Annotated in this window: 53 protein-coding genes, 6 tRNA genes and 1 pseudogene (1 of these 60 running past the window's edge); 36 read left to right on the plus strand and 24 right to left on the minus strand. The window is 38.7% G+C overall.

Annotated features, from left to right (window positions below; translation table 11 throughout):
• Positions 1–143 precede the first annotated feature (143 nt).
• The 5 genes and pseudogenes from carB to lolD all read left to right on the plus strand — a co-directional run bounded on the left by carB (position 144) and on the right by lolD (position 7,463).
• Positions 144–3,362, plus strand: coding sequence for a carbamoyl-phosphate synthase (glutamine-hydrolyzing) large subunit (gene carB / locus ACTS4L_RS06355; protein WP_440616213.1), 3,219 nt, complete (start codon positions 144–146; stop codon positions 3,360–3,362).
• Positions 3,359–4,984 (plus strand): annotated as a pseudogene (gene abc-f, locus ACTS4L_RS06360) (ribosomal protection-like ABC-F family protein); the annotation flags it as partial. The gene carB and the pseudogene abc-f, both read left to right, overlap by 4 nt.
• Positions 4,985–5,095: 111 nt before the next feature.
• Positions 5,096–5,305 (plus strand): hypothetical protein, encoded by a 210-nt coding sequence (locus tag ACTS4L_RS06365; protein ID WP_440616279.1) that lies wholly within the window; start codon positions 5,096–5,098, stop codon positions 5,303–5,305.
• A 219-nt stretch (positions 5,306–5,524) separates the two neighbouring features.
• The gene (locus ACTS4L_RS06370) at positions 5,525–6,775 is read left to right on the plus strand and encodes a lipoprotein-releasing ABC transporter permease subunit (protein WP_440616280.1); all 1,251 of its coding nucleotides are present in this window, start codon (positions 5,525–5,527) and stop codon (positions 6,773–6,775) included.
• The gene (gene lolD, locus ACTS4L_RS06375) at positions 6,768–7,463 is read left to right on the plus strand and encodes a lipoprotein-releasing ABC transporter ATP-binding protein LolD (RefSeq protein WP_440616214.1); all 696 of its coding nucleotides are present in this window, start codon (positions 6,768–6,770) and stop codon (positions 7,461–7,463) included. The genes ACTS4L_RS06370 and lolD overlap by 8 nt, the downstream gene beginning before the upstream one ends.
• 135 nt (positions 7,464–7,598) lie before the next feature.
• Here lolD and ACTS4L_RS06380 read toward each other — a convergent pair whose 3' ends face one another.
• Positions 7,599–8,087 carry a dihydrofolate reductase gene (locus tag ACTS4L_RS06380; RefSeq protein WP_440616215.1) on the minus strand — a complete coding sequence of 163 codons (489 nt, stop codon included), beginning with the start codon at positions 8,085–8,087 and terminating at the stop codon, positions 7,599–7,601.
• Positions 8,088–8,287: 200 nt separating this feature from the next.
• Here ACTS4L_RS06380 and ACTS4L_RS06385 point away from each other — a divergent pair.
• From ACTS4L_RS06385 to ACTS4L_RS06405, 5 genes are all read left to right on the plus strand, one after another.
• Positions 8,288–8,363: transfer RNA gene (locus ACTS4L_RS06385), tRNA-Phe, on the plus strand.
• An 11-nt stretch (positions 8,364–8,374) separates the two neighbouring features.
• Positions 8,375–8,451: transfer RNA gene (locus ACTS4L_RS06390), tRNA-Pro, on the plus strand.
• 29 nt (positions 8,452–8,480) lie between these two features.
• A tRNA-Arg gene (locus ACTS4L_RS06395) sits at positions 8,481–8,557 on the plus strand.
• 179 nt (positions 8,558–8,736) lie between these two features.
• A tRNA-His gene (locus tag ACTS4L_RS06400) sits at positions 8,737–8,812 on the plus strand.
• A gap of 6 nt (positions 8,813–8,818) precedes the next feature.
• Positions 8,819–8,901: transfer RNA gene (locus ACTS4L_RS06405), tRNA-Leu, on the plus strand.
• Between the two features lie 274 nt (positions 8,902–9,175).
• On the opposite strand, the gene ACTS4L_RS06410 is transcribed toward ACTS4L_RS06405, so the two are convergent.
• The 7 genes from ACTS4L_RS06410 to purD form a co-directional block, all read right to left on the minus strand.
• Positions 9,176–9,586 (minus strand): type II toxin-antitoxin system HicB family antitoxin, encoded by a 411-nt coding sequence (locus tag ACTS4L_RS06410; RefSeq protein WP_440616216.1) that lies wholly within the window; start codon positions 9,584–9,586, stop codon positions 9,176–9,178.
• Between the two features lie 14 nt (positions 9,587–9,600).
• Positions 9,601–9,780 carry a type II toxin-antitoxin system HicA family toxin gene (locus ACTS4L_RS06415; RefSeq protein ID WP_440616217.1) on the minus strand — a complete coding sequence of 60 codons (180 nt, stop codon included), beginning with the start codon at positions 9,778–9,780 and terminating at the stop codon, positions 9,601–9,603.
• 654 nt (positions 9,781–10,434) lie between these two features.
• A complete protein-coding gene (locus tag ACTS4L_RS06420; RefSeq protein ID WP_440616218.1) occupies positions 10,435–11,154 on the minus strand; it encodes a hypothetical protein in 720 nt (239 codons plus the stop codon).
• Between the two features lie 103 nt (positions 11,155–11,257).
• Positions 11,258–11,623 carry a hypothetical protein gene (locus tag ACTS4L_RS06425; RefSeq protein WP_440616219.1) on the minus strand — a complete coding sequence of 122 codons (366 nt, stop codon included), beginning with the start codon at positions 11,621–11,623 and terminating at the stop codon, positions 11,258–11,260.
• A 3-nt stretch (positions 11,624–11,626) separates the two neighbouring features.
• Positions 11,627–12,508, minus strand: a complete 882-nt coding sequence (locus ACTS4L_RS06430) for a hypothetical protein (RefSeq protein WP_440616220.1) — start codon at positions 12,506–12,508, stop codon at positions 11,627–11,629.
• Positions 12,509–12,650: 142 nt separating this feature from the next.
• Complete coding sequence (locus tag ACTS4L_RS06435; RefSeq protein ID WP_440616221.1) at positions 12,651–13,439, minus strand: hypothetical protein; 789 nt, start codon at positions 13,437–13,439, stop codon at positions 12,651–12,653.
• Between the two features lie 181 nt (positions 13,440–13,620).
• Complete coding sequence (purD, locus tag ACTS4L_RS06440; RefSeq protein ID WP_440616222.1) at positions 13,621–14,913, minus strand: phosphoribosylamine--glycine ligase; 1,293 nt, start codon at positions 14,911–14,913, stop codon at positions 13,621–13,623.
• 194 nt (positions 14,914–15,107) lie between these two features.
• On the opposite strand from purD, the gene murG reads away from it, so the two are divergent.
• Positions 15,108–16,211 carry an undecaprenyldiphospho-muramoylpentapeptide beta-N-acetylglucosaminyltransferase gene (murG, locus tag ACTS4L_RS06445; RefSeq protein WP_440616223.1) on the plus strand — a complete coding sequence of 368 codons (1,104 nt, stop codon included), beginning with the start codon at positions 15,108–15,110 and terminating at the stop codon, positions 16,209–16,211.
• A 38-nt stretch (positions 16,212–16,249) separates the two neighbouring features.
• On the opposite strand, the gene ACTS4L_RS06450 is transcribed toward murG, so the two are convergent.
• The gene (locus ACTS4L_RS06450) at positions 16,250–16,753 is read right to left on the minus strand and encodes a GNAT family N-acetyltransferase (RefSeq protein WP_440616225.1); all 504 of its coding nucleotides are present in this window, start codon (positions 16,751–16,753) and stop codon (positions 16,250–16,252) included.
• 10 nt (positions 16,754–16,763) lie between these two features.
• Positions 16,764–17,060: a trp operon repressor gene (gene trpR, locus ACTS4L_RS06455; RefSeq protein WP_440616227.1), complete on the minus strand. Its 297-nt coding sequence runs from the start codon at positions 17,058–17,060 to the stop codon at positions 16,764–16,766.
• 457 nt (positions 17,061–17,517) lie between these two features.
• Between trpR and ACTS4L_RS06460 the strand changes: the two genes are divergently transcribed.
• From ACTS4L_RS06460 to polA, 20 genes are all read left to right on the plus strand, one after another.
• A complete protein-coding gene (locus ACTS4L_RS06460; protein WP_440616228.1) occupies positions 17,518–18,186 on the plus strand; it encodes a protein-L-isoaspartate O-methyltransferase family protein in 669 nt (222 codons plus the stop codon).
• 29 nt (positions 18,187–18,215) lie between these two features.
• Positions 18,216–19,628: a TolC family outer membrane protein gene (locus ACTS4L_RS06465; protein WP_440616230.1), complete on the plus strand. Its 1,413-nt coding sequence runs from the start codon at positions 18,216–18,218 to the stop codon at positions 19,626–19,628.
• A 27-nt stretch (positions 19,629–19,655) separates the two neighbouring features.
• Positions 19,656–20,189: a TIGR00645 family protein gene (locus tag ACTS4L_RS06470; protein ID WP_440616231.1), complete on the plus strand. Its 534-nt coding sequence runs from the start codon at positions 19,656–19,658 to the stop codon at positions 20,187–20,189.
• 59 nt (positions 20,190–20,248) lie between these two features.
• Complete coding sequence (locus tag ACTS4L_RS06475; protein WP_440616232.1) at positions 20,249–20,671, plus strand: SufE family protein; 423 nt, start codon at positions 20,249–20,251, stop codon at positions 20,669–20,671.
• A complete protein-coding gene (locus ACTS4L_RS06480) occupies positions 20,634–21,392 on the plus strand; it encodes a uroporphyrinogen-III synthase (protein ID WP_440616233.1) in 759 nt (252 codons plus the stop codon). The genes ACTS4L_RS06475 and ACTS4L_RS06480 overlap by 38 nt, the downstream gene beginning before the upstream one ends.
• A gap of 14 nt (positions 21,393–21,406) precedes the next feature.
• Complete coding sequence (locus tag ACTS4L_RS06485) at positions 21,407–22,657, plus strand: hypothetical protein (RefSeq protein WP_440616234.1); 1,251 nt, start codon at positions 21,407–21,409, stop codon at positions 22,655–22,657.
• Entirely contained in the window at positions 22,654–23,826 is a 1,173-nt protein-coding gene (locus ACTS4L_RS06490) for a hypothetical protein (RefSeq protein ID WP_440616235.1), read from the plus strand. The genes ACTS4L_RS06485 and ACTS4L_RS06490 overlap by 4 nt, the downstream gene beginning before the upstream one ends.
• The gene (gene gloB / locus ACTS4L_RS06495; protein WP_440616236.1) at positions 23,823–24,599 is read left to right on the plus strand and encodes a hydroxyacylglutathione hydrolase; all 777 of its coding nucleotides are present in this window, start codon (positions 23,823–23,825) and stop codon (positions 24,597–24,599) included. Before ACTS4L_RS06490 ends, gloB begins: the two co-directional genes overlap by 4 nt.
• Complete coding sequence (gene mazG, locus ACTS4L_RS06500; protein ID WP_440616238.1) at positions 24,589–25,377, plus strand: nucleoside triphosphate pyrophosphohydrolase; 789 nt, start codon at positions 24,589–24,591, stop codon at positions 25,375–25,377. The genes gloB and mazG overlap by 11 nt, the downstream gene beginning before the upstream one ends.
• A 339-nt stretch (positions 25,378–25,716) precedes the next feature.
• Complete coding sequence (tolQ, locus tag ACTS4L_RS06505) at positions 25,717–26,412, plus strand: protein TolQ (protein ID WP_440616240.1); 696 nt, start codon at positions 25,717–25,719, stop codon at positions 26,410–26,412.
• A complete protein-coding gene (tolR, locus tag ACTS4L_RS06510) occupies positions 26,412–26,843 on the plus strand; it encodes a protein TolR (RefSeq protein ID WP_440616241.1) in 432 nt (143 codons plus the stop codon). The genes tolQ and tolR overlap by 1 nt, the downstream gene beginning before the upstream one ends.
• 11 nt (positions 26,844–26,854) lie before the next feature.
• The gene (gene tolA / locus ACTS4L_RS06515) at positions 26,855–27,940 is read left to right on the plus strand and encodes a cell envelope integrity protein TolA (RefSeq protein WP_440616242.1); all 1,086 of its coding nucleotides are present in this window, start codon (positions 26,855–26,857) and stop codon (positions 27,938–27,940) included.
• Positions 27,941–27,945: 5 nt separating this feature from the next.
• Entirely contained in the window at positions 27,946–29,268 is a 1,323-nt protein-coding gene (gene tolB / locus ACTS4L_RS06520; RefSeq protein WP_440616243.1) for a Tol-Pal system beta propeller repeat protein TolB, read from the plus strand.
• Positions 29,269–29,322: 54 nt separating this feature from the next.
• A complete protein-coding gene (locus ACTS4L_RS06525) occupies positions 29,323–29,979 on the plus strand; it encodes an OmpA family protein (protein WP_440616245.1) in 657 nt (218 codons plus the stop codon).
• Positions 29,980–29,984: 5 nt separating this feature from the next.
• Positions 29,985–30,710, plus strand: a complete 726-nt coding sequence (locus ACTS4L_RS06530) for a tetratricopeptide repeat protein (protein WP_440616246.1) — start codon at positions 29,985–29,987, stop codon at positions 30,708–30,710.
• A 315-nt stretch (positions 30,711–31,025) separates the two neighbouring features.
• Positions 31,026–31,934, plus strand: a complete 909-nt coding sequence (locus tag ACTS4L_RS06535; RefSeq protein WP_440616248.1) for a D-alanine--D-alanine ligase — start codon at positions 31,026–31,028, stop codon at positions 31,932–31,934.
• The gene (locus tag ACTS4L_RS06540) at positions 31,931–32,650 is read left to right on the plus strand and encodes a cell division protein FtsQ/DivIB (protein ID WP_440616249.1); all 720 of its coding nucleotides are present in this window, start codon (positions 31,931–31,933) and stop codon (positions 32,648–32,650) included. Before ACTS4L_RS06535 ends, ACTS4L_RS06540 begins: the two co-directional genes overlap by 4 nt.
• Before the next feature lie 215 nt (positions 32,651–32,865).
• Positions 32,866–34,101, plus strand: a complete 1,236-nt coding sequence (gene ftsA, locus ACTS4L_RS06545; RefSeq protein WP_440616251.1) for a cell division protein FtsA — start codon at positions 32,866–32,868, stop codon at positions 34,099–34,101.
• Between the two features lie 111 nt (positions 34,102–34,212).
• Entirely contained in the window at positions 34,213–35,403 is a 1,191-nt protein-coding gene (gene ftsZ / locus ACTS4L_RS06550) for a cell division protein FtsZ (protein WP_440616252.1), read from the plus strand.
• A gap of 981 nt (positions 35,404–36,384) precedes the next feature.
• Positions 36,385–39,105: a DNA polymerase I gene (polA, locus tag ACTS4L_RS06555; RefSeq protein WP_440616253.1), complete on the plus strand. Its 2,721-nt coding sequence runs from the start codon at positions 36,385–36,387 to the stop codon at positions 39,103–39,105.
• A 125-nt stretch (positions 39,106–39,230) separates the two neighbouring features.
• On the opposite strand, the gene ACTS4L_RS06560 is transcribed toward polA, so the two are convergent.
• Positions 39,231–40,679: a M17 family metallopeptidase gene (locus ACTS4L_RS06560; RefSeq protein ID WP_440616255.1), complete on the minus strand. Its 1,449-nt coding sequence runs from the start codon at positions 40,677–40,679 to the stop codon at positions 39,231–39,233.
• 157 nt (positions 40,680–40,836) lie between these two features.
• On the opposite strand from ACTS4L_RS06560, the gene ACTS4L_RS06565 reads away from it, so the two are divergent.
• The 3 genes from ACTS4L_RS06565 (at position 40,837) to ACTS4L_RS06575 (ending at position 41,857) form a co-directional block, all read left to right on the plus strand.
• A tRNA-Ile gene (locus tag ACTS4L_RS06565) sits at positions 40,837–40,913 on the plus strand.
• Between the two features lie 352 nt (positions 40,914–41,265).
• Positions 41,266–41,592 carry a type II toxin-antitoxin system RelE/ParE family toxin gene (locus ACTS4L_RS06570; protein WP_440616257.1) on the plus strand — a complete coding sequence of 109 codons (327 nt, stop codon included), beginning with the start codon at positions 41,266–41,268 and terminating at the stop codon, positions 41,590–41,592.
• Entirely contained in the window at positions 41,582–41,857 is a 276-nt protein-coding gene (locus tag ACTS4L_RS06575; protein ID WP_117003486.1) for a helix-turn-helix domain-containing protein, read from the plus strand. The genes ACTS4L_RS06570 and ACTS4L_RS06575 overlap by 11 nt, the downstream gene beginning before the upstream one ends.
• Here the strand turns inward: ACTS4L_RS06575 and ACTS4L_RS06580 are convergent.
• The 8 genes from ACTS4L_RS06580 to mltA form a co-directional block, all read right to left on the minus strand.
• Positions 41,844–42,524 carry a transaldolase family protein gene (locus ACTS4L_RS06580; RefSeq protein WP_440616258.1) on the minus strand — a complete coding sequence of 227 codons (681 nt, stop codon included), beginning with the start codon at positions 42,522–42,524 and terminating at the stop codon, positions 41,844–41,846. The two genes, ACTS4L_RS06575 and ACTS4L_RS06580, sit on opposite strands and share 14 nt — an antisense overlap.
• A gap of 16 nt (positions 42,525–42,540) precedes the next feature.
• Complete coding sequence (locus tag ACTS4L_RS06585; RefSeq protein WP_440616260.1) at positions 42,541–43,539, minus strand: hypothetical protein; 999 nt, start codon at positions 43,537–43,539, stop codon at positions 42,541–42,543.
• A 238-nt stretch (positions 43,540–43,777) separates the two neighbouring features.
• Complete coding sequence (locus tag ACTS4L_RS06590; protein ID WP_440616262.1) at positions 43,778–47,089, minus strand: UvrD-helicase domain-containing protein; 3,312 nt, start codon at positions 47,087–47,089, stop codon at positions 43,778–43,780.
• Between the two features lie 52 nt (positions 47,090–47,141).
• Complete coding sequence (locus ACTS4L_RS06595; RefSeq protein ID WP_440616264.1) at positions 47,142–47,312, minus strand: hypothetical protein; 171 nt, start codon at positions 47,310–47,312, stop codon at positions 47,142–47,144.
• A gap of 407 nt (positions 47,313–47,719) precedes the next feature.
• Entirely contained in the window at positions 47,720–48,076 is a 357-nt protein-coding gene (locus ACTS4L_RS06600; RefSeq protein ID WP_440616266.1) for a (2Fe-2S) ferredoxin domain-containing protein, read from the minus strand.
• A gap of 16 nt (positions 48,077–48,092) precedes the next feature.
• On the minus strand, positions 48,093–49,007 hold the full coding sequence (locus ACTS4L_RS06605) for a lysine exporter LysO family protein (RefSeq protein ID WP_440616268.1): 915 nt from the start codon (positions 49,005–49,007) through the stop codon (positions 48,093–48,095).
• Positions 49,008–50,342, minus strand: coding sequence for a TldD/PmbA family protein (locus tag ACTS4L_RS06610; protein ID WP_440616269.1), 1,335 nt, complete (start codon positions 50,340–50,342; stop codon positions 49,008–49,010). It abuts the gene before it with no gap.
• 103 nt (positions 50,343–50,445) lie between these two features.
• Entirely contained in the window at positions 50,446–51,567 is a 1,122-nt protein-coding gene (gene mltA, locus ACTS4L_RS06615; protein WP_440616271.1) for a murein transglycosylase A, read from the minus strand.
• 264 nt (positions 51,568–51,831) lie between these two features.
• Here mltA and ACTS4L_RS06620 point away from each other — a divergent pair, with 264 nt between their 5' ends.
• Positions 51,832–52,101 (plus strand): hypothetical protein, encoded by a 270-nt coding sequence (locus tag ACTS4L_RS06620; protein ID WP_440616272.1) that lies wholly within the window; start codon positions 51,832–51,834, stop codon positions 52,099–52,101.
• 15 nt (positions 52,102–52,116) lie between these two features.
• Here the strand turns inward: ACTS4L_RS06620 and rsfS are convergent, their stop codons facing one another.
• Positions 52,117–52,461, minus strand: a complete 345-nt coding sequence (gene rsfS, locus ACTS4L_RS06625; protein ID WP_440616273.1) for a ribosome silencing factor — start codon at positions 52,459–52,461, stop codon at positions 52,117–52,119.
• Between the two features lie 131 nt (positions 52,462–52,592).
• On the opposite strand from rsfS, the gene ACTS4L_RS06630 reads away from it, so the two are divergent.
• Positions 52,593–54,689 carry an ATP-dependent helicase gene (locus ACTS4L_RS06630; RefSeq protein WP_440651836.1) on the plus strand — a complete coding sequence of 699 codons (2,097 nt, stop codon included), beginning with the start codon at positions 52,593–52,595 and terminating at the stop codon, positions 54,687–54,689.
• Between the two features lie 13 nt (positions 54,690–54,702).
• On the opposite strand, the gene ndk is transcribed toward ACTS4L_RS06630, so the two are convergent.
• The 4 genes from ndk to murJ all read right to left on the minus strand — a co-directional run.
• Positions 54,703–55,128 carry a nucleoside-diphosphate kinase gene (gene ndk, locus ACTS4L_RS06635; RefSeq protein ID WP_440616275.1) on the minus strand — a complete coding sequence of 142 codons (426 nt, stop codon included), beginning with the start codon at positions 55,126–55,128 and terminating at the stop codon, positions 54,703–54,705.
• Positions 55,129–55,229: 101 nt separating this feature from the next.
• Positions 55,230–55,691, minus strand: coding sequence for a hypothetical protein (locus tag ACTS4L_RS06640; protein ID WP_440616276.1), 462 nt, complete (start codon positions 55,689–55,691; stop codon positions 55,230–55,232).
• Positions 55,692–55,700: 9 nt separating this feature from the next.
• Positions 55,701–56,774, minus strand: a complete 1,074-nt coding sequence (locus tag ACTS4L_RS06645; protein ID WP_440616277.1) for a LysM peptidoglycan-binding domain-containing protein — start codon at positions 56,772–56,774, stop codon at positions 55,701–55,703.
• Between the two features lie 63 nt (positions 56,775–56,837).
• On the minus strand, positions 56,838–57,671 hold the 3' portion of the coding sequence (gene murJ, locus ACTS4L_RS06650; RefSeq protein ID WP_440616278.1) for a murein biosynthesis integral membrane protein MurJ. The gene runs 711 nt beyond the window's last position; only the last 834 of its 1,545 coding nucleotides appear in the window; its start codon lies beyond the right edge, outside the window — the gene reads right to left on this strand; the stop codon is at positions 56,838–56,840.

Genomic DNA, 57,671 nt, shown 5'->3' on the forward strand with positions numbered 1-57,671 from the left:
ATACAGTAGATTCCTTTGCTAACAACTTCAAAGATAAATTTAGCAAAAGTCAACATATTTTAGATGGGACAGCCGTGAATCGCCAATTGCCTTTCACAAAAAATTCTTTAGAATAAGGTAACCTCGGACAACGTGAAATTTCAATGATTAATCATCGCGAGCAATTCAAACATATTCAAACAGTTTTACTATTAGGTTCTGGCGGCATCCGCATCTCACAAGCAGGTGAATTTGATTATTCCGGGTCGCAAGCTATCAAGGCATTAAAAGAAGAAGGCATCAAAGTCATCTTGGTTAACCCCAATATTGCGACGATTCAAACCGACCCTGGCATGGCAGATGAGGTTTATTTTGAACCATTAGATTTGGCGCATGTGACCAAAATTATTGAGAAAGAAAAACCTGATGCAATTATGCTAAGCTTCGGCGGGCAAACGGCATTAAATTTGGGTCTGAAACTCGAAGAAAAGGGTATTTTAGCATTGCATAATGTCAAAGTGCTAGGCAGTTCAGTGCAAACGATCAAAGAAGCAGAAGATCGTGGACTTTTTAAAGATAAATTAGATGAGATTAATGTTAAAACTGCCAAGAGTTTTGTGGCAACAACCTTAGAAGAATCTTTAGCTGCCGCAAAGGAAATTGGCTTTCCATTGATGATGCGTTCAGGCTTCTCATTAGGTGGCTTGGGTTCAGGGATTGTTACAACGGAAAGCGAGCTTAAGCATCGCGTTACCGAAGTTTTAAATGCTACTTCGCAAGTATTGATCGAAGAGTGTTTGCTGGGATGGAATGAGTTTGAATATGAGATTGTGCGCGATATGGCAGGCAATGTGCTGACCGTGTGCAATATGGAAAACTTTGATCCGATGGGGATTCATACCGGTGAAAGTATCGTAGTTTCACCTTCACAGTCCCTTAACAATGAAGAATATCATCGTTTGCGTAAAATTGCGATTGACGTTGCCAATCACTTTGAGATTATCGGTGAGTGTAATATTCAATATGCATTTAATCTTGAAACTTCAGATTATCGAGTGATTGAGATTAATCCACGTTTGTCACGTTCCTCGGCTCTAGCATCAAAAGCCACAGGTTATCCACTAGCGTTTATCGCAGCGAAATTGATTTTAGGTTATAACCTGCATGAATTACAAAATGCGGTAACCAAGAAAACGTGTGCGTATTTTGAACCAGCCCTTGATTATATCGTTGTTAAGATCCCACGCTGGGATACGCATAAGCTTAAAAAAGCTGAGCGCTTCATCGGTACTGAAATGAAATCTGTGGGCGAGGTGATGGCAATTGGTCGATCCTTCCCCGAAGGCTTGCAAAAGGCTGTAGGCATGCTCAATATTGGTGCGGCAGATTTATCGGATTATCCTTTTGATATTCCTGATCTTGAGCTTGAGATTGAACGCGCCACTGATCGGCGGATCTTTGCACTACATCGCTTTTTTGTACAAGGCGGTGATATTGAGAAAGCCTACCAGTTATCCAAGATTGATAAGTGGTTCTTGAACCATATGCATACCATTGCTGAGATGGAAAACCGCTTAAAGAATTTAAACAATCCATTAACCAAAGAGTTATTAAAAGAAGCCAAAAAACTTGGCTTTTCGGATAAATCGATTGCACGTTTCCGTGAGATGGATGTCCAAGCCTTGCGCGCTTGGCGTATCTCTCAAGGCATTGTGCCCTTTGTCAAACAAATTGACACGTTAGCCGGTGAGTTTGAAGCAGAGACCAATTATTTATATATGACCTATCATGGGATTGAACATGATGTCAAACCATCTGAAATCAAAGCAAGTCTAATTATTGGCTCAGGTCCTTATAGCATCGGTTCATCCGTTGAATTTGACTGGTGCGGTGTGACGACGGCGCATACTTTAAAGAAACTCGGTGAGTCACCGATTATTGTTAACTCAAACCCTGAAACGGTATCAACCGATTATGATGAGTCTGATCGTTTGTATTTTGAGCAGCTGACATTTGAACGCGTGCAGGACATTGCTGATTTTGAAAACTTAAAAGGCATTGTCGTCTCTGTTGGTGGGCAAATTGCCAATAACCTGGTGGTTCCATTGGCAAGAGCAGGTTATCCGATCTTAGGCACCTCCCCTCAGAATATTAACAAAGCAGAGAATCGTGCGATTTTCTCAACGATGCTCAATGATTTGGGTATTGACCAACCAGAGTGGCAATCGGTGACAACGCTTGAAAAAGCCAAAGAGTTCTCAGATAAGGTCGGTTATCCGATTTTGGTACGCCCATCGTACGTGTTATCGGGGGCGGCAATGAATGTGATCTACTCAGAAGATGCGCTAGAGCAATACTTGGCAGAAGCTACCTCTGTCTCACCTGAGCATCCTGTGGTTATTTCTGATTTTATCAATAATGCCAAAGAGCTTGAAATGGATGGTGTGGCTGAGAATGGTGAAATCGTGATTTATGCGATTTCGGAGCATGTTGAGAATGCCGGTGTTCACTCAGGTGATGCCACGATTGTACTGCCACCACAAAATCTATATTTAGAGACGATTCGTCGTGCTAAGCGCATTACTAAGAAGATTGTTAAAGCATTAAAGATTTCAGGACCTTTTAATATTCAATTTATCGCTAAAGATAATAACCTTAAGGTGATTGAGTGTAATCTACGTGCTTCAAGATCCTTCCCGTTCGTCTCAAAAGTCACAGGGCACAATTTTATTGAAATTGCATCTGAAATCATCATGGGTAAATACGAGAAAAAGCGTTATAACACATTGGATCTTGACTATGTCGGTGTTAAAACATCGCAATTTTCGTATAATCGCTTAAAGGGTGCTAACCCAGTTGCTCACGTTGAAATGTCATCCACAGGTGAAGTAGGATGCATTGGTTATGATTTATTAGATGCATTTTATAAGTCATGGCAGGCGACAGAGATGTTTGTTAAGCGCAAGAAAATACTTTTATCAATTGGTGGTGATAAGAAAGTGAAGTTGATGCCTGAGATCAAACGCTTGCATGAGCAAGGTTGGGAGATATACACCACAACGGGTACACATCAATACTTGAGTGACCTTGGTATTGAAACGACATTGACGCACAAAATCAGTGAGTCGGAAGCACCAAATGTGGAAACGGTGATTGCAGATCATTGTGTCGATTTGATTATCAATATTCCACGACGCCAGCAACATGTCAGTGATGATAATCTGTCTGATGGTTTTAAGATTCGTCGTCTTGCGATTGATCATCATATTCCATTGATTACTAATTTGCAGATTGCTGAGTTAACGTTGCGTTCATTGGCTGAATTGCATGATGCGCCAATTCACGTTAAATCGTGGCGAGAGTTTATGGAGACTCGTGCTTGATTACATTACAAAATATCTCATTACAGCGCGGCGTAAAGACATTATTTGATGATGTGAGCTTCGCAATTTATGATAAGCAAAAAATCGGTCTTGTTGGTGCCAATGGCGCTGGTAAAACCTCATTATTTATGCTCTTAGCACAAGCTCTGCAAGCAGATCAAGGTGAACTTGAGATTGCCAAGGGCACGCGTATTGTGACGGTTAAACAAGAAGTCGATGATTTAGAAGCCTCGGTTGTTCACTATGTCATGCAAGGCAATGCTGAGTTGCATCAATTAACGATGGCAATGGAGAAAGCATTAGCGGATGAAGCCTATGAAGAGCATGCACAATTTCATGCTGATTTTGAAGCATTAGGTGGCTATCAACTAGAATCCCAAGCCGCCCAACTGTTAGATGGTTTAGGCTTTGAGCCAAAGCAGTTGCATGAGCCGGTGAAATCGCTCTCAGGCGGTTGGCGTATTCGCTTGAACTTAGCTCAAGCTTTATTACAACAAGCTGAAATTCTGTTATTAGATGAGCCCACAAACCACTTAGATTTAGATGCGGTGATGTGGCTTGAGCGTTATTTACAGAATTACCAAGGTGCGATTGTCCTTATCTCACATGATCGAATTTTTCTGGATAATGTCGTTGAGCGTGTTTTATATATTGAAAATAAAGGCATTGATAGTTACACGGGGAACTATTCATCTTTTGAAAAGCAATATCATGAAAAACGCTTGTTACAACAAAAAACGCATGTCAAGCAACAGCAAAAAATTGCACATTTAGAGAGTTTTGTTAATCGCTTTAAAGCCAAAGCATCCAAAGCGAAACAAGCACAATCGCGCGTTAAAATGCTCGAGAAAATGCAGCGTATTGAAGCCGTGCATGATAAGCAAAGTTTTAGTTTTAGCTTTGCTGAGAATGCCAAAATGCCCACAGGTAGTTTGTTAACACTTGAAAATGGCGTATTGGGCTATGGCGATAAGATTATTCTAGGTGATCTTAACACGATGATTTTACCAGAGATGCGTATTGGTCTTTTGGGTAAAAATGGAGCCGGTAAATCAACCTTTGTTAAAGGTTTAGTTGGCGATTTGCCATTGTTACAAGGCGAAGCTAAAAAACATCCTAATCTAAAGATTGGTTACTTTGCCCAGCATTCGTTAGATGCCCTTGATTTTAATGCCTCTGCATTAACACATATGAAGCGTTTGGATACGAAAATTACTGAGGAGCAGGTACGCAAGTTTTTAGGTCGATTTAACTTTAGTAATGAAATGGCGTTATCGGCAGTCGGTGGTTTCTCAGGTGGTGAGAAGGCACGCTTGGCGCTTGCATTAATCGTGTATCAAACGCCTAACTTTTTACTTTTAGATGAGCCGACAAACCATTTAGATATTGAAGTGCGTGAAGCCTTGGCTTATGCACTACAGTCTTTTGATGGTGCTTTAGTGTTGATATCGCATGATCGTTATTTACTGGAGAGCACCGTTGATGAATATTGGTTAGTTGATCAAGGACGGGTATCTACTTTTGATGGTGATTTAACAGATTATTATCAATATGTGCTTGAGCAAAAGAAAAAAGATAAGCAGAAAGTGACTTCTGACGCTGTAGCTAATAAGGATTCAAAAATAGCAGAGATATCAGAGGCGCAAGAAAGGCAAGAAACGCAAGAAATACCAAAAAATAAAAAAGAATCACGCCAGCAACGTGCGCAATTACAAGCAAAACTAAAGCCGCTTATGGATAAAATTAAAAAAATCGAAAAGGAAATGGCAAAGTTGCAAGCGCAAAAAGAAGTGTTAGATCTTAAGCTTCAGGATGAAGCGATTTACCAGGATAAGGCGCAATTAAATGAGTTACTCAAAGCGCATCAGCAAGTACAAATTGAGCTTGAAGAAAAAGAGCTTGTTTGGCTTGAGTTAAATGAGCAGTTGGAAGTTTCAAATTAGATAATGGTTCGATTAGAGACACTTGTGAAATTAACTAAATTTGTAACGACTCAGCCGGTTGGATTTTGATAATCGTTCTATCTATTAGCGGTTATTCAACTTGCCAAAATCTTCACAAACTACTTTGTCATCAAGCACTGAAAATGATTTACGATGGGTATATGTCATCAAGCGCAACTATGTTATGATGCCGATGCGTTTAATTTGACGGATGTATATATGTATCGACCGTTGCCATTGTTTATTGGTTTGCGTTATTTGCGCGCGAAAAAGAAAAACCAGTTTATTTCAATTATTTCAGCGATTTCATTTGTTGGAATTGCGTTAGGTGTTGCTGTATTAATTACAGTGATGTCAGTGATGAATGGCTTTGATGAGCAAATCAAAGATCGTATATTGATGATGGTGCCACCGGTTAAGGTTTACCAAGCAGGCGGTAAGCTATATAACTGGGAGAGTTTAGCGCAAACACTGGAGCAAAAAGATAAGCGTATTGCAGGTGCTGCTCCAATTATCGAAGGGCAAGGGATGTTATCCGCTAATGCCACCAATGCCTTTGCTGCAATTCAAGGAATTGATCCAAAATATGAAGGATCAGTAGTGCCTATTGCTGAGCATATGCAACAAGGGAGTTTATCATCATTACAGTCGGGTAAGTTTAATATCATTCTGGGTAAGTATTTAGCAGACTCATTAGGTGTCAAAGTTGGTGATAAAATTACCCTTATTGTGCCACAAGCGAATCTAACACCTGCTGGCATGATTCCGCGCTTAAAGCAGTTTAAAGTCTCAGGCATTTTTAGTGTCAGTTATCAATATGATAGTTATTATGCATTGGTTAATATCAATGATGCCGCTAAATTATTTCAAATGGGCAATTCAGTTAGCGCGTTGCAGCTTGGTGTCAAAGACATTTATCAAGCACCTTTCTTAAAGGAGACGTTAAACACGAAAATATTACCAGATTTCTATATGGCGCGCGATTGGACAGATGAGAATAAGAGCTTCTTTCAAGCATTGCAGATGGAAAAAACGATGATGTTTTTTATTTTGATGCTGATTATTGCCGTGGCGATTTTTAATTTATTATCGTCTCTTGTGATGGTTGTTACTGATAAACGTTCAGATATTGCGATTATGCGTACCTTGGGTATGTCATCGCGGCAAATTATTATGACTTTTATTATCCAAGGATTAGCAATTGGCGTGATTGGTACGATTATTGGTATTCTCTTAGGCGTTGTATTATCGGTTAATGCAACAGAAATTGTGAATTGGATTCAGATAGTCTTTCACGTGCAATTTTTAAGTCCAAGTGTGTATCAAATTGATTTTATTCCATCAAAACTGATTGTGAGCGACTTAGTACATGTGGCGATTGCTTCACTTATTTTAAGTTTCTTAGCGACACTTTATCCAGCGTGGAGTGCTTCAAGGGTTCAACCAGCGGAGGCGTTGCGTTATGAATGATATTCAATTAAAGCAATGTGCTATCTCTTGTGAAGGTGTTGATAAAGTTTATAAAGAAGGCAAGCTTGAAACTGGTGTCTTGCACGGTATTGATTTGCAGGTTGAATATGGGCAAAAAGTTGCAATCTTAGGGCAATCTGGCTCTGGCAAAACCACGCTTTTGAATATGTTAGCTGGACTTGACTCACCTACCAAAGGTCAAGTCTACCTTGCGGAAAAGCGTATGGATGCATTGTCACCCAATAAACGTGCCTTGCTAAGAAATAGGCATTTAGGTTTTATTTATCAGTTCCATCATTTATTGCCTGAGTTTAGTGCGCAAGATAATGTTATGTTGCCATTGATGATGCGTAAAGATATCTCTAAAACTCAAGCACAAAGAGATGCCGTGCAAATGCTTGAAGCGGTGGGACTCGTGCATCGCATTAAACACAAGCCAAGTACACTATCTGGTGGTGAGCGCCAACGTGTTGCTATCGCGCGTGCTTTGGTGACTAAGCCTAGTTGTATTTTGGCTGATGAGCCAACTGGAAATCTTGATGCTGAGAACTCTGAGAAAGTATTGCAATTAATGCATCAATTGAGCAATGAATTTAAAACTGCATTTGTTGTTGTAACACACGATGAGCACTTTGCTAGCGAAATGGACAGGGTGTATCGACTTACGGATGGGCGTATAGAAGAGTAGTTTTTACTTCATGTAATGAATCAAGAATAAGTTGCGTCAGCTAGTACCTCTCCCCTTGCGGGATTGCTCGTGCAGCGGGTGAGGGGAGTAATTGAAGCTCAACTTATTTTTGAATTATTACATTAATGTTTAACCTCAAAGCCTTTCCCATACTTCAAAATCAAAATCACATTCATTGTTCTGATCCTTTTGATAACTGCGTTGTCCAATGCGTTTAAATTTTTCTTCTTGCCACGGTGGGAAAAAGGCATCAGCTTCTTTTAATGCATGTACTTTGGTAATGTATAGCCGATCGACAAAGGGTAAAAACACACTATAGATCTCAGCGCCACCGATGATAAAGATCTCATAGTGTGACTTGTCTTTAGCCAGGTTAAGAATATGCTCGATATCGTGAACGATGGCACATTTGTCTTGAGTGTAATCTTTTTGACGCGTTAAAATAATATTCTTGCGATTGGGTAGTGCCCGTCCAATCGAGTCAAAGGTTTTACGTCCCATGACGATATAATTATTTTCAGTCAGTTTTTTAAAATTTTTCAAATCATCAGATAGTTTCCAAGGTAAGCTATTTTTAATGCCAATGCCTTGTTTTTGATCATATGCAACGATAATTGATAACATAATAGATTTATCTCTTTAGTCATTAAAATGAATGAAAGGCATTGTAACGCAAAATTCAGCAAGATTGGGCATCAAATTGTATTTAATGCAAACAACTGAAACCTTTATTTGTCTAGTTTGTAGCCTTTCTCGCGGATGCGGTAAATTATTCAAAAAAGTGCTTGACCGGTTTAGGTAAATCCGCTTTAATATGCGGCATTGGCCAGATAGCTCAGTCGGTAGAGCAGAGGACTGAAAATCCTCGTGTCGGCAGTTCGATTCTGCCTCTGGCCACCATTAGAAATATTCGGAGCATAGCGCAGTTTGGTAGCGCATCTGGTTTGGGACCAGAGGGTCGGGGGTTCGAATCCCTCTGCTCCGACCATTTTACCGTCAATGGCGGATAGAGAAAATGCGCCCGTAGCTCATCTGGATAGAGCATCGGCCTTCTAAGCCGAGGGTAGCAGGTTCGAATCCTGCCGGGCGTACCATTAAAAAAAGTTTATGGTGGGCGTAGCTCAGTTGGGTGAGATCGTAAAAAAAACTGTGAAGCAGTTTTAGATCGAACGGGCGGAGCACGGACAGCGCAGCACCGGTTTTCTTAGTGAGGCAGGAGTCGAGCTTAGAAAAAGCAGCTCTAGCAACTTAGGCTGAAATATTACAATTTATGGTGGGCGTAGCTCAGTTGGTAGAGCCCCGGATTGTGATTCCGGTTGTCGTGGGTTCAAGTCCCATCGTTCACCCCAGTCTTTGCGGACGTGGCGAAATTGGTAGACGCACTGGATTTAGGTTCCAGCGGGCAACCGTGGGAGTTCGAGTCTCCCCGTCCGCACCAAATAATCATATTATAACGCCTTAATTCATAAGATATTTTTTTGTTGATACTATCTTGATAGTTATATTTCTTTTGGGATAAGCGCTTAATGGATTGAAATTTAGTCCTATATCTAGCATCCGAAAATCCACGCAGAAAGTGTTTCCTGCGCATATCAAACCTGCGTTGCTATAAGGGCTAGAAAGTACCTTTTAATTAATTGAGAGCCACTTGCTAACAATGTGTGAGTGAGTCGTTACAAGCTAGCTCATAACATTAAAGCTTCCTGTTAAGACTAAGCCACATTGATATCTAGATGCTTGCCAAGCGCCGCCAAAGCCTGTTCTATTGCTTCAATCTTAGAGCGATAACGTAGATTGAATAATCTATCTAGATTTGATGGTGCAACCCCTATTTTACTAGCGATGTCGGTTTTTTTAAGATTAGAAGCTAGCCATTCGTTATAAAGATATACTTTGGCAGCCAGACCAACTGGTAATGTAATGTAATCAACGCCAATATGCTGAGGTATTGGGATGGGTTTTTTATCTTCAATATAAAAGTCAAAGGCAGAGATAAGCGCGTCAACAGCCTGAGTTTGTAATTCGGATGGGTTTTCAATAGTTGTCACTGCCTCGGGTACATCAGGGAATGTAACTAAGTACTCGCCGTTGTTATCTTCTTGAATATTAACATTATATTTCATCAGGTCACCTCGTATTATTTCAAATCTAGGTCTTTCTTAATTTTCTCAACCAACCCTTTGCCGATTTCTTTTGCGCCATGGTCAGGGAAGATGGTCTGGCGTCCATTTAAATATAGTTTGAAATGGCTACCTTTTGCTTTTTTGAATGTCGCGCCATTGTCTTTTAACCATTTTCTAAACTCACTGTACTTCATTCAATGACGCTCTGTGCTCGCTATGTTTTTAGTTTATCAAAAATGATAAATCAGTCAAGATGGAGTTATCAAAAATGATAAAATATATGCTCAAACGTGACACTCAGGCTTTAAGGTACTCCCAGAGGCTTAAAAGCTTGCAGGTTGGACATGCGCAAGAAACATTTTCTCACTGCCTATAAAAATTGATTTCGTTTCGTTTTGTACACCTATGTAAATGGGAAAGGTATTCAAAAAGCGAAATATCTAAAGTAAAGCATGGCTGAATAAGCACTAAACTGGCGCCTGAATTAGATGTGTCCAATTTTGGGCGCAACTAACTGTATTGAATCATCTAGCACCTTAATTTAAGAGAGTAAAAGTAATGCCCCAGAGCGTAGCATTTAAGTGATAAAACGCTTAACTTTGGTCGGCTGAATTTTCAGCTCACCTAATATGGGCTTTAGTTGTGAGACTTACTTAACTTGACACCTACCGAGGTAGTCATGTGAAATTTAATGCAAGGGGGCACATTGCGATAAGTGTCCCCTGTAATGTCCTCTTGAGTGAATAATCTATTTTTAAATGCTTTTAAATCAAAGTTTTTAGCATGTTCTTTGAGCCTCCCCCGTCGCACCACATAATCATATTATAATGCCTCAAATTATTCGACATTTACTTGCTTATATTGTTTTTTGATATAGTGCACTCGACTTTATAAGTTCCGTATTGAAATTTAAACACTTTTATGCGAGTGTCTGATTTGGGAAAATAAACTATTTCCTCCCAGCAAGGTTTAGGTGGAGGAATTAAATCGCCTCGGTCAGTGTACTTGTTTTCTTTTAAAATAAATCTTTTGCCATATGTGCGAGCCCCGTATATAGCCAATTGCTTTTGCGCTAGCGTGGAAAAATATATAACATTATCTGTGGAACCTAATAGGCATTCATAAAACTTAAACCATTTATAGTGCCATGCATTATTTTCAAGTTTATGCGCACTCTTAATGGCGTTATTGTATTCATTTAAGCTTGTATTAAATTCTGTTATAGATGAGTTTAGCCTATTTAATAACAAAATAATATTTGGGTATTTTAAAGTCATAAGCTTTAACTCTACTATGCTAATGGGTGGAATTAATGTCTCAAATTGGATTACATTTTTAGTGGGGTCGAACCATTGGTGTTCATTATTTAGGTCATTCTTAAGTTCAATCAAATACTTTTTGAACTCAAAGACTCTGGTTAAGATAGTATTTATCATAGCGATATTAGTGCTAATTGAAACATGCTCAGAATTTTTCTGTTGCTTTTTATGAAGTATTATGTTGGCTATAAGTGCAGCAATACCACCAAAAAATGCACCAACAAGCGCACTAAAAAATTCAACCCACATAACGATGTCCTTATTGATTGTGTGAGAGATAAACAGTATTCGCAAGTATAGTAAAAAGCTTAGGTTATGAGTAATACTTAGTGTGTATTAGCTTTAAGTATTATCAATAATTACAGATGTCTTCGCTTTTAATGAGAATTGGTATTATTGGTCTGAGTGTATAAGGAGAAGGGGAAGTTGTTGGATTAAAGTGAGATATAAAATCATCGATTATTAAGACTAATTTATTTTTAGCTTTTGTCTTATCTTTATAGCAAGGGTAGTCATCGAGTGTTTCTCTAGGTATTACAATCTCGATAATTTTTGAATATGTACTTGGCAATCCATCATCCTTCACAGCCCAATCAATATAGCATTTATAATCACTGCCATGACCATTATATTGATGGCGATAATTAGCATGTTTAGGTAAACAAGCGTGATTTTTAATATAATCAATTAGCTCTTGTCCAATACTTTCTGAATTCATAATTTATTCCTCTTGTCTTTGAGCTGGTAATGTAAATTTTGGCACACTATAAATATTAATCCTATCGTTCAAAAGCTTGATTAATTCTCTGATTTTGTGCTTATTAACTATAAGCACTTGCATGATTGGTGAAGCGTGTTGCAGCTCGGGGTTTATAATAATTTTTATATTTTGACTCCGGTTTACTACCCTATGGATAGCCCAATCATATTTTTCAATCACTGGATTGATATTGCCTCCACTGTTAGTCTCATAGTCAATAACCCAGATATCTGCATTAGTTGCTATTATAGGGATTACTATTGAAGGGTATGGTTTATCATCATCTTCAATAGATTGGATTGGTGAGAAATTTTCCATGGTCTGGCATATCTGTTGCTGTGCTTTATAAAAATTATTTCTGGAGTCTGCTGAATCAAAGCATTTATTCGACTTCATTTGATGGAAGTTGCCATTAATTGTATATGGTGCTGACTGACCATCTTTAATATTAAAGTTAAGAACTCTATAGTTGATATCTCTGCCTGAAGCTAGCCTATGTTTTTTAGTAACTAGCGGACATACAACATCACTGGAATAGCCCTCAGTAGTATCATTGTCTTTATCACAAATGCTTTTAGGCGCTTTGACAAGGATTAAATTTGTTCCTTCTTGAGCTCCTTTGCATTCAATTATATAATTTTTATCATAAAAAGCAGCAATGATATCAACTTCAATGTTATCCCTGCCAATGAGCTCCCCCATTCTAATTTCTGATTGTTCTTGTGTATTGATTAATTTATCAATTGATTGACACACCTCGAATTCGAGTAGATAGCCATTTTTGATGGCAATATCTTGAATGATATCAATAGAGTTTTGAGTATTATCGCTATCGTTTGACATGTCCTATCCTTATGCATGAGCTATGAATATTAACTAACTTTTCAGTTCAGATATGAGTATAGTAAAACTGTTAGTCAGTTCCAGTGTGGGCTTGGGTGCAAATGGCATGGTACTATTGCACTGCTAAGTGATATCTTTAAAGTCATTTGTCATTTTGACTATTTGTTAAAAAGCTCAAACTTTGAGGGTCTCTATTGCAAGGGAAATAGTTCTTAGTATTTTTAACGGTATAGGTTATGGATGCATCTTTATTTATTGAGATTCCTTTAATAAATATTTCTTTCAATGAAAAACCCTGCATGAACTGTTGTTTAGTAATATATATGTCATGTATTACACCTTTTTCAGAGGTTTCCCCTATGAGTGGTATGATTTGGATATGCAGATTATTATTTTTGAAACCTGAATAGCGAACTCTCCATTGCTGTACAGTAATTGTATTTTCTATTATGGAGAAAAAATGATTACCTGAATTACTAGGTTTTTCCCATCGCCATCCTTTTTTACTACCTTTAACAGCTACAAATGGTTCTTCTGTCATAAATTTGCCTTCTGTATTAGCAATAACTCCAAGAATCCCAGCATAAAAGCTAGGGCTTGTAAACACTAAAGATGTCATATTACCATCATCATATATGTAGGTGTCACTCCAATCTGATGGATTAGAGGAGCCAAAACCATTTCTCAAGTTTTGAGTATTTATTTTTCTTTGTTGCATAATTATATATCTAGAAGAGATAAACATACTATCACCTATATTCGAGACTAAAGTATCTTTAGTTGGCGGAGGAGAAAAGGATACACCTTCTTTTAAACATTTAATATTTTTAGTAAGTGCTTTAGGATTTGGGTTTTTGTATGTGTATTTATCAGTAAAAATAGCACATGAGCAAAGAATCAAGGATAAAATGCAAATCAATATGCTCTTCATTATGTATACTCCAATACATATCACGTTGTTATGCAAAATTTTAGACTACATTATTTGGTTGTGCCAGTAGCTATTCAGTTAACAAAAAACTTAGACCATTAACCCTAGTGAACTGAATCACTATTATTGATATTATCCCAAGAGATAAAAGCGTCAGCTTAATTTTATCTTGCACGCCTATTCAAGCAGATGTTGATGATTTGGCGAATGCCTTTTTACCAATATCCTTGCGGTGATATTCGTCTTGCCATGTAATGTTGGCTACTAATTTATAGGCGTGATTATAAGCTTCTTCAATATCACCACCTAATGCGGTAGCGCAAAGTACACGGCCACCATTGGTAACAATACTTACCCCATCGCGTCTGGTGCCAGCGTGAAAGACTTTGCTATTGGCATCATTGATTTGATCCAGTCCAATAATAATATCCCCTTTGTTATAACTATCAGGGTAGCCACCAGCTGCCATTACTACACCTAAGGCTGTATCTGGGTTCCATTGAGTCTCGTATTCATCAAGTTCTTCATTTAATGCGGCAAATGCAAGTTCAACTAAATCAGATTCTAAGCGCATCATAATTGGTTGAGTCTCAGGGTCTCCAAAGCGGCAATTAAACTCTAAGGTTTTAATATCGCCATTTGGCATGATCATAAGTCCTGCGTACAGAAAACCCTTATAGGCTTCACCTTCATTTTTCATACCATCAATGACCGGTTGAATAATGTGTTGCATCACTTGTTGGTGAACTTCATTAGTAACAATTGGTGCTGGTGAGTAAGCGCCCATACCGCCTGTGTTTGGTCCTTTATCACCATCATCACGTGCTTTATGATCTTGTGAACTTGCCATGGCTAATGCATGTGTGCCATCGCATAGTACAATAAAGCTTGCTTCCTCGCCATCAAGGAATTCTTCGATAACAATCTCGCAACCGGCATCACCAAAGCGATTTCCATCAAGCATATCTTCAATAGTGCTTTCGGCTTCCTGTATGCTTTGAGCGATGACAACGCCTTTGCCTGCAGCCAAACCGCTAGCTTTGATAACAATCGGTAAGCTCACTTCTTTCAGATAAGCCTTGGCTTTGTCAACTTCGGTGAAATTTTGATAGCGCGCTGTTGGGATGTTGTATTTGGTCATAAAGTCTTTGCTAAAAGCTTTAGAGGATTCCAGTTGTGCGCATTGCTTTTTCGGTCCTAAACAATTTAAACCATGGGCTTCAAATTCATCGACAATTCCAAGGCTCAAGGGTAATTCAGGGCCGACAATAGTCAGCTCGATTTCATTATCTTTGGCAAAGTTTATTAAATGTGGAATATCAGTCACCGCAATGTCAACATTGCTAACCTTTGCCTCACATTCAGTGCCGGCATTGCCAGGGGCGACATAGATGTGTGTGGCATGCTCAGATTGAGCAAGCTTCCACGCCAGTGCGTGTTCGCGACCACCGTTACCAATAACTAATATTTTCATGCAGGATTCCTTTGGCATTAAGTTTGTAAGTTTTAGATGCTCGTTAGTATATCATTGGGAAATCATTTTGCAGGTGTTATTTGCTAAGCGTATACTAGAGGTGGATATACAAATTAGTGCATAATCATTTGCTGCAACTAAGATGTGCTGTACAATTTAGCAAAACTTGTGAGATGAAATAGATAAGGGATGGCGTGAAGCATAATCATAATTCAAAACACAGTGTGCTTATTATGGCAGGAGGAACTGGTGGGCATATATTCCCAGCATTAGCGGTAGCAGATGAGCTTAAAGAACAAGGCATTGAAGTATTTTGGCTTGGGACTGAATATGGTTTAGAGACTAAACTAGTTGGTGAGCGTTATCCACTGTTTTATCTATCTGTTCGTGGTGTGCGTAAAAAGGGCATGCTAAAAAAACTGTGTTTACCCTTTAGTTTAAGTTATGCGGTCTTGCAGGCAATGCGAGTGATTCGCAAACAAAAAATCAAAGTGGTTATTGGCTTTGGCGGTTATGCAGCAGGTCCTGGTGGGTTAGCAGCACGCCTTATGCGTGTGCCTTTGATTGTCCATGAGCAAAACGCGCGTCCAGGTATGACGAATAAAACACTCGCCAAATTTGCGCGTAAAGTATTGTGTGCTTTTCCAACCAGTGCTTTTAAAACAAAATCAAGCGTTGAGGTGATTGGTAATCCGATTCGTGATGAAATTAAGGTGTTGCATGAGCAAAAACATGATTTTTATAAGCATGTATTAAATGTTTTGGTATTAGGAGGCAGTCAAGGGGCTAAGCTGTTAAACGACGCGATGCCAGAATTTGTGCGTGATTTGCCAAAGGATGCTTGCGTTAATCTATGGCACCAAACAGGTGAGAAAACGTATCAAGAGACTAAAGATGCCTATAGTTCATTATCTCCTGATTATAAATGTGAGCTTAAAATTGAGCCATTTATCAGTGATATGGCAGCTGCTTATCAGTGGGCAGACATTGTTGTTTGTCGTGCGGGTGCTCTAACTGTTTCCGAGGTTGCTTGCGCCGGTGTGCCTGCTTTTTTTGTGCCGTTTGCTCAAGCGGTAGATGATCATCAATATCACAATGCGCAATTTCTAGTTCAGGCAGAGGCAGCAATTTGCATCCGTGAGCAGAATTTTAATGCGCAAAAGTTAATGGCTTTTGTGCGTGCGATGGATATGAATCGTGCTCAGCTTGAGAAAATGTCGAATCATGCAAAGGGTGTTGCAAAGTTAGATGCTGTTGCAAAAGTTGTGGCAGAAACTAAAAAATACTTTGCTGTCTGAATGAAAGTAAATAGCCGTATTTAAATCAAGAAATTAGTTTATGCGACAAGATGGCTCAATTGAACTTGAGCTATTGGCGATTCTTGCCGCATTAGATGCTTTTTTGCGCTGGATAACACCTTTTTTTTCATAATGATAATATCACTTAGATTTTGATTAGAGATGTAATCGCTCATTTGCAGTGGTAACTTGATCTTGATTGTTTGCTCGAAGCCTGCGCACTCAAGATAGTTGGCTCCAAATTGGGTAAACGCATATAACGCATCACAATTAAGATTATCAGCAAGCTGTTCGATATGATTGAGTAATTTCGCTGCAATTTTTTGATTGCGGTGTGCTTTGTGTGTTGTTAATGCTTTAACAATCATGGCATTGTGATAAATTTCGATGTGAGCAACGCCGGCAAGTTCGTTGCGCTTAGTAAAAAAGCCAAAAAAGAGCTGTCTTGGGCTAAAAAACCATTCAGCATTAAAAAAGTTTACATCAGCAAAAAGTTGTTGAACTTGTGATTGATGTGCTTTTGTTAGTGCTTGAATCGTCATAAAGCGCTCCTTAAGTATTAGCTTTTTTAGCTTTGGGTTGTATGAACTTTTGTTTTATTTCGTCAGGTAACACTTTTAATGCGTTAGAACAACGCGTCACAGTGCTAATGCTGACCCTTAAGTTTTTAGCAATTTCACGCTGAGGCTTTTCACCTAATATCATAAGTTCTGCTAAAGCATAGCGGTTAGCTATCTGATTTTTTTCCTCAAGTGTGAACAAAAAATCCAATAATGTTGTCATTTCAGTTTCATCATTTGTCTGTTGTAACAGTTTAACTAAGTTTTTCCAGTTGGATTCCATGATCATGCGACCAAATCTTTGTATTAGTGTAACGATACATGCGTGATTGTGATCTGTCCAGCTAAAATTGGAAAAATTTAAAAACGTGTTCAGTGCTTGACAAAATATAATGACATATACCCATCATAAACCATTTTACAGAATCTCTTGCTTTGCATTTGCCGCGCCTTTACAAAGTTGAATTTTGGCAATAGTCCTAGCTATTACCTGCAATCCAACTTTGTAAAACCCTCATAAACTGCTTTGCAACTAAACACCGCAAAATGATTTACGATGGGTGTAAAAGCTATGTAATAAGCGCTAACAGTATTTGAATATATTCATCAATGCATTTAGAATAACCAGCACTAAATTGTGGTATAGTGCGCGTTAATTGAAAATGTGAAGTTGAAGTGACCAAAGTTGCCACTGACTCAATAGATTAAGATTTGAAATAATCAAAGTAGATAAAAAGGTTTTGTGCATGAATATAGAGCTTGCAAAAGAAAATATGATCAAACAGCAAATACGAACATTAGGTGTACCCTATGGTGATTTGCTCAGTGTGATTATTGACACCCCGCGTGAGGTTTTTGTTCCTAGTAATTATAAAGAGGTTGCATATTCAGAGGTTGAGATTCCGCTTAATCACCATCAATATGAATTAACACCACAAACAGTGACTAAAATGCTGCAATTACTACAACCTAAAAAGCATGAAAGAGTACTTGAACTTGGCTGTGGTAGCGGTTATTTAACAGCACTTTTGGCAAAGCTCACCAAGTTAGTTGATGTGGTCGATCAGCATGAAGATATGTTAAATCACGTCAGAAATGCGCTAAAAACGATTGGCGTTTACAATGCTAAATATCATGTGAATAAAGAAAATAGCGTGGATGTTTTAAACCAGTTGCTGCAACAGCATAATGTTTTTGACTTAGTGATTGTTAAAGAGATGCAAAAATCAGAGCCTACGGATTATCTAAAATATCTCGCTGCCAATGGTAGAATGTTGTACTTTCTTGAAAAAGATAGCTATGCTAAGGCTGTTTTGGTACAAAAGAATGCGGATGGATCTTACCAGCAAATGTCAACGTTTGATGTTTATAAGCCAGTAGGGCAAAAAGTGCAGGATGAAACATTTCAATTTTAGGTAATAATGATAAAAGGTTAGGTAAATAGATGAAAAAAATCACCTTAATAATGAGTGGATTGCTTTTCTTGGGATATGCATCAGCAGAGCCTGCTGATTCTCCGACAAAAACGCAAACAACAACTACTACTACAGCGAATGTATCACAGACACAAGCGCAAAACTTATCGGATATTTATCAGTTAGCGCAAAAACGAAATGCACAGTATTTGGCGGCAGAAGCTACATTTAACTCTACTCAAGAGGCCGTGTCAGCTGTATTAGGCAAGCTTTTGCCAAATATTACGCTAAGTTATAATGCACAAGGCAACTACAGCTCGACGGCAGATGCATCAAAAGGGCAGAAATCAAAATACTTTACACAATCACCAAGCTTAACAGCAACTCAAGCACTTTTTAACTGGGGTGCTTGGGGTGGTTATAATTATGCAGATTATCAGGCAAAAGCTGATGCAATTACTTTTGTAATGGCGCAAGCAAGTCTGATTACCAATGTTGCCAGTGCTTATTTTGCGGTGTTGCAAGCTCAGGATAATCTAGCATATGCACAAGCGAACCAATCATGGAACAAAGAGCTTTTAAATCAAACACAAGAGAAATACAAAGTTGGTTTATCTGCCATTACCGATGTTCAGGCAATCAAAGCACAATATGAGCAAGCTGTGGCGGCAACGGTTCAAGCAAAAAATGATTTGGCAACATCCTATGCGACATTAAGTCAAATTATCGGTCAACAAGTGACCTCAATTGAAAATTTAAGTAATAAGTTTCCGTTTGATAAGCCAGATCCAGATAATATGGATAAATGGATGGATATTGCCTTAAAGCAAAATTATAACATCGTCCAGAATCAGTTTCTTTTGGAGGCTGCTAAGGCGGGTGTCAGTGGTCTATGGGGTAATTTCTTACCCGCAGCAACATTAACAGCCAAAGCTTCAAGAGGACTAAACTATCAAAATACTAATTACACTTCAGGAAGCAATAGTGCATCAGTTGGTGTCGGTGTGTCTTGGAATGTGTTAAACGGTGGCAGTGATTATGCCTCATTAAAACAGCAGCAATATACAAAAGAAGCCTCAAAGTATACGTTGTTAGAAGCCGAGCGTGAGACAGAAAGTCAGCTGAAAACAGCTTATTTGACCGTTTTATCTGACATTGCGCAAGTTGAAGCTTATAAACAGGCAGTCATTGCCGCAGAAGCTTCTGTGAAAGCAATGAAAGCCGGCTATGAGGTGGGAACGCATACGATTGTTGATCTTTTGCAGCAACAACAGCAGCTTTTCCAGGCGCAGCAGCAATATGCACAGTCGAAATACGCCTATATTAATGACTTGCTAACACTCAAGAATACTGCCGGTGTGATTAGTTACAAAGATATCAATGCGATTAATAAGTGGCTAACTGCAGATAAAGTTTCTACTAAAAGTAGTGGCAAAATTTAGTATTAGTTAATAGAAGGCATACCTTAAATGTCAAATAATAAAAAAGACGGCAGACTAAGCTACATAGAAGTTCTTTTGGAGCGTATTGTTTTTGCTAGTCGTTGGATTCAGGCACCAATTTATCTTATTTTGATATTGGTGCTTTTGGCATTTGTTTATCAAATGGCGAATGAAGTATTACATCTTTTCACCAGTCTAAACGTGCTTAAGCCGCATGAATTAATCGTGTTGGGGTTGACACTTTGTGATACCGTTTTAGTTGCAAACCTGATTGTTATTGTGATTATCAGTGGCTATGAGAATTTTGTCTCTAAGATTGACGTTGAGCATAAATCTGGTGAGCCGATTTGGATCAAGCGTTTATCACATACGGGGGTTAAGCTTAAAATTGCAGGTTCAATCGTAGCGATTTCATCGATTTCGTTGTTAAAACAATTTCTAGATATCCCGCAGTTATCAAACCGTGAGTTACTGTGGTATGTTGTATTGCATTTGACGTTTTTAATCTCGGCACTTATTTTGGTGTTTGTTGGGTTGTTAGAGAAGAAAATTAAAGAATAGACATATGTGGGTAAGCGCCTGAATGCAAGGCGTGTCACTAAAAAACTACTGGATAGATGATGACAATTAAAAACCGCCAACAGGCAATAGTTGATGATTTTGATTTTTTTGATGACTGGAGTGATAAATACGCCTATCTTATCGGTTTAGGTAAGAGTCTTGAGCCATTTCCAGAGGATAAAAAAGATGAAGCGCACATGGTCAAAGGATGTCAGTCACAAGTGTGGTTTGATGCTATTTTGGATGATGGCAAACTCAAGTTTTATGCGGTTAGTGATGCGGCAATTGTTTCAGGCTTAATTGGATTGTTATTGAAAGTCTATAGCGGATCTACGCCAAAAGAAATTGTAGCATCAGATACTGATTTTATGAGTGAAATTGGCTTAGCAAAACATCTAAGTCCCACGCGCAACAATGGACTGCATGCAATGATTAACTATATTTATGGTACGGCACAGAAATATGTCGATGTTAGCGCCTGAGGTTATTGTTTTTAGACCTGAACCAAAAGCTTCTTTGTTGGTTGATACACTTTGTTTTCATAATATTTCGGCATTAGCGGTTGAACCATTTGCGATTGAATATATTCCTTTTGAAATAGCGAGTGCGGCGTATACGGATATTATTTTTACCAGTACCTATGCGGTGGAATCATTTTTCAGTGCTGTTCCTGATCATGCAATAATGGTTCATGCAACTATTTGGACAGTTGGTAGCGTCACAGCGTTAGCCTTACATAAGCATGGTATTAAGGCGCATTATCCTGATAAAGCCGATTCAGAGCATCTGTTAGCAATCTTGTCAGATACTGGTCAATCGATAAGTGATCGCCATTTCCTATTGATTAAAGGTGTAGGTGGGCGTGAATTATTAACCAATGTGCTACAACAACAAGCGGCAAGTTTTTCACTGATCAATTGTTATGAACGTAAGCCTTGTGATAAAAGGGAGTTGCTAAGGAAAATACAGCAGATTAATTGGGATAACAGACATCCTAGAATTTTACTCTATACAAGCTTTGATGCACTCAAAGCTTCAATGCCAATTTTTGAGGTCTTTAGTGATTGGCAGCAAAAATGTACGGTTACCGTGACAAATAGGCGAATGTTGGACTGGGCTAAACGCCAAGGTTTTGTTAAATTATATCTGTTAGAGAATTTAACCCATGATCAGCTTGTAGCACAGATCATTAAGCTGCGATAAGAGGATGTGACAGTATGTCAGAAAAAAGAACTCATGAGGGTAACGACGCTGATTTAGCCGAAGCGACAGTTCATGCAAAGAAAGATAATGGAAGCTTTACTGCTGAGAAATCTAAAAGCGAGGGTAAAGCGGTAAAGAAAGTCCGCAATGAAAATAAAATGAGTTGTTGGCGAGGCTATATTGCTATTGTCATTGTGGTATTTGTTTTTGCGATTTTAGGCTTGGCAGCGAGTATGTTTGTGTTATATAAGCAACAAAGCTATAACCAAACGTTGCAAAAACTTGAATCAGTGGTAGCAACACCTGTTAAGACCGATGATACAGCAGCGAAGCTTCTACAAAGTAAGTTAGATGCTCAGACGGTAAAACTTGATAATCAAGCCAAGATGATCGATGCGCTTGAAGCAAAGCAGGCAAATCAGCAAAATGCGGTCACTGAAGCGCTAAAAGCCAATCAGCTTAATCAAGTGCAACTATCACAAAATGTAGCACAACTAAAACAAAGTTATTTGCTTCCTAGTTCACAGCTTAGTCAACAGATTCAACAAATGCATAAACAAGCGGTTGTTATTAATCTGCAATTTGCCAAACAGGCGTGGCAGGTTTTAGGCAGTAAAGCGCAAAGTTTATTTTTCCTAAATCAGTCAAAAGCGTTATTAATGAATGTTGATGGTGCTGCTAAATGGATGCCCGCTTTAGATGCATTGATTACGCAAATTAATAATGAACCAAGTATTGATGAAAGCTTGGCTAAAATTAATAACCTGCAGCAACTATTATTAAGTTTGCATATTCAGCCACCATTGACTTTGGTTAAAAATAATCAGTCAGACAAAAATGATGTGAATGAAATTAACCAAAAGAATACTTGGCAGGATGCATTATCGCATTCTTGGCAACAAATGAAGTCACTTATCCAAGTTGAGAAAATGAAACCTCAGGATCAATTATTATTAAGCCAACAGGCGCAGATGAAAGTGTTAGCAAGTCTCTATCAGTTGCTCTGGCAGTTAAAGCTTGCCGTGATTAATAACAACTCACAGATGCTTACTGAAGTGAAAACACAGTTTAAACAAATACTTGGGCAGTATTTTAAGGCTGATGATTCTAGCAAGAAAATCATAGATGTTATAAGTAAGATTCACGTTATCAATACCGATGTGATAAATGGTGATATTGATGCATTAACTCATGCAATATTAAAAGGGGATAACCTTTCATCCAAGGATATTCCGGCAACTGAAACCAAAGGTAATCAGCGATGAAAAAAATCATCTGGTTGGTATTGATTTGTGCGTTAGCCGTATTAATTAGCTTGTGGGTAATTGCTAATCCTGGTGTTGTCGCATTTTTTGTCAAAGATACGTTAATCAAATTACCACTATGGCTTTTTGTGGTATTGATTGTCGCACTCTTTTGTATTCTTGGTCTTTTATATCACTTATTAAAACTTGTATTGTTGAGCCCAAAACAGTGGTGGCAAGGCTTGCGTGTACGTAGGCGCGATAGATTGACTTATAAGTTGGTTGAAATGCAGAGGGCATATTTATTAAGAGACCATCATCGATTAGAGAAAAAATATACGCTAGCAAAGCTTAATATGCCTATAGTTGGCGATGGCTTGGTGATGTTGTATTGGCAAGGCTTGTTAGCGCAAGGTAAATATCAGGAGCTGCAAAGCATTTTGCAAACTTCAAGTAGAGCCAACAAAAAGACATTTGTTTGGCGCTATTATCAGGCAATGGTTTTTTATAAAGTGGCAGCATTTGATGAAGCAATGCCTTTATTGGTTGCATTAATCAAAGACTCACCAAATAGCATTGAAATTATTGAGGCGCTAATCAATAGCCAGTTGGCTGAGAAAAGAATTATTGATGCGAAAAACACGCTATTAAAATATCAGCGAGTTTTATCGTCATTAACTGCTGATAATGCATTTCAGCAGTTATTTAGTCATGCGATTTCCTTACGCGATTTAAATGAAATCTGGCAAAGTATGCCACGGACACATAGTCTGACACTTGATGCAGAATATGCATATTTCAATCGTTTATATAGTTTGGTGCCACAGGCTGAATTTAAAGAGCGTATGCAAAAACGCTTACTAGCATCATTTGATAAACCACTTATTAGCTTATATTTAGAGCTTACAAAAGAGAATGCGGCGTATGAATTTGTGCGTTCATGTTGGCTTAAACAGCTAAATCAAGATGATCAAAGCTTGAATATCTTGGTCATAAGTTTTGCCTTGATTTATCAAGATGATGAATTTGTCGCTGCAAACTTATCCAAGGTGCATGAAAGCGCTTTAACGATAGCTGAACAGTTGAAATATTTATTAGCAAAAGAGCGACTAGCTTATAAGCAATCGATGCCAAATCAAGCACAAAAGTACCGTGCGCTGCATGATCAATTATTACTGGAGCATTTATGATATATGTTAAACGTTGGTATTTGAATAATCCACTTAGAAATTATAATTATCTTGTTGTCAACGACCTCAATCATAAGGCGTTGATTATTGATCCAACAATGGCGGATCATTATGAACAATTTTTAACTGAATATAATATTGAAGCAGAAGCTATTTTACTCACGCATGATCATGGTGACCATATTGCAGCAGTGGCTGCGTTAAAGGCGAAATACAATATTCCCGTTTATGCACATTTTGAGCATTATCGTGGTCATCAGGTTGATCATTATGTTAAAGATAATGAAATACTGAACTTTAATACAGCGAATTGTCAGGTAATTACGTGTCCTGGGCATATTGCCTCACATGTCAGTTTTTATTTCCCGCAACAAGAGCTTCTTTTTTGTGGGGATACGATATTTACAGCAGGTGTTGGCAATGTCAAAGATAGTACGGCGGATGTGCTGCGTTTATATCATAGCATTGAGAAATTGCGATCACTGCCGGAAACAACAAAACTGTATCCAGCGCATGATTATTTTGAAAATAATTTGTCTTTTGCGCAATCAATTCAGCCGCAAGATGATTATTATCGTCTTTGGTTTGATAAAGTCACGGACATAGCGCCTGAGGATAAACCGATCACAACGCTTGCTGATGAGAATCAAATGAATATTTTCTTTAGAGCAAACGAAAGTGAGCTTCAAGCAACTCTACGCCAGCAAAATGAGCATGTCATTGATGCGCAAACAGCATTTTGTGAATTAAGAGCGCGTAAAGATGTCTTCTAAAACCTTGGCGAAATATCAACTGTCTGATCTTTTGGATGTGATGTCGGCATTGCGTGATAAAAATGAGGGGTGCGCATGGAGTTTAGCGCAAACGTGGCAAAGCTTAACAGAATATACGATTGAAGAAGCTTATGAGTTAGTTGATGCAATAGATAATAACTCAAGTGAAGCGGTGAAATATGAGTTGGCAGATCTGTTAAACCAAGTGGTTTTTTATGCGCAAATTGCTAAAGAGCAGGCATTATTCGAGTTTGGCGATATAGTGGATGCGTTAGCCCGAAAATTGATTGAACGCCATCCAGATGTCTTTGATAAAGGTAATATCAAAGATGTTGAAACGCTAGAGCAACAATGGCTAGATATAAAACGGCGTGAACGCGGCAAATTAAACAGTGAGCTTGATGGTATTGCCTTGAATCTTCCGGCATTAACTGTCGCCAAGAAAATGCAAATAAGAGCCTCAGGTGTTGGTTTTGATTGGCAGAAAATAGAAGATGTCTTTGACAAGCTTGAAAGTGAGGTGGATGAGCTTAAAGAAGTGCTATTACATGATCAGCAAAAAGCACAAGATGAGCTTGGTGATTTACTCTTTAGCTGTGTCAATCTTGCCAGACACTTAAAAGCAGATCCTGAGATGTTAATGCGTCAAGCGAATCAAAAATTTGCCCGACGTTTTCGCGGCGTGGAAGCTGCATTAAAAGCGCAAGATCTTAATATGCTTGATGTGGATGCTGATGAGCTAAACAGGTTATGGGAATTGCAAAAGCAAGTTAAGTGAAAAGTTAATAGCACTACCTTTAGCAGGATCTCTAACCATCCATGGCAGCTTCGCATTGGATCCTCACGTCATCCTGGCTCAGGATGACAAGTCAGAAGGTGTCATTGCGAGCATGGATGCGCGGCAATCCATTTTTGTCAGGGATGGTAGATTTAAGTTCGTTGCAAAGCCTATATTCATAAGCTAATTATTAAGGTAGTGCCATTAAAGTGAAAAAAGCTTTTTCATATTACTTATGCGCTGTAACAAGATAAGAAATCCGCCGTAATTTCCTTTGGTAATTTATGTAATCATAATACAATAAAGCACCTGTTTTATTTAAGTTTAAAAGGATCTTGTGTGTCCAATAATTTGTCTTTCTGGCATTTGGTGTTAAATGCTGACATCGTTGTGCAGTTAATTATTTTAATTTTAATCGTTGGTTCTATCTGGTCGTGGGCGATTATGATTCAGCGTTATCAAGTGCTGAAGTCTGCCAAAACTGAAGCAAGAGCTTTTGCTAAGCGTTTTTGGTCGAGTGGAAATATCAATAAAGTCTATCAAGAGCTGCAGCACAATAAACACAAAAACCAAGGGTTATCCTACCTTTTTAGCTGTGGCTTTCGTGAATTTATGCGGTTACGTAAACAAGGTGAATTACATGGTGATGTTGTTTTAGAAGGTGTTGAGCGCTCAATGCGCGTGGCAATGATGCAAGAAAGTGAAAAACTTGAACATCAAATTTCGCTATTAGGGACGATTGGTTCTATTGCGCCTTATGTTGGTTTGTTAGGAACGGTATGGGGTATTATGGCATCGTTTACCGCCCTAGGTGGTGTGGAGCAAGCCACTTTGTCAATGGTGGCGCCACATATTGCTGAAGCCTTGATTGCTACAGCTTTAGGCCTGTTTGTGGCAATTCCTGCGGTGGTTGGTTATAACCGCTATTCACGTTTGGTCGATGGGGTGTTGCTTGAGTATGAAAACTTTCAAGATGAATTATGTACTTTGCTTTATCGCGAAGCGTATAAACCTGAGATAAGCGAGGAAGCATAATGCGTCGAAGAAACTCGCGTCGCACCAAACGTCAAGCCATGGTTGAGATCAACGTCGTCCCTTATATTGACGTGATGTTGGTGTTATTAATCATTTTTATGATTACGGCACCGATGCTAACACAAGGTGTCAAGGTTGATTTACCACAAGCCCAAGCCAAGAAAATCCCACCTTCTGATCAAAAACCGTTGATTGTGACAGTCAATCAACAAGGTCAATATTTTATAAATCGCAATGATGAGCAAAACGCATTAACAGCAAGTCAACTAAGTGAGCTTGTTGCCACGACATTAGCGCAAGATAAAGACAAGCAGATCTATGTGCGTGGTGATAAAAATGCAAGTTATGGTCAAGTGGTTGAAGCGATGGTTCTGCTGCAAAAAGCAGGTGTAGCGAGTGTTGGGTTGGTTACTGATGATCCCAAAGAGTAAGCGACGTATTTATGACCAATAAGTCAAAGCAATCAAGCAAGTTTAATCAACTAAAGGCATGTGTTAAGAGGCTTTATGTGGCAGCCACTGCAACACCTGAGCGTTTGAGCTTTTGCTATTCTGTTTTGTCGCATGTGGCGTTAGTGATTGGTTTAATTATCATTGCCAGTGTTTTGCAAACAAAAAAGAACACGCTTAATCTTACTGGTGGACGTACTGTTGTGACATTGAATAGCAAGGAGGTTGTCCAAGCAACAGCAATTTCCAGTGAAAGTGTCGATCAGCAAGTTGCTGCATTTGATCAAAAACAGCAGCAAATAAAACAAGAAAATCTTGCTAAAGAAGAACAGCGTCAACAGAAGATCAAAGCGATTGAAGAGAAGATTGCAAAAGCACATGCTGCTGAGATAAAGCGTCAAGCGGAATTAAAAGCTAGAGAGGCTGCCAAACAAAAAGCATTAGCAGAAGCCAAATTAAAAGCAGAGGCAGAGGCGCGAGCTAAAGAGGCGCAAAAGCAAAAAGCCTTAGCACAAGCAGAAGAAGCAAAGAAAGCGGAAAAAGAAAAACAAGAAAAACAGTTAAAAGCTCAACAAGAAGCACAAAAGAAAGCGCAAAAGCTTGCTCAGGAAAAGGCGGAGCAACTAAAAGCGCAACAAGAAGCTGAAAAACTAGCCGAAGCCAAGAAAGCTCAGGCAGAAAAAGAAGAGAAAGAGGCAAAAGAAGCAGCGGCGCGAAAAGCCGCGTTAGATGCCTTAAGGCAGTCTGCATTAAGTGATTTAAATGCGCAAAGTGCGGAGGCTTACGCGCAAAGTGCGACCGAAAAAGCGCTACAAGCATATGCAAGTGCTTATAAGGCGCGAATTGAAGCCGTATGGATAATGGATGATTGTCGCAAAATAAGTGCAGATCATTTACCTACAGTAATGATTGTCCCTGGAGCTGATCCAGCAATTTCTGTTTCCAGTGGCAGTAAACAGTGTGATCGTTCACTGCTGTTAGCCTTTAAAAATGCACAGGCTCCAGCGTTACCGCAGGATAAAAAAGCAAGAGAGCTTATTGCACAAGGTATTGATTTTAAATTTGGACAACAAGGGTGATAAATATGCGCAAAATGATACAACTATATTGGTTACTTTTTTTAACATTGATAGTAGCCTGCTCAGCGCAGGCACGTTTGACCATTAATATTACTCAGGGGGTGTCTCAACAAATTCCTGTGGCAGTGATGCCATTTAATGGGCAAATGATTAAAAATAGTCAGCTGCCAGATGGTATTGCAGCGGTTATTGCTGATGACCTTCGCAATTCAGGGCGTATTGAGCCACAGACGTCAGACTTTGCACAAAAGATTGATAATGTACAACAAATCATCTGGTCGAAATGGTCAGCAGATTATGTACTTATCGGACAGATTGATAAAAACAATGGACGCTATAATATCACGTATGAGCTAGCCAGTAAGCTCAGTGGCAAGGTGTTAAGTGCACGTAAATTTACCAATCTTCAAGAAAGTCAATTGCGATTATTAGCGCATACCATTAGTAATTATATTTATGAGGCGATTACCGGCAGCAAAGGCTACTTTACATCAAAATTAGCATATATCGATGTTGAAAATCCTTATAATGTCAAAAGAGCAGTTTATCAACTGGTGGTGTCTGATTATGATGGCTTTAATCCACATGTGTTGTTGCGCCAAACCAAAGAGCCGATTATGTCACCGACTTGGTCGAAAGATGGCAAATATCTTGCCTATGTCAGTTATCACAAGGGTGGCATGGCAATTTATACGATTGGTGTCTATACCGGTGAGCGTAAAAAGGTTGCGAACTATGAAGGGATTAATAGCTCGCCAGCATTCTCACCCAATGGTACAACTTTGGCAATGGCGTTATCTCAAGGCTATTCTGAGAATACCAATATTTATTTAATGAATTTGAATAATGATAAACTGTATAAGAAGCTGACTTTAAATGGTATTAATACAGCGCCAACCTTCTCGCCATCAGGTAAAGAGGTTGCTTTTGTCTCAAACCGTGGTGGCAATCCACAAATTTATACCACCGATATTGATAGCAAATATCCTGCTTCAGAGCGCTTAACATATGGCACAAAACAAGCGTTTGATCCGCAATACACGGCAAATGGTCAAAGTATTGTGTTTATGTATCAAAAAGACAGTGGTTCTGGTACGCAGATCGCCAAAGTCGACTTAAGAGATAAGAGGATTACGGTATTAACGCATGGCTCAATGGATTCATCTCCGAGTGTGTCACCAGATGGTAATATGGTTATTTATGCACAAGGTCAGCCTTCAGGAGGTGCCAATCTTGCGATGGTGTCGATTGACGGCAAGGTTCAAATTAGCTTACCATCTAACACACAAGGCGCCATTCAATCACCCGCATGGTCACCAGCTGTGTAATAGCGTAACTCCAATAATTAAATTAAAAAACAACTAGAAGCTTAAGGAAACCCAATGAAATTAAGAATTAAAAAGTCCACTTCACTGGCGGCAGCAGGCATTTTGTCAGTATTATTGATCGCAGGATGTGCTTCACAGCGTCAAGCACCGATTGAAGGTATTGGTCCTGAGGGAAGTGCAGGCATGTCAGCACAAGGCAGTGGTGTTGAGACGAATGCGTTAGGGCAAGCAGGCAGCTTAGATAGCCAGAGTATTGCTGATTTACAAAGTCAAATTGCCAATATCGGACAATATACGCCAGTACAACAACAAGCAATGATTGCAGCATTAAATAGTATGAGCTCATGTAAGACAGTTTACTTTGCCTTTGATAGTACTTCATTAACCAATGATGCGAAAACATGTCTAAATCAAGTAGCAAGTTATTTATTGAAATATAATCAACCACTACGTTTGGCAGGGCATACTGACCCGCGCGGGAGTGAGAAATATAACTTAAATCTTGGGCAGCGTCGTGCTGATAGCGTGCGTCAATATTTACTACAACAAGGCGTTAGTGGCAGCCAGCTATGTACGGTGAGCTATGGCAAGTCGCAACCTGTGGCAGCACCTTCACAATTTTATGGTGAGATGACAAAAGCCAAAGCACAGCAGCATGCCTATTATTTAGATCGACGTGCTGAACTTGACTTTGGACAAACTTGCGGTTAATTCATATGTTTCTTTCGTTTAAGAAAACCAAAAGTATTGGTATTGGTATTGGCATATTGGCAATTGCTTTATTGCCTAGTGTCAATTTTGCAAGTGTTGAGTCAGATGTGCAAGCATTACAATTGCAAACAACTAAATTGAATAATCAAGTGCAATATTTGATTAATCAACAAGCCAATGCGAGCAATCAGGACTTTAGTCAAACGCTAGCTGATTTGCGCGGTAAGATTGAGGTTAATAGTTATAAAATAAGTCAACTAAATGATGTGGTATCGACTAAGTTAGCCGCTTTTGAAAAAGAACTTGAAAGCCTTAAAGCTGAAGTAAATAAGCCATCACCTAAAGAGCTTAAGTTACAACAAGATAATGCAGCCTTTGATAAAGCCAATAAGGCATTATTAGCCAAGAATTATAAAGAGGCTGAGCAATTATTTAAACAGTATCTCAAAGCCTATTACAATGGTGAGCATTACTCCGAATCATTGTATCTATTAGGGCAAATATATCTTATTGATGGCAATATAGATGACGCTTATGCACAATTCAAAACGATTGTCACTCGTTATCCAAAAAGCATTAAAATTGCCGATGCCACTTATGCTTTGGCATTATTGGAGTTAAGCAAAGGTAATACCAAAACAGCAAGCACCTACTTAAAACGTGTTGTCGACAAATATCCATATGCGGATGTGGCTGACAAAGCAAAAACACAACTTGCTAAATTAAAGTAAGTATATACCCATTTTCAGCTCCCCTTGCGGGAGAGGTTGTGCAGCTTATGCTGCGCGGCTGAGGGGTAATTAAACTCAACTTATTCTTGATTCATTGTATGACTTAATGCCCATTAAAGTTGTGTGCCCATTGCGCAAGGTAGTCAAACAAGCATGTAATGCATCTATCAATTACAGGTAATTAACTGTTGTTTTCGTAACTTTTAATTTGATTCAATTCATCTGTATATTTGCTGCCAGATTGCGCTAGATAAAACAAACGAATCTGACTAACATATTTGTCATTTGAATGAGTTGCTGTTTTAGGAGTTTTGCTTGTTACATATAAAGCATACATTTGGCAAGGTTGGAGTGTTGTACGGCGGATGCTCTGCTGAACGTGAGGTGTCATTACGTTCAGGTGCTGCAGCCATTGACGCATTAGAGAAGCTTGGTATTGATGTGGTTGCCATTGATGCTTCAGGTAAAGAGTTAGTTAATAAGATTGTTAATGCTAACCTTGATCGCTGTTTAATTATGCTGCATGGCGGTGATGGCGAAGACGGACATGTTCAGGCATTGTTACATCAATTAGGTATTCCGTATACAGGATCTAATACACTGGGATGCGCCTTAGCAATGGATAAAATGCGAACCAAAAAGCTATGGCAAGCCGAAGGTTTATTAACACCTAAGTCAAAAATAATCGATGAGCGGCTTGATGTATCGGGTCTTAAATTTCCATTGGCAATAAAACCGACAACCCAAGGTTCAAGTGTGGGCATTCATAAGGCATTATCAATAGAAGCCTTAGTTGAAGCATATGAAAATGCATCGCAATATGGTGAGGTGATGGCAGAAGAATGGATCGAAGGCAAAGAGCTTACTGTTTCAATTGTTGATCAGGTCGCGTTGCCATCTATTTGGATTGAACCAAAGCTTGAGTTTTATACCTATGAAGCTAAGTATACTAAGGAAGCTGCGACTTGCTATCATTGTCCAAGTGGAGTAACAGCAGACATGGAGCAAAATCTTAAAAGTATTGCACTGAAAGCATTTTCAGCGGTAGGATGCAGTGGTTGGGGGCGTGTTGATTTTATGCTATCTACAGATAATGAATTATACCTGATAGAAGTCAATACAGTGCCAGGAATGACTAACCTAAGTTTAGTGCCGCAAGCAGCTAAGGCACATGGTTGGGATTTTGAAACCCTTGTACTTAAAATATTAGAAAGCTCATTATGAAACTAAAGCTATATATCAAGTCAGCCTGTTTCGTCTTAATTTTTGTCGGACTTTTGCTAAGTGTGCGCTATGTGTTTAAGGAAAGTAGTGCGCATTTACAGAAAGTTGCGATTGTAACAAAAGGCGAGCTTGATTATATCTCAAAGCCACAGATTATTGATTTGATTAAACCCTTTCAACAAGACACGTGGTGGGAACTTGATGTCGAGAATGTGACACAAGCCATTCAAGCATACCCAGGCATCAAAGAAATCAAAGTGCAAAAACAGTGGCCTGATCAATTAGTTGTTGAATTAACAGAGTATCAACCAAAAGCCTATTGGAATTCGCGCAATGAAATACTACTTGAAGATAAAGAGGTTATTGCACCAAAATATTTCTCAGGCATAGGAAACTTACCTGTTTTCTATGGGCAGAAAGATGATATTGACACAATAGAAAAGACTTATGAGCGTTTACAGAAAATAGCAGCAGACAATGGATTTAGCATTCGTGATATTAGTTTTCAAGGTAATCAATGGCAAGTGACATTAAATACGGATGTTAGAGTATGGCTTGGCTCGAGTCAGATTGAGCAAAAGCTGTTACAGTTATTACAGAACTATAAAAGTATTGAAATTCCTAAGGGTAAAAAATTAGCGACGGTTGATATGCGTTATCATAGTGGTTTTGCTGTTGGCTTCAAAGCGACGGATAATGATGCTCAAAAGGCTTAAAATTAACAAAAAATCGTAAGTTTACCGTATAAGCAAGATTCAGTTTTGCCGAATTTATGTTAGAGTATACAGCAATTTGGTTGAAACCCTTAGCTTAGGTTGGTTTGCCCTTGTTTTTGGTTGAAAATGATACGCGATATCATTGAGGCTCAGGGTAAGTAACAAAAGAATGCGACGTAAGTTAAAACACTAAAACTGGAATGAGTATCTAGAATATGTCTGAAATCGTGGAAAAGAAGATATTATGTGCCATTGATATCGGAACGTCAAAAGTTGTGGCTTTGGTGGCAGAGTTAAATGAAGATGAGCAGATCAATATTATTGGCATTGGTACACAGCCTTCAAAAGGCCTTAAAAAGGGTGTGATCGTCAATATTGATGCAACGGTTAAAGCCATTCAAAAAGCCGTGCAAGAAGCGGAAGATGTGTGCGGCTTTAGCATCAAAGAAGCTTATATTGGTATTGCTGGAAGTCATATTCGTAGCTTTGACTCACATGGTGTTGTTGCTATTGAGAGTGCAGAGGTATCACAACGTGATCTAGATCGTGTTATCGAATCAGCAAAAGCCGTGCCAATGCCGGCAGATCAAGAGATTTTGCATATTTTGTATCAAGATTTTATGATTGATAATCACAATGGAATCAAAGAGCCATTAGGTATGTCTGGTGTTCGTTTAGAAGCCAAAGTTCATATGGTGACGGCTTCTTCAAGTGCTGTGCAGAATATCAAAAAATGTGTGAATCGTTGCGGTATTAAAGTTCAAGATATCGTACTTGAACAGCTTGCCTCAAGCTATGCCGTTTTAACCGATGATGAAAAAGAGTTGGGTGTTTGCTTGATTGACATTGGAGCTGGAACGACTGACGTGGCTGTATTTATCGAAGGAGCGATTAAATACACTTCAGTTATTCCAATTGCAGGAAGTCAGATCACTAGTGATATAGCGCATGCTTTGCGTGTCGCAACAGATACTGCTGAGCGGATCAAGATCCAATATGGTTGCTCAATGAGTAATTTGGTTAAATCGGATGATGCGATTGAGATTCCAGGACTTGCGGATCGTTTAGCGCGACGCGTGCCGTTGCAAACACTAGCCGGTGTTATTGAAGCAAGAACAGAAGAATTGTTTGGTATCGTATATGAGGCGCTAGATAAGAATAACTTATTAGAAGCAATTTCAGCCGGTATCGTTTTAACCGGTGGTGCTGCTAAGATGAGAGGTATTGCGCCATTAGCAGAGGAAATATTTAAAGTGCCTGTGCGTATTGGAGGTCCTACTAATATAACGGGTGTTCAAGATGTACTACATAATCCTGTGCACTCGACAGGTGTTGGTTTAATTAAATATAGTCATATGCAGATTGAAGAAGGGCAGCTGACGTATGAAGAAGATGCTGAAAGCTCTGGTATGTGGGGTAAAATGAAAGGTTGGTTTGGTAAGCATTTTTAATATTTAAAAAGCATTTAAATAAATATAGTAAGTCTAATAAGAATTAAGAATTAAGAATTAAGAATTAAGAATTAAGAATTAAAATATAGTGTTACAAAAGGAGTCCATTACATGTTTGAAATTTCAGAATCGTTGACAGACAATGCCGTTATTAAAGTCATTGGTGTTGGAGGTGGCGGCGGCAATGCTGTTGAGCATATGTTGACACAAAATATCGAAGGCGTTGAGTTTATTTGCGCCAATACCGATTCGCAAGCGCTTAAAAATTCAAGTGCGCGCCATGCGATTCAAATCGGTAATGAGTTGACGAAAGGTCTAGGCGCTGGTGCTAATCCTGAAGTGGGTAAGCGCGCGGCACAAGAAGATCGAGCACGTATTCAGCAAGCACTAGAAGGTGCTGATATGGTGTTTATTACCGCAGGTATGGGTGGTGGCACGGGTACGGGTGCTGCTCCTGTTATTGCTGAAGTTGCTAAAGAAATGGGTATTTTAACCGTGGCTGTGGTCACTAAGCCATTCCCATTTGAAGGGCGTCGCAGAATGCAGTTGGCTGAGTATGGTATTAGCGAATTATCACAAAGCGTTGATTCATTGATTACCATCCCTAATGCAAAATTACTAAGCGTATTGGGCAAAAATATTAGTTTATTAGATGCATTTAAAGCAGCTAATGGTGTATTGCAAGGTGCGGTACAAGGTATTGCTGAATTGATCACACGTCCTGGCTTAATCAACGTCGACTTTGCGGATGTTAGAACCGTAATGTCAGCAATGGGTGTTGCAATGATGGGGACGGCAACGGCAGCTGGTGAAAATCGTGCGCGTGAAGCAGCAGAAGCCGCTGTGGCAAGCCCATTGTTAGAGGATGTCAATTTAGCGGGTGCTAAAGGTGTGCTTGTTAACATCACGGCAGGTATGGATATGTCTATTGGTGAATTTGAAGAAGTGGGTGATGTGATTAAAGCATTTACTTCAGATCAAGCAACTGTTGTTGTTGGTACGGTGATTGATCCGGATATGTCGGATGAGTTGCGTGTAACTATCGTTGTGACTGGTCTTGATACAGCTGATGAGCATGCGAAATTTGTCAGTGGTGCGACAGGTCAAAAATCAGCAAGTCCTTATGGTCGACAAAATGTATCATTTAAATCATCAGAAAATGGTGCAAATACCAATAATACGTTAAGACGTCAAGCACCATCAGTTGAAGCGCAAGAAGTTGAAAAAGAACAGAAAGTGGCAGCTGAAGGTGATAATGAATATTTAGATATTCCTACTTTCCTACGTCGTAAGGCCGATTAATAGAGTTTGGCAAGTTATGCACAAAGATAAATTATATGACACCAAAACAGTTTGAATATATTATGAAATCCGAAAATCAAAAGTGTCCCACATTGACGGGGAGATCGGTTTGAATTGGGTGGGGTTTTGTTTATAGATGATGAGGTCAAGAATGAAATTTTTTATGATTGAATCGATTTCACGTAAATTATTTATACTTTTTTCAGCATTTGTTTTTACAAGAGCAGTTATGACTGTTTTGTTAAATATACAAAGCCTATCTTTTAAGGTAGATTATAATTCTAGTTTTATATTGAAATACTACGCATTGATATTTTCACCATTATTGCTTTTTTAATTTCCTTTATTTTTTATTTTTATAGAAAGCCATTGACTGATTTATTAGTACCATTAAATATAAGGATTAAAAGTATTCATGAACTAAGTGCATTTTCTTTTTTTGTTATGTCTCTATTTTATATATCTATATACGAAGGAGTATTAACAATTTTGTCATTACCTTTAAGTTTAATTAATATATTTTTAAAAGAAAATGAATGGTCAAGTATGAATTTGTATACATTACTAAGTTTTATTGTTTATTTATTATTAATATTCTCGCCAAGGCTACTTTTGATAAATAATGTAAAGGAAAGTAAGTAAAAAATATTATGACTTCAAACAAGCGAGTAAGGAATGACTGTCTCAACGCCAACACATCAAAAATGACATTGGAACCTAATACTTGTGACTTTCAAATACAAAAAGCACACCTCCTCTGCGCATTCACTCTGGTACCATCAGCGCAAAACAGTTGGGGACGCTCACCCATGCAGCTTAAGCTGCACGAGCAATCCCGCAAGTGGAGAGGTACTAACGGATGCAATTTGAGATCATTACTAAGCAGGATATCTTTATTTCAGTGACTACCGCTGAGAGTACTACATCTTTAAAGCCTGATCGGGTATGATAGCTTATCTTTTTATAAATCAGATTGCTTGTATGTCAAACACTCAAAAAATCGTTCTTGTTGATGGATCATCTTATCTTTTTCGTGCGTTTCACGCCTTACCCCAATTAACCAATCGCCAAGGTGAACCAACAGGTGCAATCTTCGGTGTAATCAATATGTTAAAAAAATTGCCTAAACAGCTAAACACCGATCATATTGCTGTCGTATTTGATGCTAAGGGTAAAAATTTCAGGCATGATCTTTACCCTGAATATAAAGCCAATCGTAAGGCAATGGCGGATGAATTAAGAGCTCAAATATCTCCTGTACATGAGATGGTGCAAAAGCTTGGGTTTCCATTGATCGTCATCGATGCGGTTGAAGCCGATGATGTCATCGGTACATTGGCTAAACGCTTTGCCAGTCAAGGGCATGAGATAGTCATTTCAACGGGTGACAAAGATATGGCGCAATTGGTTGATACGCATATCACCTTAATAGATACCATGAAGAATGAAATCACTGATCGCGAAAAAGTCATTGCTAAATTTGGCGTCACCCCTGAACAGATTATTGACTATTTAGCCTTGGTTGGAGATACATCAGACAATATCCCCGGTGTGCCAAAGGTTGGACCAAAAACGGCAGTCAAATGGTTAGCAGAATATCAAAGCCTGCAAGGAGTCATCGATAATGCGGATAAAATATCTGGGAAGGTTGGTGAGAATCTAAGGGATAGTATTGGCTTTCTGCCACTGTCTTATCAGCTAGCTACGATTAAATGCGACCTAGAACTACCATATAAAGTTCAAGATATGCTTTGTGTTAAGCCGGATGTTGGTTACCTTAAGAAAGCGTTTACACAATATGAATTTAAAGGTTGGTTGCGTGAGCTTGAGTATCAAGCAAGTATTGTGACTGATGCTCCAAACAATCCAGTGGAACCTGTTGATGCTCAATCAACCTTAAACTATCAGGTTATTTTAACGAAAGATGATTTCAATGCCTTTTATGCTGAATTAGCAGAAGCTGAAATTTTTTCTTTTGATACCGAAACAGATTCTTTAGATACCTTTAATGTGCGTCTTGTTGGCATGTCATTTGCATTAAAGCCACATCACGCGGTCTATATTCCATTGCAACATGATTATGAAGGTGCACCAATACAATTACCTCTAGAGTGGGTTGTTAATAAAGTTAAGCCGATTTTAGAAGATGACCAGGTTGCTAAAATTGCCCAAAATGCCAAGTTTGATTTAAAAGTTTTAAGTAGTGTGGGCATTAATGTAAAAGGTGTTAAATATGATACGATGCTTGAGTCATATGTGTTAAATAGCTCAGCAACAAGGCATGATATGGATTCATTGGCTAATCATTATCTACAAATTAAAACAGTCAGTTTTACAGAGTTAGCAGGTAAAGGTAAAAACCAACTTACCTTTAATCAGATCGATATTACTAAGGCCGGATTTTATGCCGCGGAGGATGCCGATATTACCTATCGTTTGCATGAGCGTATCTGGACTGAATTAAAATATATCGACAGTTTACGCCAGTTGTATATCAAAGAAGAATTACCGGTGAGCTTTGTTATTGATCGCATGGAACGTATCGGTGTAAAAGTTGATGCGGACTTGTTAAAAGCGCAAAGTGCCTCACTCACGGCAAAAATAGCTCAGTTAGAAAAAGAGTGTATTGAATTGGCGGGGGAAGATTTTAATCTATCATCACCCAAACAATTGCGTGAGATTCTCTATGATAAGATGAGTTTACCAATCTTGAAAAAAACACAAGGAGGGCAAGCATCAACCGCAGAAGATGCACTTCAGGAGTTGGCAGAGATATATGACTTGCCTAAGCTTATTATCGAGCATCGCCATTTAGTGAAATTAAAGACAACCTATACTGACAAACTACCATTGATGATCAATAGCAAAACATCGAGAGTGCATACTTCCTATCAGCAGGCAGTGACAAGTACGGGGCGTTTATCATCAACTGAGCCTAATCTGCAAAATATCCCGATTCGTTCAAGTGTTGGGCGCCAGATTAGAAAGGCATTTATTGCTGAGAAAGGTTATAAGATACTAGCCGCTGATTACTCACAAGTAGAGCTTAGAATCATGGCGCATTTATCACAAGATCCTAATTTGCTTCATGCATTTCAGCAAGGTTTAGATGTGCATCGTGCAACAGCAGCGGAAACATTAGGTATTAAGCCGGATGATGTGACACCCGAGCAACGTCGTCAAGCTAAGGCAGTCAATTTTGGCTTAATCTATGGCATGGGCGCATTTGGTTTGGCAAAGCAATTAGGTATTCCACGCGGCGAGGCACAGGAGTATATTGATATCTATTTTGCGCGTTATCCTGGGGTTAAGCGCTATATGGAAGATGCTAAGGCGTATGCTATGCAGCATGGTTTTGTTGAGACGATTTTTGGTAGACGTTTGCATTTGCCTGAGATTAATTCACGTAATATGGCAAAAAGGCGCGCGTCAGAACGTGTTGCTATTAATGCGCCGATGCAAGGCTCTGCTGCTGATATTATCAAGCGCGCTATGATTCTAATTGATGAGTGGATTATCAACGAGAATATTGATGCGCGAATGATTATGCAAGTGCATGATGAGTTGGTATTTGAAGTCAAAGAAGATCAAATAGAGCAAATGAGTAAAGAGATTAAACAATTTATGGAATCAGCCGCATTATTACAAGTGCCATTGATTGTTGATGTTGGCATTGGCAATAATTGGGATGAGGCGCATTAAGTATATTAAAAATAAGTTGCATCAGCTAGCACCTCTGCCCTTGTCGGAGAGGTCGTGCAGCTTAAGCTGCGCGGGTGAGGGGGGTAATTAAAACTCAACTTATTCTTCCATCATTACTAACGATCTTAAGCTAAGAATTGTTCAACAAGCTCACAGGTATACCAAACCCCAACACCACTGATTTCAGTAGGTATGGGTGCTAGTCCATCCTTATGGCGGCATGAAGCTAAATCCATGTGTAGCCAACGAATGTCTTTACCGACAAATTGTTGTAAGAATTTAGCAGCCAAAATATGATCAGCATTACCAGTGACATAGCATTGTTTTAAATCCGCAATATCCGAGTCAAGTGCTTTAAGATAATGTTTATCCATTGGGAAAGGCCAGACTTTTTCAGCGCATTTGGCGCCATATTTAACTAAGTTTGGTTGCCAATCATAGTTATTACTAAAGATGGCGGAGTATTCAGTGCCGAGTGCACGCACCGCAGCACCTGTTAGTGTCGCATAATCAAGGATCATTTCAGGTTTATCTTGGCTTGCTAAACATAAGGTATCAGATAAAGCCATGCGTCCCTCAGCATCGGTATCAACCACTTCAATTGTCTTACCATTTAAGGCTGTGACCACTTCATTGGGTAGGAAAGCGCGCTCACCAATGTTGTTGTTGGTGATTGCAAGATAACAGTGTACTTGATAAGGCACTTGCAAGAGGCTTAATGACAGCAAGCTGCCAACAGCAACCGCGCTGCCCATCATGTCATCATTCATGCCATACATATATTGTGGTTGCTTTAAGCTTACGCCACCGGTGTCAAAGCAAATTCCTTTGCCAACCAAAGCAATTGTTTTATTATAGTCTTTAGGCGTATAGGTTAACTTGACAATGCCCGCAATCTCAGAGGCGCGTGCTACCGCACTAAAGGCACCAGCGCCCATTTTAGCTAAGGTTTCTTTGTCATAGAGCGTGTATTGCCAATTCTCGCATTTGGCGATATCTTTTAGTAGGTTGATATAAATCTGCGGAGTTAAATAATTGGTTGGGAAAATAGTTAGGCGGCGAGCAAGAGCATTACCTTTGTGCTTAGCAAGTACATCGAGAAAATCACTTTCGCTATAATCGCCAATGATCTCAATGCTAACCTCTTGTGCTTTATGTTCACGTTTATAATTAGGCATCTCTTCAGTATGTGCCAATAGTGCGCGCATGCAAGCCTCAGCTGTTGATTCGACAGCATTTTCGGCAAGGAAAACAATATGCTTGACCTTGGCGATATTTGTACCTTTAAGTAGTTCAGATAAATCTTTAAGCCATAAATAGAGCTCACATTCGCCAACATTTTCTTTGATGATAATGTGTGTGCCTTTGGCATTGGGTAGTTGTGTGTGATAGCCTTTTTTGGACTTTGGCGCTTGAGATTGTTTGCGTGCGTAAAGGAGCTCTCCTGAAGGCAAACTTTGCCATTGTACTTCGTTATCGGCAATCGCAATAATGAGATCTGCACTATGGTGGTTTTCATCAAAGTGAGCGGAAAAATGTAAACGTGCTGATGTTAATGTGTGTAATGAATGCATTGATTTAACCTTGTTGAGAAATCTTGTCAGATTACAGTATAAACACACTTTTAGGTAGTATGAACCAGAATTACCTATTTTTCGTAAAACTGCGTGGGAAACAGCAGAATTATGCTTGCAAAACTAAGATGATGGGCTAAAATAGCCGGAAGTTTAAGGGCTCTTAGCTCAGTTGGTTAGAGCAGCGGACTCATAATCCGTTGGTCGCAGGTTCGAGTCCTGCAGGGCCCACCACCTTCAAATCCTTTTCCCATAAGCTTTTTAGAGAAATTAATTGCGAAGCTTTCAAAATAAAATTTAAACTATAGGTAACGTATAGGTAACAAGAAAAATATTGTTACCTGAGAAATATCCACTGCAGGTAACAAAGCAAGGTAGCACAACTGATAAAAATTTTGATTTAAGATAACTGATGGTATGAGTTGAGTTTGTGTAAATTTTAAATTTTTGCTACACAAAGTTATTTGCTGTAGTTGGGCTATTAAACAAATCATCCTCGGCAGTTTTCCAATCGTTACTGCAATATTCTTGATATTCTGCATTTTGATGTTATCATAAGGGATAACATTGTAAGAGGATGATTGTGATGTCTTGGGTTGTAGAATTTTATTCTGGAGTTGAAAGAAATGTTTTAGAACTTCCAGTTAAGCTGCAAGCAAAAATGTTAAGATTGTTTGATTTAGTGGAAGAACATGGGGCGCAGTTAGGCGAGCCTCATACTAAGGCGTTAAGCAATGGCTTGTTTGAGCTGAGAGCCAAAGCGTTAGAAGGTATCGCTAGAAGCATATTCTGTTATGTTGATGGTAAAAAGATAATAGTTTTGCATGTTTTTGTAAAGAAAACCCAGAAAACACCAAAGAAAGAACTTGAGGTAGCTATAAACCGAATGAAGGAGGTTAAAAGTGAATCTTAAACAGCTAAAAGAGCAAGCTTTTAAAAATGATAATGTCAAGCACGAATACAATAAGCTTGGTGCGGAGTTTGAGTTGATTAATGAGTTAATACATCTTCGTAAAAAATCAGGTCTTACTCAAGAGCAAATAGCTTTAAAGATGGGCACCACAAGAAGTAATGTGTGTCGGCTAGAGAAGCTTGGAACTCACCCAAAAGTCAGCACTTTAGAAAATTATGCCAGAGCTTGTGGATTTAAGCTTGGATTCAAGTTTAGCCACTTATAATTTGGTGACCAAACAAATCATCCTCGACAGTCGCCCAGCTGTCGCTGAACATCTTTAACGCGTCAGATGTTTGCATCGGTTCTGCGGTTGATTGTCGTAAAACATCACTTGGTGCAGTCACCGCTTGCGCACCAATGTCCATGCTGTAGTAAATGTCATCAATGCTTTTTTTTATGCTTGCCATCATCAGTTTACTTTTGCAGTTAAAGCTTTTGACAATATCAGACATGCGTTGAATTTCTTTTTGCCAGTCTTGATTTGATTGTTTAATATGATTTAAATATGGCGCAATGTAGTCAACGTTGAGTTTGCAAGATGTAAGCACCTGCGCGGCAGTAAAAACAGCTGTTGATAATACGGGAATGTTTTCACTTATAAGCTCTTTCATAGCCTTAAAGCCTTGCTCATTGGCTTGGATTTTTATTATAAAACGATTAGATATAGTCCTTAGATGCTGAGCTTGAGCAATAATCGCATTTGCATCAGTTGCGGTAACCTGAACGCATACGGGGTGCTTATTTACGGCAAGCAGATTTTGCAGCGTAGTCAAGGGACTGTCTTGACTGTTTGCTAATATCTTAGGATTAGTTGTGATGCCATTTATTAACCCTATGGCATCAAAATATGTAGCGTCTGTTAAGTTTGAACTGTCTAGCCAGATTTCCATAGTGTTTCCTTATAATTTATGTGGTTTGATTGTATGCTAAGGTTTGATGTTGCTTTATATTTTTCCATATGCTTAGTGTTGCTACAGTTCCGATTATGCCAATGATTGAACTTAAAGCGATTAACCAAAATGGTAGCATTATTAAATTTGTAGAGTCTAAAATGAGTATTGATAACGCAGGAACTGGCGCGCTAAATATTGAATAGCTAAGATTGTAGGATAGCCCGATGCTTCTACATCTAAAGTTTGCTTGAGATATTTCGGCTATTATAACAGTGTAGGTTGATGCGAGCATTCCAAAAAAGGCAAAAATAAGCATTAGCAAAAGAGTGTTTAGATATCCATCGATCAGCTGATTGTAAAATATATAACTGAATAGGCAAATCAATACAACAAAGTCATCATAAACTTCACCTTGACCAATTTCATATAAATAAGATGCGACAAAGAAACCAATAGCAGTAATGGCTTTAATTCCCTCAAAATTTTTAAGTCTAAACTCTTCCCAGCCAAGCTTACCTTTGATAAATTTAAACACACCCTCAATACGAGAGCGCTTTAAATAGCAATCATATACGTTGTAAACGTCATATTGATTCACAAGTTGCTTATTCGTGATTAAAAGCATCGGTTCATCAAAGGCTTCTCTAGACGCCTGTGAAATCACGATATCTTCACCGGCACTTAACTGTTCAATCGTTTCTTTTGATAAGAACTCTGGCTGCTTGTTGCTGTACAACTCATGACTTAATAAATCAATCTGCTTGTTATCTAAATTAACGGCAATTGTATTGAAGCTGCTGTAGCCATTAATGGTTTTCTTATTCAGATCCTTTACTTTTCCTATAGGCTCTGCTTGCTTGGTATATTTTTTGCGTATCTCACTAGGATCATGAATCAAAATAACATTATCGGCAGCTTCGTATTTCTTGGCTGTTTCAGTACATAACACTTCACTAATTTGCTCAGGGTCAAAGTAATTTAGCTTATTGTCACCTGTAATTGTCCGTCTCAATTTTTCGTACTCCTTTTGGCTGCTACTGATTGAGTAAAGGTTTAAGCTGCCATGCTCTAAAACTTTTTCCAGTATTGTCTTCACATTTTTTAAAAGACACCTTTGATGCCATTTTGTTTAATAGTTTACTCATGTGGTTACCAAAAGTAGTGTGCGCCATCCTTGTGATTCCTGTTCTTGTATCATTGCTACGGGCGTATTGTGCACACTTTTAAATTTTTGGGGAGTTTTCAGTATTTTACAAATTTTGAAGGTGCGGAATCAATGGAAAATAAAGTGACAGCTTGATATCCCCAGAGTTTATTCTAAAGTAGCGAGCAATCAGCTTTTGATAGTTGATAAGTTGTACACGATAGGTTGCTATCTGGGTGCTTGCAAAGTCCTCTAAAGACTCATTGCTCAGTGGTCTAGCAAATTTATAATCAATAATATGATATTGATCATTCTCGATAATAATTCGATCAGCTATGTGTTTTTGAGTTTTGCCAAAGCTAGAATGGAGTATAACTTGTTCATGCATGCCGGAAGCAGTAAGAATAGAAGGATATTGCGTTAGTGTATTGGCTATTGCCTCTTTAGCTAAAGCATATGATTGCGCGTGATTGATTTTGGTAATCGCGTGTTGATGCAAGCAAAGTGCAAAATAATTTTGCCAATGGTTGATGTTATCTTTGGAGCTACTTAAGTAATTAAACAGTTGATGCAATGCCGAGCCGATTTGACGTTCACTACTGAGCACTAGTTCACTAAGATCAGGGTGATTTAAATCATCTGCTTTATCTGTTTCAAGTAATGTTTGATAATGTTCAAAGTTGGGTACGGTAGTGGTTGAGTAGCTTTGGATTTGCTTGATTACTTTATAGCGTGGGCTTGGCTCTTTATCAGCTGAAATATCAGTATTTGAATCCTCACACGTCACCCAAGGGAGATTCAGTGGAGCTAGAAGTGCTAAAAAGCTATTATTAGCAGCTTTGATATCATTGCCATTGTCAGTAACCGCAGTAAATAAAAGCGTTGATTTCGCGCGAGTGACAGCAACATATAAGAGCCGTTGCAGCTCATACTCAGCACGCTTTTTTTGCATGCTTTGGATGACTTTGAAAAGTGGCGGTGTGTCTTTGTCCCAGCTATGTTTAATAGGGCTTAGTAATAAATGATCTTTGCCATCGCTCAAGCGTACCGTATCATGCAAGAAAAGGGGGGTGCCATCTGCTTTGCCGCGCTTATCAAGTTGCGGCAAAATCACAAAATCAAATTCCAAACCTTTGGATTTATGGATAGTCATAATCAATACATTGCTTTGTGATGGACTACTAACGAACTTGCGTTTTAATTGTGCGACAAAGCGATCAAATTGTGCAATAGCCGTTTTGTCGTCGGTTAAATGATTTTGCAAAAGGTTAATAAAGTTTGCAAACAGCGCATGATCTTGATGAATACTAAAGCCATCGAGTGCTTGCCAAATAATCTTTGAGCGCGCTATCAAACTGCTGCGCACACCATTAAAAAAAGCATCGTTGATCCAGCTTATAAAATAAAATGCTTTTTGTTGATGAGGGTGTGTTCGGTGCGTACCAAGATAACGTGCTAACTTGTCATAAAACGAATGAGGTATCTGACTTTGTTGCTCATTTAATTCTATTTTTTCAATCGTTTGCAGTTCATTTAAAGAAAAGCCAAACAAGGGTGACTGTAATAAACTCACCCAGTAAATAGACTGCTCAGGATTGTTTAAAAGTGCACAAAGGCACAATAGATCCATAATCATTGGTTGGTGGTAGAATGTTTCTATTTCATTTTCAACAACGTCAATCCCTTGAGCTTTTAATTCAGGCACAAGATGTTTTAAATGGCTGCGAGTACGCACTAAAATAGCAACTTGATGATCTGGATGTTTATTAAGATGCGTTTTGATACTATCGGCAATAAACAATGCTTCTTGTGTTGAATCTGCAAATAATCGATAATTAATAGCCTCTTGATTAGTCTCTTGCGATAACGTTGTTGCCGGCGCGTAGCTAATGCCACCATAGTTTCTATCATCTTCTTTAGGAAAGATGCTGCAAAAATGATGATTCACCCAATCAACAATTGATTTGTGTGAGCGAAAATTGCAATCAAGCGGTAGAAAATCAAGTGCTACTTGATTGATGCCATGTGTTTTAACATCTATAAATTGATTAACCTCCGCTTGGCGAAAACGATAGATAGACTGCATTGGATCACCAACAATAAACAGTGTTTTACTATCATTGGGTTGCCACTCAAGCGTGAGCATTTGCAGTAACTTAAATTGTAAAATTGAGGTATCTTGAAACTCATCGATCAAAAGATGCTTGATTTGGTGATCAAGATAAAGCATCAAATCAGTTGGTGCCTCACTGTTGCCAAGGGCTGATAACGCTTGTAGCGACACTTCATTAAAATCAAGCAAAGCGCGTGCTTTAAACACAAGCTTTAAATATTGAACCAAGCGCAATGCAATACGCGCGATCGCACTTAATATCAGCCACTCTTGATCGTTTAATAATAAGTTTTCATACAGACGGATTTCAGCAACTAATGGATAAATGTGTAATATACTGTTATCGCTAAACGATTGCGTATATTCAATAAGCCATTGGGCATAATTTTTTGCTTTAGCATCTTTGGCGGGTAGGCCTTGTCTTGCATTAAAAGTTTTACGAAAAGTATTGTCATTGGTAAAAAGCAGTTTAATGAGTCGTTGCCAAAAGATCGGATTGTCTTGATCTATCAGGGTGTCGTTATGTTTATTATCACAAAATGCCAGTATTTCATTTAAGATCAATTGATTTTGATCGATGTTTAACAATGTACTTAAGCGCCGTTGAAGCTCAGCAAAAAGCGCTGTAAAGCCAGACTCAATAATTGTTTTACTTTTTTTGCTGTGTGTTGTATCGGTATCTATCAGTTGAGATGATAGCAAGATGCCAAGCCATTGCTCGCGTCTTGAGAGCATACTGCTAAGCAGGCTCTTTACGCGAGTAATATCATTATCAAGATGAGCTAACAGATCATGTAAATCCTGATAATAAGGACTTTGTTGTTGCGTGTCATTGATAAAATCATCAATGGCTTGTTCATACAACAGCTCAGGGGCGTCACTAATCTCGGCATTAAATGCTTCATCGGTTTCAAACACGAGTTGTTTGGATAGGCTCTGACAAAATGCATCAATGGTCATAATGCGCAAGCGCTTAGGACTCATTAACAGCTGCCATTGTTTGCATTTGTCTTGTAATAGGGCTTGTTGGGCAAGCTTAAAAGTAAGCTTCTTATGTGGCTCATCTGGTTCAGGATTATTTTGTGCCGCTAAGAGGGATTGATAAATCCGCTGCTGCATTTCATTAGCAGCTTTATTGGTAAAGGTTAAGGCAATAATTTCCTCAGGTGCTTCAACATGAGCCAGTAGATTTAAATAACGTTGTGTCAAGGTCTCGGTTTTGCCAGAGCCTGCAGGTGCTTGTACGATAAAGGATTTTCTGGGGTTCAGTGCTTCATTGCGTGCCGCAGCATCATTAGGAATCATAACTGAAGGAAGGTTTGTTAAATTGAGTATTATCCTAATCGATTCTTATGCTTTATTCATTATTGTTACTGCGTTCATTTTTCAAATGGCGAATCTGTTCACTTGGAATCTGTAAAGTTTTAGCGACAACAGAAATCGGCACACCCATTTTAAGCATTGCCATAGCGTCATTATAAACGTGTGTCTGTAATGGCTGTGTATTGCATCCATTTTGCATATCCATAATACGATCTCCTTTTTAATTGTTTAAAACATAGTAGCGTAAAACTTGGTAGTATGCGAATAATTTTAATTCAACTCAGAGGTGATTTTTGTCTTTGAGAATTTCCCTGCAATGAATTAACGATCAGTTGCGTTTTAATTAAGTAGTCAGAGACAGTTAGCTTTGTGATTTTATGTTGTGTAACTCATCAAATAGGGCAGCTATTTGTTGTTTTATTCAACAAATTGGCTTACTTTTTGCTAGATAGTTCCACTAAAAGTTAGAGAAAATGTTCAAACGTATTTTAAAGTTAAATTTACCAGAGTGGCAGTCAACTTTCCTATGGGGAGCGCGCCGCATTGGTAAGTCATTGTAAGGGAAAGATTATTTAAGCGTTGAGCATGAGTTCACCCAGTTGGTTATGGTTTTTAACGCTCATTTTTAATTTGATATCGTGTCACAATTTCACCTTTAATAAGGTGTGATTGGATAATGTCTTCAAGCACTTCGGGAGTGCATGAGTGATACCATACTCCTTCAGGATAAACAACAGCAATTGGCCCTTGTATACATATGCGTAGACAATTGGCTTTGGTACGATAGATTTCACCAGATTGCGAGAGTTTAAGCTCAGATAGACGTTTTTTCAGATAGTCCCACGCAACGAGTGATGCCTCTTTATTACAGCATTTATCAATACTTTGGTCACAACATAAAAAAATATGGCGTTTAATATTATTCAAACCTAATGTTTGCGCTTTTTGGGTTAATAATTCATCTTGCATAGCAATCCTTAAAAATTTAAAAGGGAATCAGGTTGAATAGTGGAATAAGAATCGGCGTTGCCAATGTTAATACAAAACCACTACTAATGGCGACAGGTACTGCTTGAATACCGATATGATCTTTAATGACAGGTAAGCTAAAATCCATCGCCGTGGCACCACTATAACTCACCAGTTCTGTAGGAATATGTTTGGCTAACATGGGAATTACAATAATGGCGATAATTTCGCGTGAGAAATCGATAAAAAATGTCATCGTGCCAAAGTGAGCATCAATCAGCTGAGCATTTAAGATACTGGCTAAACTATACCAACCAAAGCCACTTGTGAGCATGAGTGCATGTGATAATGGAATATTAAAGAAAACGCCCAAGATGGCACCAACAGCAAGGGAGCTGATCATTAAAATAATCGCAATCATAATGCCCGTTTTATTCTTGAGAATTTGTGTCAGTGAGTGACCTTCACGTCGCATTTGAATTCCAATAATAAATAAAGTCAGGACTAAAATGGCATCGATAATAAGCCCAATGTGCACCAATGGTTTATTGATAAATAGCCCAAGAAAAGTACCAATCACAAGATACAATAAATATTTACAACTGGTTAGGATGGGTTTTAGTGGGCTTTGTGCTTTGACCATGTCGTGATGCGCTTTAATGGCGCGTTTTGGCTTTAAGCGCAAATAGCCATAGACTGCTAACACGTTGATAGCAAATAATGCAGCAATAAAGCTTAAGGTAATGCCAAGCATTGAAACAAGCTCACCTTGCAGTTTGTAGATAAGCTCGCCAAAGTTATAGCCCATGACGGCGATAATTAAACTAATCATTGCCGAGAGTAGTTTATTCATCAGCTTGTTAGATAAAAACTTCAGATCAATAAAATAACCGAGAATTAATGCCGATAGAATAATAAGTGCTTGAATCATTTATTCACCGCTGATGCTACATTGTTTTATCAGCAGTGAACCACTTTGGATGCGTGAAAAAGGTTCAATGTCATCACCCATTGCAATAATGTTTTGTAGCATATCGCTTAGATTGCCGGCAATGGTAAAGTTATCAATCGGATAGCAAATTTCACCTTTCTCAACATAATAACCCATCGCGCCTTGTGAATAATCTCCTGTGGTAATATGAAATCCTTGCCCCATGGTTTCATGGATGATGATACCTTTATCGATCGATTTAACAAGGTCGTCATATGGTTGCGTGTTACTGCTGTCAACTTTTAAGTTACTAATGCCTCCGGCGTTACCTGTGGTTTCACGCTTTAGCTGACGTGCGCTATAGCTACTTAATAAATAGCGATTTAAAATACCATTGCTAATAATCGGGTTTTCACCCAAGTTAACACCTTCATTATCATAGGGTTGATTGCCAAGTGCTTGTGGAATATTAGGGTTTTCAGTAAGGCTAATATCATGAGCAATAATTGATTGATCAATTTTATCCAAAAGGAAAGTGTCTTTGTGGTATTGGCGTTGTCCTTTGATGGCGGATAATAATGCACCCCAAAATGAACGCGCAATAGATGGTGACAAGAGAATGGGCAGTTGTTGACTTTGAATGCATCGCGGGTTTCTGCGATTGAGTGTACGCTTAAGCGCAAGCTTGGCGATATGTGCAATACTTGGCAGCGTGGTAAAATCATGTGCACTATAGTAAGCATTATCACGTTGCATGCCGTGATTGTCTTTGGCAATAAGTCCCATGCCGACGCTATGACGTGTTTCAGGGTAAACATGCAAAAAACCGTGACTATTAGCAAAGCCATGCAAAATCTCAAAGCTATCGATATCAACGCCTTCAGAATGGTCAATATCATGATTCTCTAGTGCAATTGCCTCGCAATGCTTAGCATGATCAATGAGTTTATCAATGCTAAAGTTTGCAATCGGTTGGTAAAGCTCGGGCATTTCAGGTGGCGTGCATAGAAAGCGCTTATCGATAACTCCGGCAAAAGGGTCTTTCTCGGTAAAGTTAGCGATAGTTTTGGCATTATCAATAATGGATAGAATACTTTTTTCACTTAGGTCAGAGGTTTCAGCGTAGCCAGTTTTTCCTTGATGGTAAATGGTGACGCTCAACTGTTGGGTGACATTATACTCTAAGGTTTCAGTCTGCTGATCGCGAACGGCAATAACATGTCCTTGGTCATAACTGCAATTAATTTCAAAAGCATCGATATTTTTCTTATGTAGCACGCGACTTGCAAATCGAAGGACATCTTGTAAATAGCGCTTTTTATCGAGAATAGACATGTTTAGTAATATTGAAATCTTTAAAGTTTAATGTATTACATTATCAGCAATTGCTTAAGATAAGGCAAATCTTGATTAGTGTTTTTTGACGCTTTAAAGGGAATTATTTTTTAGCAAGGTGAAGGGCATCTGCTCTTGGAAGAAGGACAAACATCTTTCCTAGGTTCTTCATGTGCCCCGCGTAATACTCAGCTTCTTCGCCGCTGCCCCAAAAAACATCACCACGAATCGCACCACGAATGGCTCCTCCGGTATCTTGGGCAATCATTAAACGATCGAGTTTATGTGTTTTATTGTGATTACCTTGATAGGTTGTGCTTAACCAAACAGGTGTGCCATATTGATAGAACTTGCTGTCAATGGCAATGGAATAACCAGGCGTTAATGGTACACCTTGGGCACCAATGGGATTACCATGGCTAAGCACGCGGAAGAAAACAAAAGAAGGATCATAGTTTAAAACCTTATCGGCGTCTTTGGGGTGATCATATAACCATTTCTTAATCGATTGCATCGTAATATCTTCACGAGGCATGAGTTTATTTTCAAGCAAATAGCGACCAATTGGACGGTAAGGTTGACCATTTTGACTGTCGTAACCGACAAGAATACTATCACCATTAGTCAGCTCAATACGACCAGATCCTTGAATCTGTAAAAAGGTGCGTTCAACACGTGAGCTCACCCAAGCAATCACGTCTTTACGTGTGAAAAAATTATTTTTGGCGATCTCTTCACGGGTGTAAAAAGGTGTGAATTTCCCATTAACCATGCGTCCGTACTGTGTGCCTGAGGATGTCTTTTTTTGGATTAAATTAGCAGGTGTTTTATAAATAGGGACTTGGAATTCTGCTGTAGGATATAGGCTGCCTGATATGGCTGGCGCGTAGTAACCAGTAAAAAGACCTTGTGATTCATCATTATAACGCACCAAAAAAGGGGAGAAGTTTTGTTCAATCATCTCACGCGCACGTCGATCGGTATGCGCTGATACGGCTAATATATTTTGGCAGCTACCTTGCCAGTCTTTATTATAATTATTGTTTTTAACAATGGCTTTGCACGAAATCTGTAGTGCTTGATAGGCTTGCATCTGATCGCCACAATCCCAGTCGGGTAGTGCTTGATAGGCAACCGGTTCAAAGCTAATACTTGTATTTGCCGATAAACACAAAGGCAAAAACGAGGTCAATGTGCTTAAGCAAAGCAAGTATTTTATTCGCATAGACGTATCTAAAACAGGCATTTATATTTTAAGATGTTGCTATTGTCGCGATCTACCGCCAGATGTCAAGTGTATTTTTTGTGATCATATCCTAAGTTGTTTCTGTCAGTAAACAATCTCTTGTACTACTACTATTCTAGAAGTGTTGTGTGCTTATTATACGAATCTACCCACTATTAATTTGCTGATAAATCTTGAAAATTTGAAAGCTTCAAGCCATTATTTTAAGAGGATATGAACTTAACGGTCAAATAAGGAGTTCGCATGTTGAAAGGAAAATTTTTGCTCACCTTTGATTGGGTTGTTAATTATTTTAAATCATTTAACCAAGCTGCAAATAAAGATAAAAAGACACTTGAGCGTCTGCGCTATATTATGAAATTAGCAGCAGCACGAGGATGCAAGTCAAGTTCGATGTTTTTAGAGAAGCTATGCCATACAGTGTTGCCAGTGACTGAGATTCGCAAAGGTGCCAAGCGTCTAGCGGGGTTTGTATCTCCTGAGGAGATGAAACTGTTATTAAGCAGTGTATAAGCTTAACAATAGACCTTAAACCGCTTTAGGTGAGTTTGGCTTGATATCCCATAATTTTTCTAGTTGATAAAATTCTCTAGTTTCTGCTTTCATAATATGGACAACGATATCTGCCAAATCAACAAGAACCCAGTCGCTCTTAACTTCACCTTCGATACCTAAAATTGTGACATTATTTTTCTTGGCAGTCATCTCAAGATTACTAGCTAATGCTTTGGCATGTGTACCTGAATTTGCAGTGCAAACCACGACATAGCTCATCAGTTCAGTTAAATGCTCCACATTCATAACCGTGATGTCTTCAGCTTTAACATCTTCTAAAGCGTTAACAGCTAGATCTAGAATTTCTTTTGTTTCCATAATTTGATAGGATGCTTTGTCTATTTTCAAAGCATAGCAGTTTAGTCGAAGTTGAAAAGACAAGCAAGCGGTATATCTCATTGCCAAAAACTTAGTTACAATGTGAGTCTTTGTTGTTAGGAGCCCCACCTGTGAATAAGGCGACAACTATTTGCTACACCCCTGAACAGCAGGCGAATATTGAGCATAGTCTATCTCAGCATGCATTAGTTTCTGCAGTTGCAGGTAGTGGTAAAACGCAAACCTTAATTGCTCGCATTGAGTTCTTACTGAAAAATAACGTTAATCCAAGTGAGATTTTGGTGTTGATGTTTAACAAGTCTGCAGCAAACGACTTCACGCGAAGATTGAACGCGCTGAATATTAATGCAGTTATAGATATCAAGACCTTTCATGCGCTGGGGCTTAAAACGGTTGGTTTTTTAGAGAAAAAGGGATTGTTGTCAACAGCGCAACTCATTGATAGAAATAGTATGCTTGAGAAGCTGGTGCGTGAAGCACTACAGAAAACCAATCAGCTACTTAATGAAAAAGAACCGATAACGCCCGAGGTTATCGATCGCTATCAACAATATATTGGGCTTTTGAAATCAAGTTTGGATCTTAAAAAAATGCTAAAGCAGGTAGAGCAGTCTGAAGAGAGCAAGGTGGAGAATTTCTTTCGTTTTTATGAGCAATTAAGAGCACATTATTGTTGGCGAACATTTGATGACTTGCTATACGAGCCTATGAAAGTATTAACTGCCAATAAAACGTTAGCAGCACGTTTTGGTAATCGCTACCGCTATGTCATAGTTGACGAGTATCAAGATATCAATGATGTACAGCAGTCATTACTTAAATTGATTTCAAGTAATGCGCAATCGGTAATTGCAGTTGGCGATATTGATCAGACAATTTATGAATGGCGAGGTTCGCGCCCTTTTTATATGCTCAAAGGTTTTGCACAGGATTTTAAAAATGCCAAAACGTATACTTTATCGCTGACATTCCGCTATGGTCATTTGTTGTCAATAATGGCAAATGAAGTGATTCAACATAATAAACAACGGTTAAAAACATTATGCTTCTCAGCGCCTGAAGCAGCGAAGAAAACCGATGTCAATATCATCAGTAAAAATAAATTGAAGGTATTGATTCAAGAGGTTGCGAAAAGCATTCGTAATGGTCAATACAAACTTAATGATATTACCGTGTTAGTCAGAAAATATAGCTCAGGTGTGCTGCTAGAGCTATCTTGTTTGCAAGAAGGTTTGGATTATCATATTGCCGGAGGTCAAAGCGTCTTTAAACTGCCGTTAACACAATCGATTTTTGGCTATTTATCATTGGTAGATAAAAGTAAATATTTTCAGCAATTGCCAGAGCAGATACGCAAAGAAAAAGTTGTGCAAATGTTGTCATTTCCAAGTTTATATCTAAATATCTCGCAACTGGAGTGTTTAAGTGAGTTACTCAGTGTAAATCCATTAAAACCAATGATGGCATTACAAAACTTCAAACAACAATATGACCTGCCGTTTTATCAAGTATCACGCATTAAAGAGCGTCTGGAGCTTTGGCAAGATATGCTTGGTGTTAAGCCAAAAACGCCAGCGTCAACAGTGGTTAAAATGCTATATACACTATTGGATCTTGCCGCCTATTTGGCAAAAAAAGCAGCAGTGAGTCCTGTCTACACCGACAGTGATGTTGCTGATGCATGGCTTAATTTTAGCTTGGAAACAAAGCAGACAATTACTGAGTTTTTAGATCATTTTAATGCTTTGCAGGTGCAGGCAAATCTATCAAAGCATGATAAAAATGGATTGCTTATTAGCTCGATTCATAAAGCAAAAGGGCTACAGTGGCAGCATGTGATTCTATGTGACATGACAGAGCAAAGCTTTTTTAGTAATACTAAAGACAAACCGCCTACACCTGATGAAATAGAAAGTGAGCGTCGTTTATTTTATGTGGCAATCACGCGCGCAATTTCAAAGCTAAGTATTGTCGCAGGCAATGATGTTGCTAAACTTAATAAATGGTTTTTTGAAGGTATCAGTGGCGCACCACAAGGTTTACGCAAAACCAATTCAGTGCGATTCTTATATGAAAGCCATCTGCATCAATGTGAGATGTTGCTAAAAGCACACTTAGATCAAGATCAGACCGCTTTAAAGCAAAAGTCAAAACACAGCGCCCCTATGGCAAATTATCTTAAGAAGTTAGCAGCAGCAATACAGTAAAGAAAAATTAACATTAACGTGCGCAAATTTCCAAACCACTGAAGAAGAAAGCGACTTCAACAGCAGCTGTTTCTTGCGCATCTGAGCCGTGAACGGCATTGGCATCAATGCTATCAGCAAAATCAGCACGGATGGTACCAGCTGCAGCTTCTTTAGGATTAGTAGCACCCATTAATTCACGGTTTTTAAGAATAGCATTTTCACCTTCTAATACTTGAATCATCACAGGACCTGAGCTCATGAATTTTACAAGGTCATTATAGAAGGGACGCTCTTTGTGCACGGCATAGAACTCACCGGCTTCTTGCGCTGACAATCGTTTCATTTTAGCGGCAATGACTTTAAGACCTGCTTGTTCAAAACGTGAGTAAATTTGACCGATGACATTTTTAGCAACTGCATCAGGTTTGATAATCGAAAGGGTTCTTTCAATAGCCATGTGTATTTTCCTTATTTTATGTTTGATAAAAGTCTTGGGCATTATACAAATGAACGAAGGGATTGCAAGATTAAGCTGATGGCAAAAGAATTAAAAGAAATTTAAAAATATTTTGAATAAGTTTGCGCCACGACAAAACTATTATCTGCAGCCTTTACTGTTTCATTGGATAAATTAGCATGATAACCTGCAATACGCGCGCTATTGCCTTGGTTTTTAACCTCAAAATGATAAACAATTCCATTAATCTCACAGCTGTAGTGGGTTGTGCATTGAATATTGCCAAACACGCCACCAAGTGCCTTAATTGTTTGTGCATAGTCATAGTTATGCATATGAATGACATTATTCACCGTGGTGTAATTAAGTGCTAAATATTGATTGTAATTGCTTTGTAGTTCAACCTTTAAGTTCTCTGAGATTTTCTTATAAGCTTGAAATTTAGCAAAGAAAATAAAAGCCATATACAGTAAGACTCCAGCAAGGATCAGTAGCACCAAAATGGCAACGGTTTGTTTGCCACTAGAGGCCTTCTTGCTAGTTGTCGTTGTTTGTTCACTCATGGGATATCCTTAATTAATACCAAAATATTTATTATAAAGTGCGTTAATTTCTAGCCAACGATTATCATCATAAGGTAAAAGATTAGATGCCAAATAATCGCGCTCACTATTAAATGAAATCTCATCACCATCAGCAGCGTAGACTGCTAAGATCTTAAGACGAATATTTAGATTCTTAGCATCGCTATTTAACGCCTCTTGTAAGAGGGCTTTAGCTTGAGTAATATCATGTGTCTCAATTAATTCATCGGCTTTTTTAAGCAGTTCTACAAGTTCATCTTTGGATTTCTTCTTGGTGGTCTTTTTATCATTTGATGCCTTAACTGGTGTGTCGATATTAACCTTTACCTCAGGCTGTCTGGCATAAAACTGCTCTTTTAATAGGCGTTTATCGTCATTTGATTTTGATGATTTACGTTTATAACGGCGACGCCATACCAACAGGGCAATAATGATAATTAATAGAATAATATACCACTTACTACTATCGCTTTTTGTTTCAGTAGTGACTGTGGTCTGTGTGTCACTGGTGGATTGAGATTGATTGTCAGTATTTGCTGTAGGAATAACAACACCCTCTTGTGTGTTTTCTCTGGTATTATCTATTGAGCTATTAGCGCTACTAGATGTGTTGTTACTAGACACTACTGTGGTTTGCTGATTATCAGAAGTAGGTGTGTTGGTATTTGCGCTCTCTAGTCCCTCAGTTGTATTTGGTGCTTCAACTATTGGCTTAGTTTTAACTGGAGCGGGTGTGGGCGCTTTTGGGGTGAGGTATTGTGTATGTCTTAGGTTATAAAGCTTTAAACCATCTTCAAGTTCTGCCTTGGTGCTTGGAATTAAAAGCTTCTGATTAACATTAACAATATTATCATTAATTGAAGGGCTTTCTTTAGCATTGATCCCTTTAATCGCAGCAATCATATCTTTGTTAGGAATGCCGGAGATACTGTGTTTACTGGCAATGCGCCACAATGAATCACCTGACTTAACGGTATAGGTGGTAATCGCAAAGCTTGGCACAGTAAATGCCGCAGTCATTAGAACAAGTGATTTGAGATAAAGTCGGGTACTTTTTTTCACAGCCTCTCCTTAATATAAGTCATCAATCTAAGGCGTGATTGTAATCGAAAATGGTAGCAATGACTATATGCTAAGCTTAATATGTTTCAAGCGCACACCCACGAGAAACAAACAAACAACATAACTAATACTTCCAATGCCAATAATAATCAATAAATTTAAAACGCGGGATTCAAAGTTCAGTGCTAACCAATACCCTATATCCTGTTTAAGATAATACAAAACAAAAAACATAATACTTGAGGCGATAATGGCTCTGAGAATAAGAGTGAATGTCGCAAGATCAAGGCGCACATGAGTAATACGCCTTAAGGTTAGATATAACAACCATGCATTGATGCTGGCAGTAATGGTCGTTGAAATAGCTAATGCCAGATAACCTAAATGGTGTGTTTTAAGAATTAGAATGAATAGGATATTACTTAGAATATTACAGATAATGCAAATCACGCCAATTTTTAATGCCGCTTTGGTATGTCCTTTAGCGTAGAGTGCTGAAATAAATACTTTGATAAGCACAAAAGCAATGAGTCCAATGGCGAAACAGATCAAGGCACGTTGTGATTGGATGACATCAAAAGCACTAAATTTGCCATATTGGAATAGCGTAATTAGAATCGGTGCGGATAATACACTCATCGCAAAGGCCGCAGGAATTGTGATGATAAGGCTAAGCTTCATCCCCCAATTAACGATTTGACTAAAATTGTGTGCTGAGGTTTTGATATTACTTAACTTGGGCAAGATGGCTGTGGCAATCGCAATGCCAAAAATACCTAAAGGAAACTGATTTAAGCGATCAGGGTAATAGAGCCATGACAAGCTGCCAACAGTTAAAAATGAGGCAAAGATAGTGTCAAGCAATAAACTGATTTGCACGACTGAAGCACCGAAGAT

Source organism: Cysteiniphilum sp. 19S12-1, assembly GCF_052030685.1.
Lineage (GTDB): Bacteria > Pseudomonadota > Gammaproteobacteria > Francisellales > Francisellaceae > Caedibacter.

Bases quoted from the DNA above. Each gene is read 5' to 3' on its own strand.
- carB (WP_440616213.1), top strand. From the start codon at position 144: ATGATTAATCATCGCGAGCAATTCAAACATATTCAAACAGTTTTACTA.
- ACTS4L_RS06365 (WP_440616279.1), top strand. From the start codon at position 5,096: ATGGATAAAATTAAAAAAATCGAAAAGGAAATGGCAAAGTTGCAAGCG.
- ACTS4L_RS06370 (WP_440616280.1), top strand. From the start codon at position 5,525: ATGTATCGACCGTTGCCATTGTTTATTGGTTTGCGTTATTTGCGCGCG.
- lolD (WP_440616214.1), top strand. From the start codon at position 6,768: ATGAATGATATTCAATTAAAGCAATGTGCTATCTCTTGTGAAGGTGTT.
- ACTS4L_RS06380 (WP_440616215.1), bottom strand. From the start codon at position 8,087: ATGTTATCAATTATCGTTGCATATGATCAAAAACAAGGCATTGGCATT.
- ACTS4L_RS06410 (WP_440616216.1), bottom strand. From the start codon at position 9,586: ATGAAATATAATGTTAATATTCAAGAAGATAACAACGGCGAGTACTTA.
- ACTS4L_RS06415 (WP_440616217.1), bottom strand. From the start codon at position 9,780: ATGAAGTACAGTGAGTTTAGAAAATGGTTAAAAGACAATGGCGCGACA.
- ACTS4L_RS06420 (WP_440616218.1), bottom strand. From the start codon at position 11,154: ATGTGGGTTGAATTTTTTAGTGCGCTTGTTGGTGCATTTTTTGGTGGT.
- ACTS4L_RS06425 (WP_440616219.1), bottom strand. From the start codon at position 11,623: ATGAATTCAGAAAGTATTGGACAAGAGCTAATTGATTATATTAAAAAT.
- ACTS4L_RS06430 (WP_440616220.1), bottom strand. From the start codon at position 12,508: ATGTCAAACGATAGCGATAATACTCAAAACTCTATTGATATCATTCAA.
- ACTS4L_RS06435 (WP_440616221.1), bottom strand. From the start codon at position 13,439: ATGAAGAGCATATTGATTTGCATTTTATCCTTGATTCTTTGCTCATGT.
- purD (WP_440616222.1), bottom strand. From the start codon at position 14,913: ATGAAAATATTAGTTATTGGTAACGGTGGTCGCGAACACGCACTGGCG.
- ACTS4L_RS06450 (WP_440616225.1), bottom strand. From the start codon at position 16,753: ATGACGATTCAAGCACTAACAAAAGCACATCAATCACAAGTTCAACAA.
- trpR (WP_440616227.1), bottom strand. From the start codon at position 17,060: ATGATCATGGAATCCAACTGGAAAAACTTAGTTAAACTGTTACAACAG.
- ACTS4L_RS06460 (WP_440616228.1), top strand. From the start codon at position 17,518: ATGAATATAGAGCTTGCAAAAGAAAATATGATCAAACAGCAAATACGA.
- ACTS4L_RS06465 (WP_440616230.1), top strand. From the start codon at position 18,216: ATGAAAAAAATCACCTTAATAATGAGTGGATTGCTTTTCTTGGGATAT.
- ACTS4L_RS06470 (WP_440616231.1), top strand. From the start codon at position 19,656: ATGTCAAATAATAAAAAAGACGGCAGACTAAGCTACATAGAAGTTCTT.
- ACTS4L_RS06475 (WP_440616232.1), top strand. From the start codon at position 20,249: ATGACAATTAAAAACCGCCAACAGGCAATAGTTGATGATTTTGATTTT.
- ACTS4L_RS06480 (WP_440616233.1), top strand. From the start codon at position 20,634: ATGGTACGGCACAGAAATATGTCGATGTTAGCGCCTGAGGTTATTGTT.
- ACTS4L_RS06485 (WP_440616234.1), top strand. From the start codon at position 21,407: ATGTCAGAAAAAAGAACTCATGAGGGTAACGACGCTGATTTAGCCGAA.
- ACTS4L_RS06490 (WP_440616235.1), top strand. From the start codon at position 22,654: ATGAAAAAAATCATCTGGTTGGTATTGATTTGTGCGTTAGCCGTATTA.
- gloB (WP_440616236.1), top strand. From the start codon at position 23,823: ATGATATATGTTAAACGTTGGTATTTGAATAATCCACTTAGAAATTAT.
- mazG (WP_440616238.1), top strand. From the start codon at position 24,589: ATGTCTTCTAAAACCTTGGCGAAATATCAACTGTCTGATCTTTTGGAT.
- tolR (WP_440616241.1), top strand. From the start codon at position 26,412: ATGCGTCGAAGAAACTCGCGTCGCACCAAACGTCAAGCCATGGTTGAG.
- tolA (WP_440616242.1), top strand. From the start codon at position 26,855: ATGACCAATAAGTCAAAGCAATCAAGCAAGTTTAATCAACTAAAGGCA.
- tolB (WP_440616243.1), top strand. From the start codon at position 27,946: ATGCGCAAAATGATACAACTATATTGGTTACTTTTTTTAACATTGATA.
- ACTS4L_RS06525 (WP_440616245.1), top strand. From the start codon at position 29,323: ATGAAATTAAGAATTAAAAAGTCCACTTCACTGGCGGCAGCAGGCATT.
- ACTS4L_RS06530 (WP_440616246.1), top strand. From the start codon at position 29,985: ATGTTTCTTTCGTTTAAGAAAACCAAAAGTATTGGTATTGGTATTGGC.
- ACTS4L_RS06540 (WP_440616249.1), top strand. From the start codon at position 31,931: ATGAAACTAAAGCTATATATCAAGTCAGCCTGTTTCGTCTTAATTTTT.
- ftsA (WP_440616251.1), top strand. From the start codon at position 32,866: ATGTCTGAAATCGTGGAAAAGAAGATATTATGTGCCATTGATATCGGA.
- ftsZ (WP_440616252.1), top strand. From the start codon at position 34,213: ATGTTTGAAATTTCAGAATCGTTGACAGACAATGCCGTTATTAAAGTC.
- polA (WP_440616253.1), top strand. From the start codon at position 36,385: ATGTCAAACACTCAAAAAATCGTTCTTGTTGATGGATCATCTTATCTT.
- ACTS4L_RS06560 (WP_440616255.1), bottom strand. From the start codon at position 40,679: ATGCATTCATTACACACATTAACATCAGCACGTTTACATTTTTCCGCT.
- ACTS4L_RS06570 (WP_440616257.1), top strand. From the start codon at position 41,266: ATGTCTTGGGTTGTAGAATTTTATTCTGGAGTTGAAAGAAATGTTTTA.
- ACTS4L_RS06580 (WP_440616258.1), bottom strand. From the start codon at position 42,524: ATGGAAATCTGGCTAGACAGTTCAAACTTAACAGACGCTACATATTTT.
- ACTS4L_RS06590 (WP_440616262.1), bottom strand. From the start codon at position 47,089: ATGATTCCTAATGATGCTGCGGCACGCAATGAAGCACTGAACCCCAGA.
- ACTS4L_RS06595 (WP_440616264.1), bottom strand. From the start codon at position 47,312: ATGGATATGCAAAATGGATGCAATACACAGCCATTACAGACACACGTT.
- ACTS4L_RS06600 (WP_440616266.1), bottom strand. From the start codon at position 48,076: ATGCAAGATGAATTATTAACCCAAAAAGCGCAAACATTAGGTTTGAAT.
- ACTS4L_RS06605 (WP_440616268.1), bottom strand. From the start codon at position 49,007: ATGATTCAAGCACTTATTATTCTATCGGCATTAATTCTCGGTTATTTT.
- ACTS4L_RS06610 (WP_440616269.1), bottom strand. From the start codon at position 50,342: ATGTCTATTCTCGATAAAAAGCGCTATTTACAAGATGTCCTTCGATTT.
- mltA (WP_440616271.1), bottom strand. From the start codon at position 51,567: ATGCGAATAAAATACTTGCTTTGCTTAAGCACATTGACCTCGTTTTTG.
- ACTS4L_RS06620 (WP_440616272.1), top strand. From the start codon at position 51,832: ATGTTGAAAGGAAAATTTTTGCTCACCTTTGATTGGGTTGTTAATTAT.
- rsfS (WP_440616273.1), bottom strand. From the start codon at position 52,461: ATGGAAACAAAAGAAATTCTAGATCTAGCTGTTAACGCTTTAGAAGAT.
- ndk (WP_440616275.1), bottom strand. From the start codon at position 55,128: ATGGCTATTGAAAGAACCCTTTCGATTATCAAACCTGATGCAGTTGCT.
- ACTS4L_RS06640 (WP_440616276.1), bottom strand. From the start codon at position 55,691: ATGAGTGAACAAACAACGACAACTAGCAAGAAGGCCTCTAGTGGCAAA.